The 57,671-nt window shown below is 37.5% G+C and carries 48 protein-coding genes, 2 rRNA genes and 3 riboswitches (2 of these 53 only partly in view); of the genes, 38 read left to right on the plus strand and 12 right to left on the minus strand.

What is annotated here, in order from left to right:
• The 14 genes from EGX95_RS28020 to purD form a co-directional block, all read left to right on the plus strand.
• Positions 1-2,352, plus strand: a 23S ribosomal RNA gene (locus EGX95_RS28020) (it extends 571 nt beyond the left edge of the window).
• A gap of 49 nt (positions 2,353-2,401) precedes the next feature.
• Positions 2,402-2,517 (plus strand): 5S ribosomal RNA (rrf, locus tag EGX95_RS28025).
• 580 nt (positions 2,518-3,097) lie between these two features.
• Positions 3,098-3,199, plus strand: a riboswitch (purine riboswitch).
• 110 nt (positions 3,200-3,309) lie between these two features.
• The gene (purE, locus tag EGX95_RS28030; RefSeq protein ID WP_000839371.1) at positions 3,310-3,795 is read left to right on the plus strand and encodes a 5-(carboxyamino)imidazole ribonucleotide mutase; all 486 of its coding nucleotides are present in this window, start codon (positions 3,310-3,312) and stop codon (positions 3,793-3,795) included.
• Complete coding sequence (purK, locus tag EGX95_RS28035; RefSeq protein WP_000196805.1) at positions 3,792-4,943, plus strand: 5-(carboxyamino)imidazole ribonucleotide synthase; 1,152 nt, start codon at positions 3,792-3,794, stop codon at positions 4,941-4,943. The genes purE and purK overlap by 4 nt, the downstream gene beginning before the upstream one ends.
• Positions 4,940-6,247: an adenylosuccinate lyase gene (gene purB / locus EGX95_RS28040; protein WP_000625677.1), complete on the plus strand. Its 1,308-nt coding sequence runs from the start codon at positions 4,940-4,942 to the stop codon at positions 6,245-6,247. The genes purK and purB overlap by 4 nt, the downstream gene beginning before the upstream one ends.
• An 88-nt stretch (positions 6,248-6,335) precedes the next feature.
• Positions 6,336-7,055, plus strand: a complete 720-nt coding sequence (gene purC / locus EGX95_RS28045; protein ID WP_001170542.1) for a phosphoribosylaminoimidazolesuccinocarboxamide synthase — start codon at positions 6,336-6,338, stop codon at positions 7,053-7,055.
• On the plus strand, positions 7,048-7,302 hold the full coding sequence (gene purS / locus EGX95_RS28050; RefSeq protein WP_123805790.1) for a phosphoribosylformylglycinamidine synthase subunit PurS: 255 nt from the start codon (positions 7,048-7,050) through the stop codon (positions 7,300-7,302). Before purC ends, purS begins: the two co-directional genes overlap by 8 nt.
• Positions 7,299-7,982, plus strand: coding sequence for a phosphoribosylformylglycinamidine synthase subunit PurQ (gene purQ / locus EGX95_RS28055; protein WP_000666779.1), 684 nt, complete (start codon positions 7,299-7,301; stop codon positions 7,980-7,982). Before purS ends, purQ begins: the two co-directional genes overlap by 4 nt.
• Positions 7,966-10,185 (plus strand): phosphoribosylformylglycinamidine synthase II, encoded by a 2,220-nt coding sequence (purL, locus tag EGX95_RS28060; RefSeq protein WP_000055586.1) that lies wholly within the window; start codon positions 7,966-7,968, stop codon positions 10,183-10,185. Before purQ ends, purL begins: the two co-directional genes overlap by 17 nt.
• Positions 10,170-11,585 carry an amidophosphoribosyltransferase gene (purF, locus tag EGX95_RS28065; protein ID WP_000879038.1) on the plus strand — a complete coding sequence of 472 codons (1,416 nt, stop codon included), beginning with the start codon at positions 10,170-10,172 and terminating at the stop codon, positions 11,583-11,585. Before purL ends, purF begins: the two co-directional genes overlap by 16 nt.
• Before the next feature lie 102 nt (positions 11,586-11,687).
• Positions 11,688-12,728: a phosphoribosylformylglycinamidine cyclo-ligase gene (purM, locus tag EGX95_RS28070; RefSeq protein WP_001262449.1), complete on the plus strand. Its 1,041-nt coding sequence runs from the start codon at positions 11,688-11,690 to the stop codon at positions 12,726-12,728.
• Positions 12,725-13,312 carry a phosphoribosylglycinamide formyltransferase gene (purN, locus tag EGX95_RS28075; RefSeq protein ID WP_000088580.1) on the plus strand — a complete coding sequence of 196 codons (588 nt, stop codon included), beginning with the start codon at positions 12,725-12,727 and terminating at the stop codon, positions 13,310-13,312. The genes purM and purN overlap by 4 nt, the downstream gene beginning before the upstream one ends.
• A 24-nt stretch (positions 13,313-13,336) precedes the next feature.
• On the plus strand, positions 13,337-14,872 hold the full coding sequence (gene purH, locus EGX95_RS28080) for a bifunctional phosphoribosylaminoimidazolecarboxamide formyltransferase/IMP cyclohydrolase (RefSeq protein WP_000813481.1): 1,536 nt from the start codon (positions 13,337-13,339) through the stop codon (positions 14,870-14,872).
• 377 nt (positions 14,873-15,249) lie between these two features.
• Entirely contained in the window at positions 15,250-16,521 is a 1,272-nt protein-coding gene (gene purD, locus EGX95_RS28090) for a phosphoribosylamine--glycine ligase (protein WP_001101990.1), read from the plus strand.
• Positions 16,522-16,558: 37 nt separating this feature from the next.
• On the opposite strand, the gene EGX95_RS28095 is transcribed toward purD, so the two are convergent.
• From EGX95_RS28095 to EGX95_RS28105, 3 genes are all read right to left on the minus strand, one after another.
• On the minus strand, positions 16,559-16,723 hold the full coding sequence (locus EGX95_RS28095) for a type II toxin-antitoxin system antitoxin (protein ID WP_001085173.1): 165 nt from the start codon (positions 16,721-16,723) through the stop codon (positions 16,559-16,561).
• Between the two features lie 16 nt (positions 16,724-16,739).
• The gene (locus EGX95_RS28100) at positions 16,740-17,585 is read right to left on the minus strand and encodes an SPFH domain-containing protein (protein ID WP_000660683.1); all 846 of its coding nucleotides are present in this window, start codon (positions 17,583-17,585) and stop codon (positions 16,740-16,742) included.
• Between the two features lie 209 nt (positions 17,586-17,794).
• Complete coding sequence (locus EGX95_RS28105) at positions 17,795-18,172, minus strand: YgaP family membrane protein (RefSeq protein ID WP_002026867.1); 378 nt, start codon at positions 18,170-18,172, stop codon at positions 17,795-17,797.
• 335 nt (positions 18,173-18,507) lie between these two features.
• On the opposite strand from EGX95_RS28105, the gene EGX95_RS28115 reads away from it, so the two are divergent.
• From EGX95_RS28115 to EGX95_RS30575, 7 genes are all read left to right on the plus strand, one after another.
• Positions 18,508-19,197 carry a heptaprenylglyceryl phosphate synthase gene (locus tag EGX95_RS28115; RefSeq protein WP_000272108.1) on the plus strand — a complete coding sequence of 230 codons (690 nt, stop codon included), beginning with the start codon at positions 18,508-18,510 and terminating at the stop codon, positions 19,195-19,197.
• A 12-nt stretch (positions 19,198-19,209) separates the two neighbouring features.
• Positions 19,210-21,453 (plus strand): DNA helicase PcrA, encoded by a 2,244-nt coding sequence (pcrA, locus tag EGX95_RS28120; protein ID WP_002026868.1) that lies wholly within the window; start codon positions 19,210-19,212, stop codon positions 21,451-21,453.
• Between the two features lie 15 nt (positions 21,454-21,468).
• A complete protein-coding gene (gene ligA / locus EGX95_RS28125; RefSeq protein WP_000031441.1) occupies positions 21,469-23,478 on the plus strand; it encodes an NAD-dependent DNA ligase LigA in 2,010 nt (669 codons plus the stop codon).
• 16 nt (positions 23,479-23,494) lie between these two features.
• Positions 23,495-24,688, plus strand: coding sequence for a CamS family sex pheromone protein (locus EGX95_RS28130; protein ID WP_000717041.1), 1,194 nt, complete (start codon positions 23,495-23,497; stop codon positions 24,686-24,688).
• A gap of 95 nt (positions 24,689-24,783) precedes the next feature.
• On the plus strand, positions 24,784-25,554 hold the full coding sequence (locus tag EGX95_RS28135) for a TSUP family transporter (RefSeq protein ID WP_000343965.1): 771 nt from the start codon (positions 24,784-24,786) through the stop codon (positions 25,552-25,554).
• 153 nt (positions 25,555-25,707) lie between these two features.
• Positions 25,708-27,255 carry an L-glutamate gamma-semialdehyde dehydrogenase gene (gene pruA / locus EGX95_RS28140; protein WP_000259550.1) on the plus strand — a complete coding sequence of 516 codons (1,548 nt, stop codon included), beginning with the start codon at positions 25,708-25,710 and terminating at the stop codon, positions 27,253-27,255.
• A gap of 186 nt (positions 27,256-27,441) precedes the next feature.
• On the plus strand, positions 27,442-27,591 hold the full coding sequence (locus EGX95_RS30575) for a hypothetical protein (RefSeq protein ID WP_000521648.1): 150 nt from the start codon (positions 27,442-27,444) through the stop codon (positions 27,589-27,591).
• A gap of 230 nt (positions 27,592-27,821) precedes the next feature.
• Here EGX95_RS30575 and EGX95_RS28145 read toward each other — a convergent pair whose 3' ends face one another.
• Positions 27,822-28,385, minus strand: a complete 564-nt coding sequence (locus tag EGX95_RS28145) for a cysteine hydrolase family protein (RefSeq protein WP_000844890.1) — start codon at positions 28,383-28,385, stop codon at positions 27,822-27,824.
• Positions 28,386-28,627: 242 nt separating this feature from the next.
• Positions 28,628-28,734: riboswitch (SAM riboswitch) on the plus strand.
• Between the two features lie 123 nt (positions 28,735-28,857).
• On the opposite strand from EGX95_RS28145, the gene EGX95_RS28150 reads away from it, so the two are divergent.
• The 3 genes from EGX95_RS28150 to EGX95_RS28160 are packed head-to-tail and all read left to right on the plus strand — an operon-like array spanning position 28,858 to position 31,395.
• On the plus strand, positions 28,858-29,877 hold the full coding sequence (locus EGX95_RS28150; RefSeq protein WP_000622992.1) for a methionine ABC transporter ATP-binding protein: 1,020 nt from the start codon (positions 28,858-28,860) through the stop codon (positions 29,875-29,877).
• Entirely contained in the window at positions 29,867-30,532 is a 666-nt protein-coding gene (locus tag EGX95_RS28155) for a methionine ABC transporter permease (RefSeq protein WP_001261859.1), read from the plus strand. The genes EGX95_RS28150 and EGX95_RS28155 overlap by 11 nt, the downstream gene beginning before the upstream one ends.
• Before the next feature lie 20 nt (positions 30,533-30,552).
• On the plus strand, positions 30,553-31,395 hold the full coding sequence (locus EGX95_RS28160) for a MetQ/NlpA family ABC transporter substrate-binding protein (protein ID WP_000721591.1): 843 nt from the start codon (positions 30,553-30,555) through the stop codon (positions 31,393-31,395).
• 175 nt (positions 31,396-31,570) lie between these two features.
• Here EGX95_RS28160 and EGX95_RS28165 read toward each other — a convergent pair whose 3' ends face one another.
• From EGX95_RS28165 to EGX95_RS28180, 4 genes are all read right to left on the minus strand, one after another.
• Positions 31,571-32,038, minus strand: coding sequence for an HXXEE domain-containing protein (locus tag EGX95_RS28165; RefSeq protein ID WP_000473147.1), 468 nt, complete (start codon positions 32,036-32,038; stop codon positions 31,571-31,573).
• Positions 32,039-32,096: 58 nt separating this feature from the next.
• Positions 32,097-32,288, minus strand: a complete 192-nt coding sequence (locus EGX95_RS28170; RefSeq protein ID WP_000544085.1) for a DUF3926 domain-containing protein — start codon at positions 32,286-32,288, stop codon at positions 32,097-32,099.
• A complete protein-coding gene (locus tag EGX95_RS28175; protein WP_002026876.1) occupies positions 32,281-33,462 on the minus strand; it encodes an ArsA family ATPase in 1,182 nt (393 codons plus the stop codon). Before EGX95_RS28175 ends, EGX95_RS28170 begins: the two co-directional genes overlap by 8 nt.
• Before the next feature lie 76 nt (positions 33,463-33,538).
• Positions 33,539-34,021 carry a MarR family winged helix-turn-helix transcriptional regulator gene (locus tag EGX95_RS28180; protein WP_000942477.1) on the minus strand — a complete coding sequence of 161 codons (483 nt, stop codon included), beginning with the start codon at positions 34,019-34,021 and terminating at the stop codon, positions 33,539-33,541.
• Between the two features lie 231 nt (positions 34,022-34,252).
• Here EGX95_RS28180 and EGX95_RS28185 point away from each other — a divergent pair, with 231 nt between their 5' ends.
• From EGX95_RS28185 to EGX95_RS28205, 5 genes are all read left to right on the plus strand, one after another.
• Positions 34,253-34,489 (plus strand): YiaA/YiaB family inner membrane protein, encoded by a 237-nt coding sequence (locus EGX95_RS28185; protein WP_001254393.1) that lies wholly within the window; start codon positions 34,253-34,255, stop codon positions 34,487-34,489.
• A 141-nt stretch (positions 34,490-34,630) separates the two neighbouring features.
• Positions 34,631-34,921 carry an Asp-tRNA(Asn)/Glu-tRNA(Gln) amidotransferase subunit GatC gene (gene gatC, locus EGX95_RS28190; RefSeq protein WP_000086999.1) on the plus strand — a complete coding sequence of 97 codons (291 nt, stop codon included), beginning with the start codon at positions 34,631-34,633 and terminating at the stop codon, positions 34,919-34,921.
• 15 nt (positions 34,922-34,936) lie between these two features.
• The gene (gene gatA / locus EGX95_RS28195; protein WP_000051445.1) at positions 34,937-36,394 is read left to right on the plus strand and encodes an Asp-tRNA(Asn)/Glu-tRNA(Gln) amidotransferase subunit GatA; all 1,458 of its coding nucleotides are present in this window, start codon (positions 34,937-34,939) and stop codon (positions 36,392-36,394) included.
• A gap of 14 nt (positions 36,395-36,408) precedes the next feature.
• Positions 36,409-37,836, plus strand: coding sequence for an Asp-tRNA(Asn)/Glu-tRNA(Gln) amidotransferase subunit GatB (gene gatB, locus EGX95_RS28200; protein WP_001047674.1), 1,428 nt, complete (start codon positions 36,409-36,411; stop codon positions 37,834-37,836).
• Between the two features lie 469 nt (positions 37,837-38,305).
• A complete protein-coding gene (locus tag EGX95_RS28205; protein WP_000977677.1) occupies positions 38,306-39,211 on the plus strand; it encodes a diacylglycerol kinase in 906 nt (301 codons plus the stop codon).
• 12 nt (positions 39,212-39,223) lie between these two features.
• Here the strand turns inward: EGX95_RS28205 and EGX95_RS28210 are convergent, their stop codons facing one another.
• A complete protein-coding gene (locus EGX95_RS28210) occupies positions 39,224-40,393 on the minus strand; it encodes an SAM-dependent methyltransferase (protein WP_000229021.1) in 1,170 nt (389 codons plus the stop codon).
• Between the two features lie 248 nt (positions 40,394-40,641).
• Between EGX95_RS28210 and EGX95_RS28215 the strand changes: the two genes are divergently transcribed.
• The 5 genes from EGX95_RS28215 (at position 40,642) to EGX95_RS28235 (ending at position 46,194) form a co-directional block, all read left to right on the plus strand.
• Positions 40,642-41,388 (plus strand): HAD family hydrolase, encoded by a 747-nt coding sequence (locus EGX95_RS28215; RefSeq protein ID WP_000416634.1) that lies wholly within the window; start codon positions 40,642-40,644, stop codon positions 41,386-41,388.
• A gap of 142 nt (positions 41,389-41,530) precedes the next feature.
• Positions 41,531-42,895 carry a 4-aminobutyrate--2-oxoglutarate transaminase gene (gabT, locus tag EGX95_RS28220; RefSeq protein ID WP_001022108.1) on the plus strand — a complete coding sequence of 455 codons (1,365 nt, stop codon included), beginning with the start codon at positions 41,531-41,533 and terminating at the stop codon, positions 42,893-42,895.
• Positions 42,896-43,011: 116 nt separating this feature from the next.
• A complete protein-coding gene (locus tag EGX95_RS28225; protein ID WP_000225162.1) occupies positions 43,012-44,379 on the plus strand; it encodes a sigma-54 interaction domain-containing protein in 1,368 nt (455 codons plus the stop codon).
• Positions 44,372-45,823, plus strand: coding sequence for an NADP-dependent succinate-semialdehyde dehydrogenase (gene gabD / locus EGX95_RS28230; protein ID WP_000358101.1), 1,452 nt, complete (start codon positions 44,372-44,374; stop codon positions 45,821-45,823). The genes EGX95_RS28225 and gabD overlap by 8 nt, the downstream gene beginning before the upstream one ends.
• A gap of 47 nt (positions 45,824-45,870) precedes the next feature.
• A complete protein-coding gene (locus EGX95_RS28235) occupies positions 45,871-46,194 on the plus strand; it encodes a DMT family transporter (protein WP_000263254.1) in 324 nt (107 codons plus the stop codon).
• 40 nt (positions 46,195-46,234) lie between these two features.
• On the opposite strand, the gene EGX95_RS28240 is transcribed toward EGX95_RS28235, so the two are convergent.
• The 3 genes from EGX95_RS28240 to EGX95_RS28250 all read right to left on the minus strand — a co-directional run bounded on the left by EGX95_RS28240 (position 46,235) and on the right by EGX95_RS28250 (position 50,037).
• A complete protein-coding gene (locus EGX95_RS28240; protein WP_123805794.1) occupies positions 46,235-47,464 on the minus strand; it encodes an aminopeptidase in 1,230 nt (409 codons plus the stop codon).
• Between the two features lie 116 nt (positions 47,465-47,580).
• A complete protein-coding gene (locus EGX95_RS28245) occupies positions 47,581-48,663 on the minus strand; it encodes a polysaccharide deacetylase family protein (RefSeq protein ID WP_123805795.1) in 1,083 nt (360 codons plus the stop codon).
• A 177-nt stretch (positions 48,664-48,840) separates the two neighbouring features.
• Positions 48,841-50,037: a NupC/NupG family nucleoside CNT transporter gene (locus EGX95_RS28250; RefSeq protein ID WP_001200499.1), complete on the minus strand. Its 1,197-nt coding sequence runs from the start codon at positions 50,035-50,037 to the stop codon at positions 48,841-48,843.
• A 201-nt stretch (positions 50,038-50,238) separates the two neighbouring features.
• Positions 50,239-50,340: riboswitch (purine riboswitch) on the minus strand.
• Positions 50,341-50,461: 121 nt separating this feature from the next.
• Between EGX95_RS28250 and rlmD the strand changes: the two genes are divergently transcribed.
• From rlmD to EGX95_RS28270, 4 genes are all read left to right on the plus strand, one after another.
• Positions 50,462-51,838 (plus strand): 23S rRNA (uracil(1939)-C(5))-methyltransferase RlmD, encoded by a 1,377-nt coding sequence (gene rlmD / locus EGX95_RS28255; RefSeq protein WP_000105049.1) that lies wholly within the window; start codon positions 50,462-50,464, stop codon positions 51,836-51,838.
• Between the two features lie 96 nt (positions 51,839-51,934).
• Complete coding sequence (locus tag EGX95_RS28260) at positions 51,935-52,924, plus strand: tRNA dihydrouridine synthase (RefSeq protein WP_000566678.1); 990 nt, start codon at positions 51,935-51,937, stop codon at positions 52,922-52,924.
• Between the two features lie 512 nt (positions 52,925-53,436).
• Positions 53,437-56,214, plus strand: coding sequence for a bifunctional diguanylate cyclase/phosphodiesterase (locus EGX95_RS28265; RefSeq protein ID WP_000910760.1), 2,778 nt, complete (start codon positions 53,437-53,439; stop codon positions 56,212-56,214).
• A gap of 36 nt (positions 56,215-56,250) precedes the next feature.
• Positions 56,251-57,671 carry the 5' portion of a thiamine pyrophosphate-binding protein gene (locus EGX95_RS28270; protein WP_000642323.1) on the plus strand. The gene runs 232 nt beyond the window's last position, so 1,421 of the gene's 1,653 nt are visible here — the first part of the coding sequence; it begins with the start codon at positions 56,251-56,253; its stop codon lies beyond the right edge, outside the window.

Below are 57,671 nucleotides of genomic sequence, written 5' to 3' on the forward strand. Positions count from 1 at the left end.
ACAAATAGTCAGAGCCCGTTAACGGGTGATGGCGTGCCTTTTGTAGAATGAACCGGCGAGTTACGATCCCGTGCGAGGTTAAGCTGAAGAGGCGGAGCCGCAGCGAAAGCGAGTCTGAATAGGGCGTTTAGTACGTGGTCGTAGACCCGAAACCAGGTGATCTACCCATGTCCAGGGTGAAGTTCAGGTAACACTGAATGGAGGCCCGAACCCACGCACGTTGAAAAGTGCGGGGATGAGGTGTGGGTAGCGGAGAAATTCCAATCGAACCTGGAGATAGCTGGTTCTCCCCGAAATAGCTTTAGGGCTAGCCTTAAGTGTAAGAGTCTTGGAGGTAGAGCACTGATTGGACTAGGGGTCCTCATCGGATTACCGAATTCAGTCAAACTCCGAATGCCAATGACTTATCCTTAGGAGTCAGACTGCGAGTGATAAGATCCGTAGTCAAAAGGGAAACAGCCCAGACCGCCAGCTAAGGTCCCAAAGTGTGTATTAAGTGGAAAAGGATGTGGAGTTGCTTAGACAACTAGGATGTTGGCTTAGAAGCAGCCACCATTTAAAGAGTGCGTAATAGCTCACTAGTCGAGTGACTCTGCGCCGAAAATGTACCGGGGCTAAATACACCACCGAAGCTGCGGATTGATACCGAATGGTATCAGTGGTAGGGGAGCGTTCTAAGGACAGTGAAGTCAGACCGGAAGGACTGGTGGAGTGCTTAGAAGTGAGAATGCCGGTATGAGTAGCGAAAGACGGGTGAGAATCCCGTCCACCGAATGCCTAAGGTTTCCTGAGGAAGGCTCGTCCGCTCAGGGTTAGTCAGGACCTAAGCCGAGGCCGACAGGCGTAGGCGATGGACAACAGGTTGATATTCCTGTACCACCTCTTTATCGTTTGAGCAATGGAGGGACGCAGAAGGATAGAAGAAGCGTGCGATTGGTTGTGCACGTCCAAGCAGTTAGGCTGATAAGTAGGCAAATCCGCTTATTGTAAAGGCTGAGCTGTGATGGGGAAGCTCCTTATGGAGCGAAGTCTTTGATTCCCCGCTGCCAAGAAAAGCTTCTAGCGAGATAAAAGGTGCCTGTACCGCAAACCGACACAGGTAGGCGAGGAGAGAATCCTAAGGTGTGCGAGAGAACTCTGGTTAAGGAACTCGGCAAAATGACCCCGTAACTTCGGGAGAAGGGGTGCTTTCTTAACGGAAAGCCGCAGTGAATAGGCCCAAGCGACTGTTTAGCAAAAACACAGCTCTCTGCGAAGCCGTAAGGCGAAGTATAGGGGGTGACACCTGCCCGGTGCTGGAAGGTTAAGGAGAGGGGTTAGCGTAAGCGAAGCTCTGAACTGAAGCCCCAGTAAACGGCGGCCGTAACTATAACGGTCCTAAGGTAGCGAAATTCCTTGTCGGGTAAGTTCCGACCCGCACGAAAGGTGTAACGATTTGGGCACTGTCTCAACCAGAGACTCGGTGAAATTATAGTACCTGTGAAGATGCAGGTTACCCGCGACAGGACGGAAAGACCCCGTGGAGCTTTACTGTAGCCTGATATTGAATTTTGGTACAGTTTGTACAGGATAGGCGGGAGCCTTTGAAACCGGAGCGCTAGCTTCGGTGGAGGCGCTGGTGGGATACCGCCCTGACTGTATTGAAATTCTAACCTACGGGTCTTATCGACCCGGGAGACAGTGTCAGGTGGGCAGTTTGACTGGGGCGGTCGCCTCCTAAAGTGTAACGGAGGCGCCCAAAGGTTCCCTCAGAATGGTTGGAAATCATTCGTAGAGTGCAAAGGCATAAGGGAGCTTGACTGCGAGACCTACAAGTCGAGCAGGGACGAAAGTCGGGCTTAGTGATCCGGTGGTTCCGCATGGAAGGGCCATCGCTCAACGGATAAAAGCTACCCCGGGGATAACAGGCTTATCTCCCCCAAGAGTCCACATCGACGGGGAGGTTTGGCACCTCGATGTCGGCTCATCGCATCCTGGGGCTGTAGTCGGTCCCAAGGGTTGGGCTGTTCGCCCATTAAAGCGGTACGCGAGCTGGGTTCAGAACGTCGTGAGACAGTTCGGTCCCTATCCGTCGTGGGCGTAGGAAATTTGAGAGGAGCTGTCCTTAGTACGAGAGGACCGGGATGGACGCACCGCTGGTGTACCAGTTGTTCTGCCAAGGGCATAGCTGGGTAGCTATGTGCGGAAGGGATAAGTGCTGAAAGCATCTAAGCATGAAGCCCCCCTCAAGATGAGATTTCCCATAGCGTAAGCTAGTAAGATCCCTGAAAGATGATCAGGTTGATAGGTTCGAGGTGGAAGCATGGTGACATGTGGAGCTGACGAATACTAATAGATCGAGGACTTAACCATATAATATGTAGCAAATGTTATCTAGTTTTGAAGGAATATGCCTTCATAGTTTGGTGATGATGGCAGAGAGGTCACACCCGTTCCCATACCGAACACGGAAGTTAAGCTCTCTAGCGCCGATGGTAGTTGGGACCTTGTCCCTGTGAGAGTAGGACGTCGCCAAGCAAAAACCTAAGTCGTTTCGACTTAGGTTTTTTTGTGTTTATTTATATATATCAAATGACATAATCCGTAAATTCAGTAATCTTAATGAGAGAAAAGAATGAAAATGAGGCTATTGAGGGTAACTGTTATTTCTTACTACAAGTATATATTTTACATAATGAGAGTAAGAAAAGCGGGATGATATAAGAATGAAAATAAGTATTCAATCATTACAGTAATGAATGCGATACAAAGGAATAGAAACGATATGCTTTATTCCGCATTAACGGGCAGTAAGACCCCCACCTCAAATTTCAGCGGAAGCAAAGAAGCTAGGTGGGGGATCAACTGCCCGTAAAAGCCCGATTGGTGAAGGTTGATTAAAGTTTCACTTTATATAAAAGCATACGGAATTAATATACAAACCGTTATGTATATGATAGATCTCCAGAAATATATATTCTAATTGCTTATCCTTCTTGCATATAGTTACAATTATTCTTTTGAATATAACTAAAACACGAACGTTATTGGTGAGTAATAAAAAAACATTCGATTATTTGTTGACATTGTTTATGAAATATTGTTAATATAGCCATAGAAAGAATAATATATAAGACCTCATATAATCGCGGGGATATGGCCTGCAAGTCTCTACCTAACGACCGTTATTCGTTAGACTATGAGGGAAAGTCACTCGGTATTTTTCTATTCACAAGGGATACGTATGCCTGAGTAGAGCGCTTTCTCTCATAGTAAAAGAGAAACTGTTCTATTTCAGGCTTTTTTTATTTGAATCGGGGGGATTCTAATATGAAATCACTAGTTGGAGTCATAATGGGAAGCACGTCAGACTGGGAAACAATGAAATATGCTTGTGACATTTTAGATGAATTAAATATACCGTATGAGAAAAAAGTTGTATCCGCTCATCGGACTCCGGATTATATGTTTGAATATGCAGAGACGGCTCGTGAACGTGGATTGAAAGTTATTATTGCTGGAGCTGGTGGAGCAGCACATTTACCAGGAATGGTTGCAGCGAAGACGAATCTTCCTGTAATCGGAGTTCCAGTTCAATCAAAAGCGTTAAACGGCTTAGATTCATTATTATCCATCGTCCAAATGCCAGGAGGGGTTCCAGTTGCAACTGTTGCAATTGGTAAGGCTGGTTCAACAAATGCTGGTTTACTTGCTGCACAAATACTTGGATCATTCCATGATGACATATATGATGCATTAGAATTGAGAAGAGAAGCAATTGAAAAAGATGTGCGCGAAGGTAGTGAGCTAGTATGACGAGAATCATTTTACCTGGAAAAACAATCGGTATTATTGGAGGCGGCCAGCTAGGAAGAATGATGGCATTGGCGGCTAAGGAGATGGGATATAAAATTGCTGTTTTAGATCCTACAAAAAACTCACCATGTGCACAAGTTGCTGATATTGAAATTGTTGCATCATATGACGATTTAAAAGCAATTCAGCATTTAGCAGAGATCAGTGATGTTGTCACATATGAATTTGAGAATATTGATTATAGATGTTTACAATGGCTTGAAAAACATGCTTACTTACCGCAAGGCAGTCAGTTGTTAAGTAAAACGCAAAATCGTTTTACAGAAAAGAATGCGATTGAGAAAGCAGGGTTACCAGTAGCAACGTATAGAGTAGTTCAAAATCAAGGTCAGCTTACTGAAGCAATCGCTGAGTTATCATATCCTTCCGTCTTAAAAACGACGACAGGCGGATATGATGGGAAAGGGCAAGTTGTTTTAAGAAGTGAGGCTGACGTTGATACAGCGCGAGAGCTTGCGAATGCGGCAGAGTGTATTTTAGAGAAATGGGTGCCTTTTGAAAAAGAAGTATCAGTTATTGTCATTCGTAGTGTAAGTGGTGAAACGAAAGTATTTCCGGTAGCGGAAAATATTCATGTAAATAACATTTTGCATGAATCCATCGTTCCAGCTCGCATTACAGAAGAACTTTCTCAAAAAGCTATTGCTTATGCAAAAGTGCTTGCGGATGAACTAGAACTTGTGGGAACACTAGCGGTAGAGATGTTTGCTACAGCTGATGGTGAGATTTACATTAATGAATTAGCACCAAGACCTCACAATTCAGGACACTATACACAGGATGCATGTGAAACGAGTCAATTCGGCCAACATATTCGAGCAATCTGTAATTTACCTCTTGGAGAAACAAATTTGTTAAAACCAGTTGTCATGGTAAACATTTTAGGCGAACATATAGAAGGGGTCCTAAGACAAGTGAATAGATTAACCGGGTGCTATTTACACTTGTATGGAAAAGAAGAAGCAAAAGCGCAGCGAAAAATGGGGCATGTTAATATTTTAAATGATAATATTGAAGTCGCTCTAGAAAAAGCGAAGAGTTTGCATATTTGGGACCATCAAGAACAACTGTTGGAGGGAAAAAGATGATTAGTCGTTATACACGCCCAGAAATGGGTGCAATTTGGACGGAAGAGAACAAATTTAAAGCGTGGTTAGAAGTTGAGATTTTAGCTTGTGAAGCATGGGCTGAGCTTGGCGATATTCCGAAAGAAGATGTTAAAAAAATTCGTGAGCATGCATCATTTGATATTGATCGTATTTATGAGATTGAAAAAGAGACACGTCATGACGTAGTTGCATTCACTCGTGCTGTATCAGAAACACCAGCATTAGGCGAGGAACGTAAATGGATTCATTACGGTTTAACATCTACAGACGTAGTAGATACAGCGTTATCTTACATTTTAAAACAAGCGAATGAAATCATATTAAAAGACTTAGAAAACTTTGTAAGTATTTTAGCTAACAAAGCGAAAGAGCATAAATACACGATCATGATGGGAAGAACACACGGTGTTCATGCAGAACCAACAACATTCGGTTTAAAACTTGGTCTTTGGTATGAAGAAATGAAACGTAACGTAGAGCGTTTCAAACAAGCTGCTAATACAGTTCGTGTTGGTAAATTATCTGGTGCGGTTGGTACATATGCAAATATCGATCCATTCGTAGAAAAGTATGTTTGTGAAAACTTAGGATTAGAAGCAGCACCAATTTCAACACAAACATTGCAACGTGATCGCCATGCACATTACATGTCAACACTTGCATTAATCGCAACGTCTATCGAAAAGATGGCAGTTGAGATTCGTGGTTTACAAAAGAGTGAAACACGTGAAGTTGAAGAAGCTTTCGCAAAAGGTCAAAAAGGTTCTTCTGCAATGCCGCATAAGCGTAATCCAATTGGATCTGAAAATATGACTGGTTTAGCTCGTGTTATCCGCGGTTATATGATGACAGCTTATGAGAATGTTCCATTATGGCATGAGCGTGATATTTCTCACTCTTCAGCAGAACGCGTAATTTTACCAGATGCTACAATCGCGTTAAATTACATGCTAAACCGCTTTGGTAATATTGTTAAAAACTTAACTGTATACCCAGAGAATATGAAACGTAATATGACAAGAACATACGGCTTAATTTATTCTCAGCGCGTAATGCTTACGTTAATTGACAAAGGTATGGTGCGTGAAGAAGCTTACGATATCGTACAACCTAAAGCAATGGAAGCTTGGGAAACACAAGTACAATTTAAAGAGCTTGTAGAAGCTGATGAGCGTATTACGAGCAAGTTAACACAAGAAGAAATTAATGAATGCTTCAACTATGAGCATCATATGCAACACGTTGATACAATCTTTGAACGCCTTGGATTAAACGAAGCGTAAAATTTCATATGGCACAGAATAGAGTCATTCTGTGCCATTCTTTATAAAAACATTATTCACATTTTTCAAACTACAGGGGGCTTGCGAAATGCAAAAGCTAGAATTGCTGTATGAAGGTAAGGCAAAAAGAATTTATCGTACAGAATCAGCAGATATGGTTTGGGTAGAGTACAAAGATAGTGCGACTGCTTTCAATGGGGAGAAAAAAGAGACGATTACAGGAAAAGGTCGTTTGAACAATGAGATTACAACTTTATTGTTCAGAAAGTTACAAGAAGTAGGAATTAAAACACACTTTGTTGAGAAGCTATCTGAAACAGAACAACTTGTTAAAAAAGTGAGTATTATTCCTTTAGAAGTTGTCACAAGAAATGTAATTGCAGGAAGTCTTTCAAAACGATTAGGAATGGAAGAGGGAACTGTACTTGCAGAACCAATCGTAGAATTTTACTTCAAAGATGATGATTTAGGAGATCCGCTTGTAACGGAAGATCATATTCGTGTATTAAACGTTGCATCGCCAGAGCAAGTAAGCGTATTACGAGATATGGCTCTACAAATCAATCAAGTGTTGATTGATCATTTCGCAAGCTGTCGTGTAAGATTAGTAGATTTCAAATTAGAGTTTGGTGTAACGGATGAAGGAGAAATCATTTTAGCAGATGAAATTTCACCAGATACTTGCCGTTTATGGGATGAAACGAGCAATGAGAAGTTTGATAAAGACGTATTCCGTCGTGATCTTGGAAATTTAACAGATGCTTATGAAGAGATTTTAAAACGTTTAGGGGGAATTTCACATGTATAAAGTTAAGGTATATGTAACATTAAGAGCAAGCGTATTAGATCCACAAGGAACAGCAGTAAAAGGAGCACTTCATAGCCTTTCATTCACAGAAGTACAAGATGTTCGAATTGGAAAGTACATGGAACTAACAATTGATAAATCGGTAACTGACTTAGATAGCAAGGTAAAGGAAATGTGTGAAAAACTATTAGCAAACGTTGTAATGGAAGACTTCCGTTATGAAGTTGAGGAGGTTGTCGCACAGTGAAATTTGCCGTAATAGTATTTCCAGGTTCGAACTGTGATGTCGATATGTTCCATGCAATTAAAGATGAGCTTGGCGAAGAAGTAGATTATGTTTGGCACGATACAGAGAATTTAGATGAATATGATGCAATTCTACTACCAGGTGGTTTCTCTTATGGTGACTACTTACGCTGCGGTGCTATTTCTCGCTTTGCGAATGCAATGAAAGCAGTACAGAAAGCTGCTGAGCAAGGAAAGCCAATTTTAGGTGTATGTAATGGATTCCAGATTCTTGTTGAATCAGGATTATTACCAGGAGCATTAATGAGAAATGAAAACTTAAAATTTATGTGTCGAACAGTTCAGTTACGTGTTGAAAATAATGAAACAATGTTTACATCACAATATGAAAAAGATGAAGTAATCAATATTCCAATTGCACATGGTGAGGGGAATTACTATTGTGATGAAGAGACTCTTAAACAATTAGAAGAGAATAATCAAATCGCATTCCGTTACGTAGAAAACCCGAACGGAAGCGTTTCAGATATTGCTGGTATTGTAAACGAAAAAGGAAATGTACTGGGTATGATGCCACACCCAGAGCGTGCTGTAGATGAATTACTTGGCGGTGCTGAAGGGTTAAAAGTCTTTCAATCTATCTTAAAACAGTGGAGGGAAACATATGTCGTTAATGCTTGAACCAAATCCAACACAAATTAAAGAAGAGCGCATATATGCGGAAATGGGGCTAACAGACGAAGAGTTCGCCATGGTTGAAAAGATTTTAGGCCGTCTGCCAAATTATACAGAAACAGGATTATTCTCTGTTATGTGGTCTGAACATTGTAGTTATAAAAATTCAAAACCAGTACTTCGAAAATTCCCAACAACAGGTGAGCGAGTCTTGCAAGGGCCTGGGGAAGGTGCTGGAATTGTAGACATCGGTGATAATCAAGCGGTTGTATTTAAAATGGAAAGTCATAACCACCCTTCTGCTATTGAGCCATATCAAGGAGCAGCAACAGGTGTTGGCGGTATTATTCGTGACGTATTCTCTATGGGAGCACGTCCAGTAGCTCTATTAAACTCACTTCGATTTGGAGAATTACAATCACCACGTGTGAAATACTTATTCGAAGAAGTAGTAGCAGGAATTGCGGGATACGGTAACTGTATCGGTATTCCGACTGTTGGCGGCGAAGTACAGTTTGATCCATGTTATGAAGGAAATCCACTTGTAAATGCAATGTGCGTAGGCTTAATTAACCACGAAGACATTAAAAAAGGGCAAGCGCACGGTGCTGGAAACACAGTAATGTACGTAGGAGCATCAACTGGTCGTGATGGTATCCACGGTGCTACATTCGCATCTGAAGAGTTATCTGAAAGCTCAGAAGCGAAGCGTCCAGCAGTTCAAGTAGGAGATCCATTTATGGAGAAACTTCTTATTGAAGCTTGTTTAGAACTTATTCAATCGGATGCACTTGTTGGAATTCAAGATATGGGTGCAGCTGGTTTAACATCATCTTCTGCAGAAATGGCAAGTAAAGCAGGAATGGGTATTGAAATGTACTTAGATGATGTACCACAACGAGAAACAGGAATGACACCATATGAAATGATGCTATCTGAATCACAAGAGCGTATGTTAATTGTTGTGAAAAAAGGTAGAGAGCAAGAGATAGTAGATTTATTTGAGAAGTATGGTCTTGCAGCCGTTACGATGGGGAAAGTAACGGAAGACAAAATGCTTCGTTTATTCCATAAAGGTGAAATGGTAGCTGAAGTACCAGCGGATGCTCTTGCAGAAGAAGCGCCAATTTATCATAAACCATCACAAGAAGCAGCATACTTTGCTGAATTCCAGCAGATGAAAATGGAAACACCAAAAGTAGAAAATTATAAAGAAACGTTATTCGCTCTATTACAACAACCGACGATTGCAAGTAAAGAGTGGGTTTATGATCAATATGATTATCAAGTGCGCACAAGCACAGTTGTTACACCGGGTTCAGATGCAGCAGTTGTACGTGTACGCGGTACAGAAAAAGGATTAGCAATGACGACAGATTGTAACTCTCGCTACATTTATTTAGATCCAGAAATGGGCGGTAAAATTGCAGTAGCAGAGGCAGCACGTAATATCGTATGTTCTGGAGGAGAGCCACTTGCAATTACAGATTGCTTAAACTTCGGTAATCCAGAGAAACCAGAAATCTTCTGGCAAATTGAGAAATCAGTAGATGGTATGAGTGAAGCTTGTCGCACATTACAAACACCAGTTATAGGCGGAAACGTATCAATGTATAACGAACGTAGTGGTGAAGCGGTATATCCAACACCGACAGTTGGGATGGTCGGACTAGTACATGACTTAAAACATGTAACAACACAAGAATTTAAGCAAGCTGGCGATTTAGTTTATATTATCGGAGAGACGAAAGCTGAGTTTGGTGGAAGTGAATTACAGAAAATGCTTCACGGCAAAATTTTCGGCCAATCACCAAGTATCGATCTAGACGTAGAATTAAAACGTCAAAAACAAGTATTAGCAGCAATTCAAGCTGGCCTTGTTCAATCTGCACATGACGTTGCTGAAGGTGGTTTAGCAGTTGCAATTTCAGAAAGTGCAATTGGTGCTAACGGCTTAGGTGCTACTGTGAAATTAGACGGGGAAGCAACAGCGGCATTATTTGCGGAATCGCAATCTCGCTTTGTGATAACTGTAAAACGTGAAAATAAAGAAGCGTTTGAGAAAGCGGTAGAAGCAATTCAAGTTGGAGAAGTAACAAATACAAATGAAGTGACAATTCATAATGAAGAAAATGAAGTATTACTTACAGCAAATGTAGATGAAATGAGAAAGGCTTGGAAAGGGGCAATCCCATGCTTGCTGAAATAAAGGGGTTAAACGAAGAATGTGGCGTTTTCGGAATTTGGGGGCATGAAAATGCGGCACAAGTTTCATACTACGGATTGCACAGTTTACAGCATCGTGGGCAAGAAGGCGCAGGCATTGTCGTAAATAATGGAGAAAAAATCGTCGGTCACAAGGGGTTAGGTTTAATATCGGAAGTGTTTTCAAGAGGAGAGCTAGAAGGATTGAACGGGAAATCAGCAATCGGACACGTACGATACGCGACGGCTGGTGGAAGTGAAGTGGCTAACGTTCAACCATTACTATTCCGTTTTTCTGATCATAGTATGGCATTAGCTCATAACGGGAATTTAATTAATGCAAAAATGCTTCGCCGCGAATTAGAGGCAGAGGGAAGTATTTTTCAAACAAGTTCAGATACAGAAGTACTTTTACACCTTATTAAACGTAGTACGAAAGGTTCGTTAATTGAAAGTGTAAAAGAAGCTCTAAATAAAGTGAAAGGTGCGTTTGCATATCTTTTACTAACTGGAAATGAAATGATTGTTGCGCTAGATCCAAATGGATTCCGTCCCCTTTCAATTGGAAAGATGGGAGATGCTTACGTTGTAGCATCAGAAACATGTGCTTTTGATGTAGTAGGTGCAACATACATTCGTGATGTAGAACCGGGTGAATTACTTATCATTAATGATGAGGGAATTCACGTAGATCGTTTTACAAATGATGTAGAACATGCAATTTGCAGTATGGAATACATTTACTTCGCACGCCCAGATTCAAATATCGCTGGTGTTAATGTCCATGCAGCACGTAAAAACATGGGGAAACGTTTGGCGGCAGAAGCTCCTATTGAAGCTGATGTTGTTACTGGTGTACCAGACTCTAGCATTTCAGCAGCAATTGGTTATGCGGAGGCGACAGGTATTCCATATGAGTTAGGATTAATTAAAAATCGTTACGTTGGACGTACGTTTATTCAACCTTCTCAGGAACTGCGAGAGCAAGGGGTTAAGATGAAGCTTTCAGCAGTAAGAGGTGTAGTTGAAGGAAAACGAGTTGTTATGATTGATGATTCTATCGTACGAGGAACAACGAGTAAACGAATTGTTCGTATGCTTCGCGAGGCTGGAGCGACAGAAGTTCACGTAAGAATAGCTTCACCACCTTTGAAATATCCATGTTTCTATGGCATTGATATTCAAACGAGAAAAGAATTAATTGCAGCAAATCATACGGTAGAAGAAATTCGTGAAATGATCGGTGCAGACTCATTAACATTTTTAAGTGAAGATGGATTAGTAGATGCAATTGGACGTCCATATGAAGGGAAATACGGTGGCCTATGTATGGCGTACTTCAATGGAGATTATCCAACAGCTCTTTATGATTATGAGCAAGAGCTTTTAGAAAGTATGAAATAAGAAGAAAAAAGCTTCTACTTCTTTTTGATGTAGAAGCTAGCTTCTTTCTTAAAACGGCCCGCACAGGATAGGGAGAAATTAAAAGACGAGGTGTAGATAACGATGGCGAATGCATATAAGCAAGCAGGAGTAGATATTGAAGCTGGATATGAAGCGGTATCTCGCATGAAAAAACACGTACAAACAACAATGAGAAAAGAAGTACTAGGCGGTTTAGGCGGTTTTGGAGGTATGTTTGACCTATCAAAATTTGCATTAGAAGAACCTGTATTAGTATCTGGAACAGATGGCGTGGGAACGAAATTGATGCTCGCTTTTATGGCAGATAAACATGACACAATTGGTATTGATGCGGTAGCAATGTGTGTAAATGATATTGTTGTCCAAGGAGCAGAGCCGCTTTTCTTCCTTGATTATATTGCTTGTGGTAAAGCTGAACCTAGTAAAATTGAAAACATCGTCAAAGGTATATCAGAGGGCTGTCGCCAAGCAGGTTGTGCTTTAATTGGTGGAGAAACAGCTGAAATGCCAGGAATGTATTCTACAGAAGAATACGATTTAGCTGGTTTTACAGTTGGGATCGTTGATAAAAAGAAAATTGTAACGGGTGAAAATATTGAAGCTGGTCACGTATTAATTGGCTTAGCATCTAGCGGTATTCATAGTAACGGTTATTCTTTAGTACGAAAAGTATTACTAGAAGATGGAGAACTATCTTTAGATCGCATTTACGGACGCTTAGAGCTACCTCTTGGTGAAGAATTATTAAAACCAACGAAAATTTATGTCAAACCTATTTTAGAACTATTGAAGAAATATGAAGTATACGGTATGGCACATATTACAGGTGGCGGATTCATTGAAAATATTCCACGTATGTTACCAGAAGAAATCGGTGCAGAAATTGAATTAGGATCTTGGGAAATTCAGCCGATTTTTAGTTTACTTCAAGAAGTTGGCAAGCTGGAAGAGAAAGAAATGTTCAATATTTTTAACATGGGTATTGGTATGGTAGTAGCGGTGAAGGAAGAAGATGCAAAAGATGTTGTTCGTCTTCTTGAAGAGCAAGGAGAAACTGCTCGTATTATTGGACGCACTGTACAAGGAGCTGGCGTTACTTTTAATGGAGGCACAGCGCTATGAGTAGATTAGCAGTTTTTGCTTCTGGAAGCGGATCTAACTTTCAATCTCTCGTTAATGCAGTAGAAGAAAAAAGATTGGATGCAGAAATTAGTTTATTAGTATGTGATAAACCAGAAGCACGCGCTGTTGGGCGAGCACATTATCATCATATCCCGTGTTTCGCTTTTTCAGCGAAAGCATATGAGTCAAAAGAAGCGTTTGAAAAAGAGATATTAAAGAAGCTAGAAGAGTATGAAATTGATTATGTTATTTTAGCTGGATATATGCGTTTAATTGGACCAACTTTACTAGAAGCTTACGGCGGAAGGATTATTAATATTCATCCATCACTATTACCGAGTTTTCCAGGGAAAGATGCTGTTGGTCAAGCGTTAGAAGCAGGTGTGAAAGTAACTGGAGTAACGATTCATTATGTAGACGCAGGTATGGATACAGGGCCAATTATTGCACAAGAAGCAGTAGTTGTTTCTGAAGGGGATACGAGAGAAAGCTTACAAAAGAAAATTCAACAAGTTGAACATAAATTATACGTAAATACAGTGAATCAAATTGTTCAATCTACGAAAGAACCAACTGTTAACTAACATACAACCAGGGGTGAAGGGTAAATGAAACAGCGTGCATTAGTAAGTGTTTCAGATAAAACAGGAGTAGTAGAATTTGTTAAAGGTTTACTAGAACAAGGAATCGAAGTTATATCAACAGGCGGTACAAAAAAATTACTAGAAGAAAACGGCTTACAAGTAATCGGTATTTCTGAAGTAACTGGTTTCCCAGAAATTATGGATGGTCGTGTGAAAACATTACATCCAAATATTCATGGTGGTCTATTAGCAGTTCGCGATAATGAAACGCATGTAGCACAAATGAATGAGTTAGGTATAGAGCCAATTGATTTTGTTGTCGTTAACTTATACCCATTCAAAGAAACAATCGCTAAGCCTGATGTAACATTTGCTGATGCAATTGAAAATATTGATATTGGTGGCCCAACAATGATTCGCTCTGCTGCGAAAAATCACAAATTTGTATCGGTAATTGTAGATCCAGTAGATTACGATGTTGTATTAGCAGAACTGGAAGAGAACGGTGAAGTAAAAGAAGAAACGAAACGTAAATTAGCAGCGAAAGTATTCCGCCATACAGCAGCATATGATGCGTTAATCTCTAACTACTTAACAGAGCAAATGGGTGAAGAAAGCCCAGAAACATTAACTGTGACATTTGAGAAAAAGCAAGACTTACGTTATGGCGAGAACCCACATCAAAAGGCAACTTTCTATAAAGCGCCATTTGCAGCAACTTCTTCTGTTGCATACGCAGAACAATTACATGGTAAAGAATTATCATATAACAATATTAATGATGCAGATGCAGCACTTAGCATTGTAAAAGAATTTACAGAACCAGCAGTAGTAGCAGTAAAACATATGAATCCATGTGGTGTTGGAGTAGGAACTGATATTCATGAAGCATACACACGTGCTTATGAAGCGGATCCAGTATCAATCTTTGGAGGGATTATTGCAGCGAATCGTGAGATTGACAAATCTACAGCTGAAAAGTTACATGAAATTTTCTTAGAAATTATTATTGCACCTTCTTTCTCAAAAGAAGCTTTGGAAGTGTTGCAAAGTAAGAAAAACTTACGTTTACTAACTGTAAATATTGAAAAATCGACAAGTGCGAGCAAAAAACTAACTTCTGTACAAGGCGGACTTCTTGTTCAAGAGGAAGATACGTTATCATTAGATGAAAGTACAATTTCAATTCCAACAAAACGTGAACCTTCAGAGCAAGAATGGAAAGATTTAAAACTAGCTTGGAAAGTTGTAAAACATGTGAAGTCAAATGCAATTGTTTTAGCGAAAGATGATATGACAATTGGTGTCGGTGCGGGACAGATGAACCGTGTAGGTTCTGCAAAAATTGCAATTACACAAGCTGGTGAAAAAGCACAAGGTAGCGCGCTTGCATCTGATGCTTTCTTCCCAATGCCAGATACATTAGAAGAAGCAGCAAAAGCAGGAATTACAGCAATCATTCAACCAGGCGGATCGATCCGTGATGAAGATTCTATTAAAGTGGCGGATACGTATGGGATTGCGATGGTGTTCACTGGCGTACGTCATTTCAAACACTAATAGAGGATGTTTAAAAAGTCCGGTTAAGATAACCTTCGCATGTCGTCGTTGCATTGCCAGTGCGGTACTCATGTAGGAAAACTACACTCCGTGTCCTCCTGGCAAATGCGCCTCGACCTGCTCGGTTCTCTTAATCCTCCTTTTTAAACTTTGATTGATATGGATGTTTAAAAGTCCGGTTAAGATAACCTTCGCATGTCGTCGTTGCATTGCCAGTGCGGTACTCATGTAGGGAAACTACACTCCGTGTCCTCCTGGCAAATGCGCCTCGACCTGCTCGGTTCTCTTGATCCTCCTTTTTAAACTTACAGTGATATGAAAACAAACTAGGAGCATAGCTTCTAGTTTGTACTTATTTAAGTATTGGGGGATGAAATATGAATGTTTTAGTAATTGGACGCGGTGGGCGTGAGCATGCTTTAGCTTGGAAGTTTGCACAATCTACAAAAGTGAAAAAGGTGTATGTAGCACCGGGCAATGAAGGTATGCGCGATGTTGCAACACCAGTTGATATTGATGAAAATGATTTTGATGCATTAGTTTTATTTGCTAAAGAGAATAAGGTTGAATTAACTTTCGTTGGACCAGAAATTCCGCTTATGAATGGAATTGTTGATCGTTTTACAGAAGAGGGACTTCGCGTATTTGGTCCGAATAAAGCGGCTGCTGTTATTGAAGGTAGTAAAGCTTTTACGAAAGAATTGATGAAAAAATATAATATTCCAACTGCGGCATATGAAACTTTTACAGATTATGAAGAAGCGGTACAGTACATTCAAAAAGTTGGTGCACCAATTGTTATTAAGGCAGATGGATTAGCTGCTGGTAAAGGTGTAACAGTAGCGATGACGCTTGAAGAAGCATTACAGGCTGTGAAAGAAATGCTACAAGATGTAAAGTTCGGTGAAGCAAGTAAGAAGGTTGTTATTGAAGAGTTTTTAGATGGACAAGAATTTTCATTAATGGCATTTGTGAATGGAACAAATGTGCATCCGATGGTAATCGCGCAAGATCATAAACGAGCTTTTGATGGAGATAAAGGTCCAAATACAGGTGGAATGGGTGCATATTCTCCAGTACCACAAATTCCGGAATCAGCAGTTCAAGAGGCGATAAAAAACGTATTGCATCCAACTGCTAAAGCGATGATCCAAGAAAATCGATCGTTTACAGGGATTTTATATGCGGGACTTATTTTAACAAACGATGGTCCAAAGGTAATAGAGTTTAACGCTCGCTTTGGTGATCCTGAAACGGAAGTTGTATTACCACGCCTAGAAAATGATTTAGTTGATGTATGTAACGCTGTATTAGATGAGAGTGAACTAACGTTACAATGGTCAGAAGAAGCAGTTATTGGCGTTGTACTTGCTTCGAAAGGATATCCAGAATTATATAAAAAAGGTGACATTATTAACGGGCTAGATGCATTGCAAGATGTAATTGTGTTTCATTCAGGTACAGCGATGAAACATGGTGATTTTGTAACAAACGGTGGTCGTGTACTATTTGTTGCTTGTAAGGCGAATAGTTTACAAGAAGCGAAAGATAAGGTGTATAAAGAAATCGGTAAAATTGAGAGTGATGGTCTATTTTACCGAAGTGATATAGGATATCGTGCAATTGGGCATGAGATGATGAGAAGCTAATATGTAAAAAATCTCGCTGAGAAATCAGCGAGATTTTTTATACATCTTTATCTTTTTTCAATTTCCCTTTTTGCTTTGCCATTTCTCGAAGTAAATACTCGATGTGTGCATTGACGCTACGAAACTCATCATTCGCCCATTTTTCGATGACTGCGTGTAATTCAGGATCAATACGTAATGGAAAGCTTTTCTTTTTAGCCATAGTGATTTACAACCTTTTAGTATAGGCTTCCTGTATTAATAACTGGTTGCGCACCTTTATCTGAAACGATGGCAACTAATAGGTTGTTCACCATATTCGCTTTACGCTCGTCATCTAATTCAAGTACGCCTTCTTCATCTAACATATGGATTGAATCTTTTGCCATCTTCACAGCACCTTCAACAATCTCTTTTCTAGCAGCTAATACTGCTTTTGCTTGTTGGCGTTGTAGCATTGCATGGGCAATTTCTGTTGCATAAGCTAAATGTGTTAAACGAGTTTCTAACACTTCTACGCCAGCAATTTCAAGGCGTGCTTCTAATTCACGTTTTAATTCTTCAGAGATTTCTTCAGTATTTCCACGTAACGTAATGCAAGTTTCATCTTGGAAATTATCATAAGGATATTTCGTTGCAACGTGGCGGATTGCCGTTTCGCTTTGAATTTCTACAAATCGATCATAATGTTCAACGCCGAACATCGCTTTTGCAGAATCAACAACTTTATAGACGATAACAGCTGCAATTTCAATTGGATTTCCGTCAACATCATTTACTTTTAATTTCTTACTATTAAAGTTCTCAACACGTAATGATACAGTTTGACGGAACGCGAACGGAATCGTTAAAAATAAACCGTTTTGACGAATTGTTCCTAAATAATTACCGAAAAACGTAATGACTTTTGCTTGATTTGGTTGAACAATACCAATACCTGTAGCAAGAACTGCAGCTAAAATAATAGTTAATGCTGCTCCTATGAAAATTTCTTGCACGAGGAAAAATACACCGATAGCGGCTAAAATCAAAATTCCAATAATCCCAAGAAAACCATTAACATAAAACACTTGTTTTTCTTTCATATGATCGCCTCCTGATATAAAAATGATATCACTTTTATATCATTTTAAGCAAGAGGTGTACACCTAATTTTCTGAATTTTATTGATTATGTATATTTTAATGTTCGAAATAAGAATGTATGTTCTGTTTTGTGGTAAAATAAAGAAGACTTAACCGCCCACTGCAGCAGCTAAGTCCCTTTGAGAGCATCTTGCATCTTGACAAATGATTCAAAGCGGTTTTGCCAGGATTATATCTTCAATCGCTGACTCAATCTCTTTGTCAGAAGCGTCATAACTTCCATTTGACTGTGGTTTGTCGTGCTTGGAAGTTTGATTCGCTTCTTCTTTAGTATGTCCCTTCTCAGCAAAATTCATGCTAGGCATTTTAAATGCCCCCATGTTCATGTATTTTCCGAATTTCCACATTTCAACAATAGGGCAGAAACGAACAATTCCCTCTGCAACTTTCATTGCACCAATCCATAGCAAAATGTTAGACCAAGTGCACCAAGGTTTGCGCACGAGTTTCGTTGCACTACAACCGAAGAGGACAAGTCCGAGTGTAATTCGAATTAGGGCATTTATTGTACCGATATTTTGCTTCATTAGAAAAACACTCCTTTTATGAAAGTTGAAATAGATAATACTATTTCTTTTATTAGTATCCCTTTTGATTTTTCGGATATGTAATCCAACATTTGACGTGGAAAAAGATGTTGGATTGTGCGTGTGTGTAAGTAGCTTTTTTTGTTATAATGAAAGAATGCATAAAAGGAAGTTCAAAATTAAATCCTCTCGTTTAAAAAATGTCGAAGAGGGGATTCCAAACTTAATTCTCCGCTTTAAACAAATATTTAAGGTGAACTAAAAAAATCCTAATGAAAATAAACTGTTATTTTAAACAGAAATATATACAACTTGAGAAAAGAAAGGGTGTTTTCATGTACGATATTTCCGGATGGAAACATGTATTTAAGCTTGATCCGAATAAGGAATTAAGTGACGAACATTTAGAAATGATTTGTGAGTCTGGAACAGATGCTGTTATTGTAGGCGGAAGTGATGGGGTGACAATTGATAATGTACTACACATGCTAGTTAGCATTCGTAGATATGCAGTTCCTTGTGTGTTAGAGGTTTCTAATGTGGAAGCAATTACACCAGGATTCGATTTTTATTATATCCCAAGCGTTTTAAATAGCCGAAAGGTGGAATGGGTAACAGGCGTTCATCATGAGGCTTTGAAAGAATTTGGGGATATTATGGATTGGGACGAAATTTTTATGGAAGGATATTGTGTTTTAAATCCTGAAGCGAAAGTAGCCCAGCTTACAGATGCAAAGTGTGATGTAACAGAAGATGATGTAATTGCATACGCGCGTTTAGCAGACAAGCTATTACGTTTACCGATATTTTATTTAGAATATAGCGGTACGTATGGAGATGTTGAACTTGTTAAAAATGTGAAAGCACAATTGAAACAAGCTAAGTTATATTATGGCGGCGGTATTTCTAATGCTGAACAGGCGAAGGAAATGGCGCAGCATGCTGATACAGTAGTTGTCGGAAATATTATTTATGATGATATAAAAGCAGCGTTAAAAACGGTTAAAGCAGTAAAAGGAGAGTAGGTGCAGGCGTATATGAGTATGACAGATAGATTATTAAATGGTTTAAATCCGCAGCAACAAAAAGCAGTACAAACAACGAACGGACCACTTCTATTAATGGCAGGCGCAGGTAGTGGTAAAACGCGTGTGTTAACACATCGTATTGCGTATTTACTCGGTGAAAAAGGAGTAGCGCCATGGAATGTACTAGCTATTACCTTTACAAATAAAGCCGCTCGTGAAATGCGCGAGCGTATTGATACACTTGTCGGACCAGAAGCTGAAGATATTTGGATTTCTACGTTCCACTCTATGTGTGTACGTATTTTACGACGTGATATCGATCGCATTGGTATTAATCGTAATTTTACAATTTTAGATTCAGGTGATCAGTTAACTGTAGTCAAAAAAATTATGAAAGAGCGCAATATTGATCCGAAGAAATTTGAACCGCGCTCTATTTTAGCTGGTATTAGTAATGCGAAAAATGAATTGTTATCTGCGGATAAATATGCAAAGAAAATTACAATTGCTGATCCATATGAAAAATTAACGAGCGATGTATATACAGAATATCAAAAACGTCTTTTGAAAAATAACTCACTAGACTTTGATGATTTAATTATGACGACGATTCAACTATTTGAACGTGTTCCAGAAGTACTAGAGTTTTATCAGCGCAAATTCCAGTATATTCACGTGGATGAGTATCAAGATACGAACAAAGCGCAGTACCTTCTTGTTAAACATTTAGCAGCACGTTTTAAAAATTTATGTGTTGTAGGTGACTCAGATCAGTCAATTTATCGCTGGCGTGGTGCGGACATTTCCAACATTTTGTCATTCGAAAAAGACTATGAGAATGCGCAAGTTATCCTGTTAGAACAAAATTATCGTTCGTCACAAAATATTTTAAATGCAGCGAATGCGGTTATTGAAAGAAATACGAATCGTAAACCGAAGAAATTATGGACAGATAATGAAGTTGGAAACAAAATTTCGTATTATCGTGCTGCAACCGAAAAGGACGAAGCATACTTTGTTGCGAAAAAAATTCGCGACGATATTCAAATGGGAAAACGAAAATATACTGATTTTGCAGTGTTATATCGTACAAATGCGCAGTCTCGTATGGTCGAGGAGATTTTCCTGAAATCTAATATTCCTTACAAAATTGTCGGCGGTACGAAGTTCTACGACCGTAAAGAGATTAAAGACATTTTGGCGTATTTACGTTTAATTGGGAATCCAGATGATGAGATTAGTTTTGCGCGTATTATTAACGTACCAAAACGCGGAATTGGTGCGACTTCTATCGACAAAATTATTAATTATGGTGTACAAAATGGAATTTCTTTAACTGCTGTATTCGATGAGATTGAGCATGTTGGAGTAAGTGCAAAGGTTACAAAGGCAGTAAAGGAATTCGCAGGTTTATTACACAACTGGGTAAATATGCAAGAGTATTTATCTGTTACAGAATTGGTAGAAGAAGTTATTGAGAAAACAGGCTATCGCGATATGTTGAAAAATGAGCGTACGTTAGAAGCAGAAGGTCGTCTAGAGAACTTAGATGAGTTTTTATCTGTTACGCAAACATTTGAATCTCAAAGTGAAGATAAGAGTCTTGTTGCATTCTTAACAGACTTAGCACTTGTTGCAGATATTGATCGTGTAGATGAAGACCCAACTGCTGGTGAGGAAGTTATTTTAATGACGATGCACTCAGCGAAAGGATTAGAATTCCCAGTTGTCTTTATTGTTGGTCTAGAGGAAGGAATATTCCCGCATACTCGTTCTCTAATGGAAGAAGATGAAATGCAAGAAGAGCGTCGTCTTGCTTATGTAGGTATTACTCGTGCAGAAGAAGAGTTGTATTTATCTAATGCACAAATGCGTACTTTATTTGGTAGAACAAGTATGAATGCCGCATCTCGATTTATTACAGAAATCCCGACAGAACTAGTGGAATCATTAAATGAAACAGCGCCGAAGCGTGAAACTTCATTTGGTGCAAAAGGAAGAACGGCAAGTAGCAGTAAAACGACAACTACAACACGTTCTCGCTCAGCTTTCGCGCGTCCTGCAGCTAAGACGACAGGCGGCGAACAAATTGGCTGGGCAGTAGGCGATAAAGCTTCCCACCAAAAATGGGGAGTCGGTACAGTTGTAAGTGTAAAAGGTGAAGGAGATGCAAAAGAATTAGATATTGCGTTCCCAAGCCCAATTGGTGTTAAACGTTTGTTAGCAAAATTTGCACCTGTGACGAAACAATAGGAAAGGAATGAGGATATGTCAAAAGAGATAGCAAAAAAACGTATAGAAGAATTACGTGATTTGTTAAATACATTTAACTATCAATATCACGTATTAGACAATCCTTCTGTTTCTGATGCGGAGTATGACCGTAATATGCAGGAGCTTATAAAATTAGAAGCAGAGAATCCAGAGTTTATGAGTGAAGATTCTCCCTCCGTTCGCGTTGGGGGAACGGTTCTTGATATATTTGAAAAAGTAACACATAAGTCACCGATGTTAAGTTTAGGAAATGCATTTAACGAAGGGGATTTACGTGATTTTGACCGACGAGTACGTCAAGGAATTGATGATGCGAATGTAAGATATATATGCGAATTAAAAATTGACGGACTTGCTGTTTCACTTCATTATGAAAAAGGACGCTTCATTCAAGGGGCAACACGTGGTGATGGTGTAACAGGTGAAGATATTACCCAAAATTTAAAAACGATTAAAGCAATCCCGCTTCGTTTAAATGAAGAAGTAACGTTAGAGGCACGAGGCGAAGCTTATATGCCGAAGCGTTCATTCGTTAAGTTAAATGAAGAAAAAGAGCAAAATGGTGAAGATGTATTTGCGAATCCGCGTAATGCGGCAGCAGGTTCAATCCGCCAACTTGATCCGAAAATTGCAGCGAAGCGTAACTTATCTATGTTTGTATACGGTCTTGCGAATGTAGAAGAAAAAACAATCCTATCACATAGTGAATCGCTTGATTTCTTAGGTGAACTTGGATTCAAAACAAATCCAAATCGACGCACATGTGAAACAATTGAAGAAGTTATAGCTTATGTAGAAGAATGGCAAGAAAAACGTCCGCATCTTGATTATGAGATTGATGGGATCGTTATAAAAGTAGATGATGTCGCTCTTCAAGAAAGTCTAGGCACTACAGCAAAGAGTCCAAGATGGGCAATTGCTTATAAATTCCCAGCTGAAGAAGTTGTAACAAGATTAACAGGCATTGAATTAAGTGTTGGTCGTACAGGGGTTGTAACACCGACTGCAGAGCTAGAGCCAGTGCGAGTGGCTGGTACGATCGTTCGTCGTGCTTCTTTACATAACGAAGATTTAATTCGTGAAAAAGATATTCGAATTGGTGACTACGTTGTTGTGAAGAAGGCTGGAGATATTATTCCTGAAGTTGTGAATGTTCTTTTCGATAAGCGTACTGGTGAGGAAGAAGAATATCATATGCCAACGCATTGTCCAGCATGTGAGAGTGAACTAGTTCGTTTAGAAGAAGAGGTAGCACTTCGTTGTATAAATCCAACTTGTCCTGCTCAAATTCGAGAAGGGTTAATCCATTTCGTTTCAAGAAATGCAATGAATATTGATGGACTTGGAGAACGTGTCATTACACAACTCTTTGAGGCAGATTATATTCGTACATTTGCTGATTTATATTCGTTGACGAAAGAGCAATTATTACAGCTAGAACGATTCGGAGAAAAATCAGCAACGAATTTAGTACAAGCAATTGAGAATTCTAAAGAAAACTCATTAGAGCGATTATTATTCGGTCTTGGTATTCGCCATGTCGGAGCGAAAGCAGCACGTACATTTGCTGAGCATTTTGAAACGATGGATGCACTTGTGAAAGCGACAGAAGAAGAACTAAAAGCAATTAACGAGATTGGTGAAAAAATGGCTCAATCCGTCGTGGCGTATTTTGATAATGAAGACGTATTAGAGTTATTACAACAATTTAAAGAATACGGCGTGAACATGACATATAAAGGCATGAAAATTGCTGATTTACAAAACGTTGAGTCGTACTTCGCAGGAAAAACTGTCGTTTTAACAGGGAAATTAGAAGTTATGGGACGTAGTGAAGCGAAGAAGAAGATTGAGGCATTAGGTGGAAAAGTAACAGGAAGTGTTAGTAAAAGTACGGATTTAGTTGTTGCAGGTGAAGCGGCAGGTTCGAAATTAGCACAAGCGGAGAAACATAATGTCGAGGTTTGGAATGAAGAGAGGTTCTTACAAGAGCTAAATAAGTAAGAGGTGCAAACTTACCATGAAAAAAATAGCATTAGCGGTATTAAGCCTTGGCCTACTTGTAAGTGGGTGTAGTGCAGGTGCCGACAAAGATGAAAAAGTGGTTGAGAAATCGGGGAAAGCAAAAGAGCAAGCAATCGTCCCGAATTACTCTATTTCGGATGAATATTATAAGACGACTATTCCATTTGAGGGAGGAAACGCACGTGGCTTAGTTGTGCAAGGAGTAAGTAATCGCCTTGATATAGATGAATTTGAAACAGGATTAATGCGTATTGCGAAAGAATCATTTAGTACGAAAGATAATGTTTTAAAAGGCGGAAAGTCCCTAACTACTCAGTATATACAGATGCTTGTTAAAAGAAAACGTACAGATGCAGAACAAAAGGAACTAGAAGATACATTAAAAAAAGATGCGGTTAAATTCCCGAACATAGGGTTAAATCCCGCATTAGGTGCAGGATCCGAATCATTAGAGGCGAAAAATAAAAAAAATCCAATATATATTTCCAATATTTTAGAACATGATTATTATGTGAACAAAGACAAAAAAGATGAGCGTAGTGGCATTGTAGTTGGATTAGCGATGAATTCGGTTCATTATTATGAGGAAGAGCATGGGTATCCGCGTGAGGCTGCAATTTCGAATGAAAAGATGTTAGCTGAAGGGAAAAAAATGGTGCCAGAAATCTTGAAAGTTATGCATCAACAAGATCCTGAGACAAAAAACCTTCCGATAACATTTGCGATTTATCGTCAGGCTCCAAAGTCTTCGCTCGTACCAGGTAACTTTGTTTCTTATGCGAATGTCGAAAAAGGTAGTGAAACGGTTGAGGATTGGAAACAAATTAATGAGAAATATTATTTGTTCCCATCTGAACAAGCGAAAACAGATAATAAACGTGAAGACTTGGCTAGAGTATCAAACTTCAAGGCAAAATTAAGCGATTATTTCCAAGGTGACTATACAGCTGTTATCGGTACTGGTATGTATAGAGACGATGAATTAAGAGAAATAAAGCTTGATATTCCTGTCCAGTTTAATGGGAAAGCAGAAATAATTGGCTTTACACAATATGTAGCCGGGCTTGTTATGGAATACTTCCCGAATTATATGAAAGTACAAGTAACGATTAAATCTGTAGAGCGTCCAGAAGCGATTATTATACGTGAAGCGAAGCAAGATGAACCGTATGTGAAAATTTTAGATTAAGTAGAAGGGCCGTTCCTTTATGGAACGGCTTTTTTTCTTGGGTAATTTTGTTATAATTTAAAATGTTATAAATAATGGGGTAAGGGGTAAAGGGCATGGATGAATTAAGTTTTCAAGTCATTATTTTATTAATTGCATTCGGTTTTTTAGCAGCTTTTATTGATTCAGTTGTTGGCGGTGGAGGGTTAATTTCGCTTCCGGCACTTATGTTTGTTGGTTTACCGCCAGCTTCGGCAATTGCAACCAATAAATTAGCTGCAACGATGGGGACGTTTACGAGTGCGATTTACTTTATTCGATCGGGAAAGGTCGATTTTAAAATTGTAGGAAAGTTAATCCCGTTAACTGTTATAGGAGCAGTAGCAGGTGCTTTAGTAGTAAAGTTTATTCCTCCAGATATTTTACGTCCGTTAGTGCTTGTAATGTTGGTATTTATTGCTATTTATATTATTGCGAAAAAGGATTGGGGAAGTGTGTCTACCTATAAGAAGATGACGAAAAGAAAAACATTAATATTTTTCTTTGTTATTTTAATGATAGGGTTTTACGATGGTTTTTTTGGACCAGGGACGGGATCCTTTTTAATTTTTGCATTTTTATTAATTGGTTTGGATTTTATTCAAGCGGCAGCATCTGGAAAACTTTTGAACTTTGTTAGTAATATCGTATCGTTAATCACTTTTTTATTTTTAGACGTAATTCATTTTGAATACGGTATTATTATGGGGTTATCGATGATTTTTGGCGCTTATTTTGGATCGAAGTTTGCAGTTCAAAAAGGTGTTGGATATGTAAGGACTTTATTTTTGTTAGTAACCATTTTATTGATTAGCAAAAACATTTTGGAATATACTCATATTTTGTAGAGTTATACATTTGTATAACTCTGTTTTTTTATTATATTTTAAAAATTAATTAATTTTTAAAATATAAGTCTAGGAATATTTGAATAAATCTAAATTATCGTGTAGAATAATGTTGTAAAATGTAAACGTTTTTCTAAGGGGAGGCTAAAAATAATGGTAGTAGCATACAAACATGAGCCATTTACAGATTTTTCAGTGGAGGCTAACAAATTAGCGTTTGAAGAAGGTTTAAAGAAAGTAGAATCTTATCTTGGGCAAGACTATCCATTAATTATTGGGGGAGAAAAAATCACTACAGAAGACAAAATTGTTTCTGTAAACCCTGCAAATAAAGAGGAACTTGTTGGTCGTGTTTCAAAAGCAAGCCGTGAGTTAGCTGAAAAAGCAATGCAAGTAGCGGATGAAACATTCCAAACTTGGAGAAAATCAAAGCCAGAAATGCGTGCAGACATTTTATTCCGTGCTGCAGCGATCGTTCGTCGTAGAAAACATGAATTCTCTGCTATTCTTGTAAAAGAAGCAGGTAAACCATGGAATGAGGCAGATGCTGATACAGCAGAAGCAATCGACTTTATGGAATATTATGGTCGTCAAATGTTGAAATTAAAAGACGGAATTCCAGTAGAAAGCCGTCCAATTGAATATAATCGTTTCTCTTACATTCCATTAGGAGTAGGTGTTATCATTTCTCCTTGGAATTTCCCATTCGCAATTATGGCAGGTATGACAACAGCTGCTTTAGTTTCTGGTAACACAGTATTACTAAAACCAGCTAGTACAACTCCTGTAGTAGCAGCGAAATTCATGGAAGTATTAGAAGAAGCTGGCTTACCAGCTGGTGTAGTAAACTTCGTACCAGGTAATGGTTCTGAAGTTGGTGACTACTTAGTAGATCACCCTCGTACACGTTTCATTAGCTTCACTGGATCTCGTGATGTAGGTATCCGTATTTATGAGCGCGCAGCGAAAGTAAACCCAGGCCAAATTTGGTTAAAACGCGTTATCGCTGAAATGGGCGGTAAAGATACAATCGTTGTTGATAAAGAAGCAGATCTTGAATTAGCAGCTAAATCTATCGTTGCATCAGCATTCGGATTCTCAGGACAAAAATGTTCTGCATGTTCTCGTGCAGTAATCCACGAAGATGTATACGATCACGTATTAAATCGTGCTGTTGAATTAACGAAAGAATTAACAGTTGCTAACCCAGCTGTATTAGGTACAAACATGGGTCCTGTTAATGACCAAGCTGCATTTGATAAAGTAATGAGCTATGTTGCAATTGGTAAAGAAGAAGGTAGAATTTTAGCAGGTGGCGAAGGAGACGATTCTAAAGGCTGGTTCATCCAACCAACAATCGTTGCTGACGTTGCAGAAGATGCTCGCTTAATGAAAGAAGAAATCTTCGGACCAGTAGTAGCATTCTGTAAAGCAAAAGACTTTGACCATGCACTTGCAATTGCAAACAATACAGAATACGGTTTAACAGGAGCAGTTATCTCTAACAACCGTGATCATATTGAAAAAGCACGTGAAGACTTCCACGTAGGTAACTTATACTTCAACCGTGGATGTACTGGTGCAATCGTAGGATACCAACCATTCGGTGGCTTTAACATGTCTGGTACAGACTCTAAAGCTGGTGGTCCTGACTACTTAGCGCTTCACATGCAAGCAAAAACTACTTCTGAAACTTTATAAGAAATAGTAGAAGAGATCTTCGCAGTCTGCGAAGATCTCTTTTTTTTGAAAAAATTTTTATATGTGGATTAACATAGTAATCAGTAGAAAAACTAATAAAGTAATAAGGTTTACTTCAGCAAAATGAGGTATATTTATATTTGCTGAATAGATTCTCTTTAAAGATAAGAAAAGTAGGTGAACAAAGTGGGAAAATATCAATTGGATTACAAAGGCCAGGTAGCTGTCGCAAAGTTTCATGAAAAACAGACGCCTGTCAAATTTGATAAAAAGCAGCAAATTGAAAAATTGCGTGCGGAGTATTTGAAAAAGAAACAAAAACAAACAGATAAATAGTAGGAGAAACTAGTTAATTTGAATAAAAAACACTTACCATATATTACTATTTGGTAAGTGGAACTAGCTAAACCCTATTCATATCAAGATAAACATGTAAATAGAAACAAAACAATGAGAAAAGTTGACTTATTAGTCACATTTTTTTGTATTCATTTTAAGGATTTCCTGTATAATACAATTTGAAAGAAAATCTATGGTTTGACAAGAAACACTCTTTTCGGTTTTGCTCACTGAAGAGAGTGTTTTTTTGTAGCTAAAAACTCCTCTGTACTCATTACATTTGCATAGACACCATTTAAACTAGCTAAAATTGTGTTATGAATATAAACGGCTGGTATAGTAGCATTCTTAAAAGAAAGGTCTTTTGTAGCACAAGCATCATGTATAACAGTACATTGCAAGCCGAAATCAAAGGCAGCCCTTACGGTAGCATCAATACACATATGAGTCATCATCCCGCATATGACAACGTGTTCAATAGCTAAACGTTGTAATTGCTTTAGAAGATCAGTTTCGCGAAAACTATTTGGATAATGCTTGAGTATAACCGTTTCTTCTCTAAGTGGGCGTACACTTTCATGAATATGTACACCTTCTGTATTGGGGAGGAAAAAAGTAGCGTCCTCTTTTATTGCTACATGTTGGATATGAAAAATAGGTTCGTTTTTCTTTCTAAAGAGCTGTAGTAGCCGACGGGCATATGCGCTTGCTTCGACTGGATTACGTAATTCCATTTTGCCGTGTGGAAAATAATCATTTTGAATATCAATGAGTAAAAGAGCTGTTTTCATATATTTATCTTCCTCCGATTTCATATTCAAATAATGGTATTCAATTAGTAGAGAAGATTATCCTTTTAAAAAATATGCAAGAGGAGAATTTTACATAACTTTAAAGATTACTATTTTTTCTTGAATTTTTCATCTGAAAATTTTAATAAAGAAATAATTAATATTTTTCTAAAAAATGTATTGACTCTTATTATTCTGAGTTCTATAATGAGAATTAATTAAACGACAATTAAATCGATACATTCTTATCCAGAGAGGTGGAGGGACTGGCCCTACGATACCTCAGCAACGGGTTTTTTTAATACCGTGCTAACTCCAGCAAGCCTATGAAAGGCTTGGAAGATGAGAAGATGTGAACGAGTACATATAAGTGCTCTCCTTCTTATCTTTATGGTTGATAAGAAGGAGAGCACTTTTTATTTTACCTCGAGAGCTCTGCTTCAAGTTTTCACAGCATATAGGAGGGGAAAAAATGATTTCTTTTAACAATGTAAGTAAAGTATATGAAACAGGTGGGCAATCTGTTCATGCGGTGGAGGATGTAACATTATCAGTTGAGAAAGGCGAAATTTTTGGCATTATCGGTTTTAGTGGCGCTGGAAAGAGTACGTTATTACGCCTAGTAAACATGTTAGAGAGACCAACGGCAGGAACGATTTCAATAGATGATAAAGAGATTACATCATTATCGACGAAAGAATTACGGAAGCTAAGACAAAGAATCGGGATGATTTTTCAAAGTTTTAATTTATTTAATTCAAGAACAGTATTTGGGAATATTGCTTATCCATTAAAGTTAGCGAAAGTACCAAAGAATGAGATAAAAGAAAGAGTAAATGAATTGCTGAAGTTTGTAGGGTTAGAAGATAAAGCAAACAATTACCCAGAGCAGCTATCAGGTGGACAAAAGCAGCGTGTTGGTATTGCTAGAGCGCTCGCAACATCACCAGATATTCTTATATGTGACGAAGCAACATCAGCTTTAGATCCAGAAACAACGACAGAAATTTTGAACTTATTAAAGAAAGTAAATCGAGAATACAACTTAACAATTCTTCTTATTACACATGAAATGCATGTTGTGAAAGAAATTTGTCACCGTGTAGCTGTAATGGAGAAAGGAAAAGTTATTGAAGAAGGAAAACTGTTTGATGTTTTCACACAACCAAAAACAAAGACGACTCAAAACTTTGTACGTTCTGTTATTAATGATCATTTACCGGAAAGTGTTTTAGCAAAAATTCAAAATGGTGGTCAGATTTATCGTCTAACATTTACTGGCGAGGAGACAGGACAGCCAGTACTATCATATATCGCAAAAAACTATAATGTCGATGTAAATGTACTGTACGGAAATATTATTGAACTTCAAAATGTGCTATTTGGAAATCTTCTTGTAGAATTGCAAGGTGAACAGAGGGAAATTCAAAAAGCATTACAACATCTAAGACTGCAAGTGCAGCTGAAGGAGGTAGAAGCTCATGCGAGTTGATTGGAGTATATTTTGGCCGCGCATACTAGATGCAACGGGGGATACTCTCTTAATGGTAATTGTAACCCTTATATTTGCTACAATTCTTGGTATACCTCTAGGTTTACTTCTATATGTAACGAGAAAAGGAAACTTTTTAGAAAATAAATGGGTCTTTTCTATTCTTAATATTATCATTAATACAATTCGTCCAATTCCATTCATCATCTTCTTAGTAGCTTTAAGCCCGCTAACAAGAAGTGTTATCGGAACGACAATTGGAACGGCGGCAGCAATTTTCCCAATGACGTTAGTTGCATCAATCGGTATTGCTAGAATGGTTGAAACAAATCTTGTTTCTGTTCCGAAAGGGGTAATCGAAGCAGCTCAAGCGATGGGTGCTTCACCAATTAGAATTGTTTTTGAAATCCTTGTACCAGAAGCGTTAGCACCATTAATTTTAGGTGTTACATTTATGACAGTTGGTTTAATTGAATTTTCTGCAGTTGCTGGGCTTGTCGGTGGTGGCGGTCTTGGTGACTTAGCAATGACATATGGTTATCAACGTTTTGATACATCAGTTATGTTCGTAACGGTCGTTTTACTTATTATTCTCGTACAGTTAGCTCAAAATTTAGGAAACTACTTTGCGAAAGTCTTTTTACGCAGATCATAAAAAGAAAGAGGGGAAAGAAAATGAAGAAAATTTTAGCATTTGCATTATCAGCGATTGTAGGGGTTTCAGCGTTAAGCGGTTGCTCAGATGCAGGAACAAAAGAGAAAACAGTTCGCATTGGTGTAACTGGAACGGATGGAAACGCTTGGGAAATTGTAAAGGAAAAAGCTGAAAAAGAAGGGATTAAAGTTAAACTGGTTGAGTTCTCTGATTACACAACACCAAATAAAGCGTTAGCTGATGGAGATATTGAATTAAACTCATTCCAGCATATTGCTTTCTTAGAGCAATTTAAAAAGGAGCATAAATTAGATATTACAGCTGTTGGTACAACGCAAATTGCACCAATGGGTTTATACTCTGAAAAACATAAGAAAGCAAATGAAATTCCAGATGGTTCTGAAATTGCGATTCCCAATGATCCAACGAACCAAGCACGTGCATTAAAACTTCTTGATGCAGCTGGGTTATTAAAGCTTAAGAAAGACTTTGGCTTATTTGGAGATCCAAGCGGCATTGCTGAAAATCCGAAGAAATTAAAAATTACACCGGTTATCGCACAGCAAACACCTCGTGTATTAAAAGATGTTGCAGCTTCAGTTATTAATAACGGTGTTGCTGGTCAAGCTGGATTAGATCCAGCGAAGGATCCAATTTTCTTAGAAGATCCAAAGAATGAAAATGCGAAGCCATATATTAATATTTTCGCAGCTCGTACGAAAGATAAAGATGATCCAACACTGAAAAAAGTAATTGAACTATATCATTCAAAAGAAGTAACAGAGGCAATTAAGAAAGAAACAAATGATGGTTCCATTTCAGTAGATCTTTCACTTGATGAGCTTGAAAAGATCGTAAAATAATGATTGGGTTTAATGGACTAACAGAAGGAACCCCTCCGCTGTTAGTTCGTTCAACATATAATCTACTTAACAAACAAAACAAACCCTAATTCTGTACCTTCCAATTCTGTATAACATAGAATCCAATGTTTGTTAAGTAGAGTAATGGACCAGGAGTTTTCCTGGTCTTTTTTTATTACTGAAAGCAGTTAGCAAGTAGTAAGGTAATCCAAATTATAATGGGGTAAGAAAATAAGCTGAACACGAGTGTAATTACGAATTGCTTTTTTTGAATTAAGTGTTTTTGGGATGCAAAAAAGAAAATAGAAAAGATAACAATGAAAACAGCTGATATTACGCCTGGATTATAGGAGCGGTAAATAAAAAACAAAATAATATGTTGAACAGAGTTGAAGAAAATTGCCCCTTGTATAAAAATAATCCAGTATATAGAAGGCAAAAAGTTTAGTTGATATAGAAAGACGATAAGTAAGACAAAGAGAGTTAATACAGAAATCGCAATGAAAAATTGTTGACTTGTTATAAAAGTAATTGAAAATTGATTAGCAAGATATTGTGGCATGTGGAAAGATTCTTCAAGGTTATGAATGAGAAATAACAAGGGAATCATCCAAAGCATAATAGTGGAATGTTTTTTAAACAACTTACATCGCTCCAATATAGAGATAGAAAGCCTAAAAAGGCCCTCTATCCAGAGATATTCATTCGATTATAATATTTTTTAAATTATTTTTATGATGCCCTTGTTCTTTCGGATAAGCAGCTAGCTCCTCTTGTAAAATATTTAGTATTTGCTTAGCTGATTGCTGGATGGGTGCAGGTAACTCTTCTAATATATGCATACCCATTTTTATTTTTGTACGAATTACCTTCCTTATTAATTCCTCATGCATGCACGACACCTCCAAAACGAATGTTTAGTACATCATCTTCAAATTTTGCTCCTTGAATAGAAAGGTGTGTTAACGTTTTGGGTAATGTGATGTTTCGTTTAACAGAACCAGCACGAATGATAAGCTCGTCACCTTTTTGATTTAATGCAAGTTCACTTTTGTTAGAGAAGGGAATGGACAGAACGAAAATATACTCATCGCCATCTTTTTTTACATATTGAGTGCGACCGTTAAATTTTACTTCAGTAGGACAATAATCTTCTTTAAATAAAGCATCTCCAACGCGTTCTAACATAGGTAAGCCAACAACTTCTTGTTCAAACATTGGAGCTTCGTAAATAGGAAGTGGATCAAAACTATTTTGAATTAATGTTTTATATTTCTTTTGAGTATCTTTCCAAGCTTGAAAATAAGGATCGATGACAGTGTTAGGGATGACGCGGTTAATCATAATCGCATCTACGTTATAATCGTATAAATTTAAATACGTAAAGCTACGCTGAGCCTCTTTAATGACCATTTTTTCGGGATTTACAACGATGCGGATACTTGTTACGTCTCGGTTTGATAAAATATCTCTCATTTCTCCAAGTTGTTCAAGTGTATTTGTTAATTCGTCCATAATATCATCGGTTGGAAGGGGGACACCAAGAAGTGGTTGAGCTACAGGGCGAACAACTTTTAAAACTTTTCTTTTAATAGGGAAGAGTTTTTCCATCCACCAGCCGAGCATGTCTGGAAAACTGAGCATTGCTAATGTTTCTCCTGTTGGAGCACAATCAATGATAATAACGTCATATGTGTTTTGTTTATAATAATCGAGTACGCGAAGTAAACTAATTAAATCTTCCATACCGGGAAACATCGTTAACTCTTCGGTTGTAATATCATCAGCTGCTTTGGAAGTGAAAAGTAGTGTAATATATTTCTGTAACTTTCCCCAGCCCTTTTCCATTTCATAAATTGTATTAATTTCTTGTGCCCATAGGTTTTCACGAATTTCTAATGGTTCAGAAGATAGTTTTATACCAAATGAATCTCCTAAACTATGAGCTGGGTCTGTGCTCATTACTAAAGTTTTTAATCCTTGTTTTGCGCTTTGAAGTGCAGTTGCCGCTGAAATGCTAGTTTTTCCTACGCCGCCTTTACCTGTATACAAAATAATTCTCATCATTCATATCCCCTTTGTTTCGAATATCGAATATTACGAGTGACGAAATAAATAATTGAATAAAAACCCAACTAGGGTTTTATTCAATCGGAATGTTTTTCATTTTAGGTGTAGAAACCTTTTCTTCTGTTTTTTGTTGTGACGTAGCAATGTGATTCATAATCTTTTGGAAGATTTGTAGTAAAAATGCTTTTTCTTCTTCCGATAATGCTTCGGTCACTAGGTTAAAATAATGGGCTGCATTTTGTTTTACTTCTTGAACGAGCATTACACCGTTTTCTGTTAAACGAATTAATACAATGCGTCGGTCGTTTTCATCACGGTATCTTTCAATATATCCTTTTTTCACAAGGCGATTTACAACACCTGTCGTTGTACTCATCGGTATATCAAGAAGATCAGCAATTTTCGTCATTGTAATATCTGTATTTCGTTCCATCCAAAGTAAACAAAATACTTCTGTTTTAGAAAGTGTTAAATCTAGGCTTACCCATTCTTCAGGATAGAAAAGTTTCTTGGCGTTATCTAGCAGTAAGTCTAAAAAATGTTCATATTGCAACAATTAATTCCACTCCCGTATATTTCGAGGTTCGTAATATTTGTTTTTATTTTATGTAGAATAGAAATAATTGTCAATGATTTTAATTGTTTTTTCAGATTAGGCAGAAAACTTTCTTTAAAATAGTATTCTTTTATGATAGATTTATAAATATAAAACTAGAATTTACATAAAAATCCATCATGGTAAATATACTTATCTATAATGGATGTACTGCTAACGAGGGGGAGAACGATGAGAAGACGTAATACGCAAGCGTTCACGTTTTTAGCATGGACTTCATTTGTTTGTGCGCTTTCAGGTATGCTAATTGGTATTTATACGCTAGATGAAACGCTTAGTGTAAAAGGATACTATTTAATTGGAACATTATTTTTAACGATGTCTTGTTTTGTATTACAAAAAACAATTCGTGATAATGAAGAAGATAACGAGAGATTTCCGAAAAATAAACCGTTAGATAAAGAGTAAATCGTAAAGAAAGGCGTTTGCCTTTCTTTTTTTATGTAAAAATGCTGTAAGTGCCGTGTGTTGACTTGCTTGAAGTACTGAAAATTTGGTATCATCAATAGTATTGTAGATTGAACGATATATTATGGAGGTGGCCTAGCCGTGTCAAGAATTTCCGTTGAGAATGTAAAGCACGTAGCACATTTAGCACGTCTTGCAATTACTGATCAAGAAGCAGAAAAATTTCAAAAACAACTAGATGCAATTGTTACATTTGCAGAACAGTTAAATGAATTAGATACAACAGATGTAAAACCAACAACTCATGTATTAACTATGAAAAATGTTATGCGTGAAGATGTACCAGAAAAAGGTTTACCAGTTGAAGAAGTATTAAAAAATGCACCGGATCACAAAGATAATCAAATCCGTGTTCCAGCAGTATTAGAATAGAGGAGGGGAATTTCGATGTCATTATTTGATCATTCAGTATCAGAGTTACATAAGAAATTAAACAACAAAGAAATTTCCGTTACGGATTTAGTAGAAGAATCTTACAAACGTATTGCGGATGTTGAAGATAACGTAAAAGCTTTTCTTACATTAGATGAAGAAAACGCACGCGCGAAAGCGAAAGAATTAGATGCGAAAATTGGTGCTGAAGATAATGGCTTATTATTCGGTATGCCAATCGGTGTTAAAGATAACATTGTAACTAACGGTCTTCGTACGACTTGTGCAAGCAAAATGTTAGCAAACTTCGATCCAATTTATGATGCGACAGTTGTGCAAAAGCTAAAAGCTGCTGACACAATTACAATCGGTAAATTAAATATGGACGAGTTCGCAATGGGCTCTTCAAACGAAAACTCAGGTTTCTACGCTACGAAAAATCCGTGGAACTTAGATTACGTTCCAGGCGGATCTAGTGGTGGTTCTGCAGCAGCTGTAGCAGCAGGAGAAGTATTATTCTCTCTAGGTTCTGATACGGGTGGTTCTATCCGTCAACCAGCTGCATATTGCGGCGTTGTAGGTTTAAAACCAACTTACGGACGTGTATCTCGTTACGGATTAGTAGCATTTGCATCTTCACTTGACCAAATCGGACCGATTACACGTACAGTAGAAGACAATGCATACTTATTACAAGCTATTTCAGGTCTTGACCGTATGGATGCAACTTCTGCTAACGTTGAAGTAGGAAACTACTTAGCTGGTTTAACAGGCGACGTTAAAGGTTTACGCATTGCTGTACCGAAAGAATACTTAGGAGAAGGTGTTGGCGAAGAAGCTCGTGAGTCAGTACTAGCTGCTTTAAAAGTATTAGAAGGTATGGGCGCAACTTGGGAGGAAGTATCTCTTCCGCACTCTAAATACGCTCTAGCAACGTATTACTTATTATCTTCTTCTGAAGCATCAGCTAACCTTTCACGCTTTGATGGCGTACGTTATGGTGTTCGTTCTGATAATGTGAATAACTTAATGGATCTTTACAAAAACACACGTAGCGAAGGCTTCGGTGATGAAGTAAAACGTCGTATTATGCTTGGTACATTTGCTCTTAGCTCTGGTTACTATGATGCATATTACAAAAAAGCACAACAAGTACGTACATTAATTAAAAACGACTTTGAAAATGTATTTGCTAACTACGATGTTATTATTGGACCAACAACGCCAACTCCGGCATTTAAAGTGGGCGAAAAAGTTGATGATCCAATGACAATGTATGCAAATGACATTTTAACAATCCCAGTAAACTTAGCAGGTGTTCCAGCGATTTCTGTTCCATGTGGATTCGGTGCTAACAACATGCCACTTGGTTTACAAATCATTGGTAAACACTTCGATGAAGCGACAATTTACCGCGTTGCACATGCGTTTGAGCAAGCAACAGACCATCATACAAAAAAAGCAAGTCTGTAAGGAGGCGAGCATAGATGAATTTAGAAACAATTATTGGTTTAGAGGTTCACGTTGAGTTAAAAACAAATTCGAAAATTTTCTCTGCGAGTCCAACAGAATTCGGAGCGGAACCAAATACACAAACAAGTGTAATTGACTTAGGATACCCAGGAGTACTTCCTACTTTAAATAAAGAAGCAGTTAACTTTGCAATGAAAGCTGCAATGGCATTAAACTGTGAAATCGCAACAGAAACGAAGTTTGACCGTAAAAACTATTTCTATCCAGATAATCCGAAAGCTTACCAAATCTCTCAGTTTGATAAGCCAATTGGTGAAAATGGTTGGATTGAAATTGAAGTAGACGGTAAAAAGAAACGTATCGGTATTACACGTCTTCATTTAGAAGAAGATGCTGGTAAATCAACGCATACAGCTGACGGCTCATTAGTAGACTACAACCGTCAAGGTATGCCTTTGATTGAGATCGTATCTGAGCCAGATATGCGTACGCCAGAAGAAGCATATGCATACTTAGAGAAGTTAAAATCAATCATTCAATACACTGGCGTATCTGATTGTAAGATGGAAGAAGGTTCCTTGCGTTGTGATGCGAACATTTCCCTTCGTCCAGTTGGACAAGAGAAGTTCGGTACAAAAGCGGAACTGAAAAACTTAAACTCTTTCACTTACGTACAAAAAGGTCTTGAGTTTGAGCAAGCTCGCCAAGAAAAAGAATTATTATCTGGTGGTATCATCCAACAAGAAACACGTCGTTATGATGAAGCAACGAAGAAAACAATCTTAATGCGTGTGAAAGAAGGATCTGATGATTACCGTTACTTCCCAGAGCCGGACTTAGTTGAACTTTACATCGACGATGAGTGGAAAGAGGCAGTTCGTGCTTCTATTCCAGAACTTCCAGATGCACGTAAAGCTCGCTACGTTGCAGAATTAGGCTTACCGGCTTATGATGCACACGTATTAACATTAACGAAAGAAATGTCTGATTTCTTTGAAGCAACTGTTGCAGATGGTGCTGATGCGAAATTAACATCGAACTGGTTAATGGGTGAAGTGCTTGCGTACTTAAACAAACAACAAAAAGAATTAAAAGACGTTGCATTAACGCCTGCTGGTTTATCTAAAATGGTTCAATTAATTGAAAAAGGTACAATTTCTTCTAAAATTGCGAAGAAAGTATTTAACGAATTAATTGAAAAAGGTGGAGACCCAGAAGAAATCGTTAAAGCGAAAGGCCTTGTTCAAATTTCTGACGAGGGTACACTTCGTAAAGTTGTAACAGAAATTCTTGATAATAATGAGCAATCTATCGAAGACTTTAAAAACGGTAAAGACCGTGCAATTGGCTTCTTAGTTGGTCAAATTATGAAAGCTACAAAAGGACAAGCAAATCCACCGCTTGTTAACAAAATCTTACTTGAAGAGATTAATAAGCGATAATAGTAGTAACTTTTAAAGATTAAGCAGAAAAACACCCGTACATGGGTGTTTTTCTAGGTTAATCAAACGTTTGTTTAAATGAGAGAAAATTATTTAAACAAACGTTTGATTAACTGTCAAAAGTGGAAAAATGTTTGTATAGCAACTATGGTATGATAGTTGCAAAAAGGTGGGAATAATGATAAATCTAGAAATAGAGGTTTTTTCATCTCATGAAATAATAGATAATTATTATTCGTTATATGTAAATTGTTGTGAAGAAATAGATGGACATAAATTTTTTGTCAAATAAAACAAAACCATTGAAATGAATATTTACTTTTGATGGGCTACACGAATCGGGTTCTTACTGCCTGTTTGAGCGAGATAAAAGAAGGATAGGAAGATGAGAGGAGGTAGGCATGGGAATACTGAATAGAAGTTCGGTATGTTCTTTGTCGATACATAAAGAAATTTCCTGTGCTAATAAATGATGAAGCGAGCAAGAATTATTTATAATCCTACTTCTGGGCGTGAGCTATTTAAGAAGAGCTTACCGGAAGTATTACAAAAATTAGAACAAGCTGGATATGAAGCATCTTGTCATGCGACAACGGGTCCTGGAGACGCAACTGTGGCGGCGAGGCAAGCTGTAGAGCGTAAATTTGATGTTGTTATTGCGGCTGGTGGTGACGGTACGTTAAATGAAGTCGTAAACGGTCTAGTTGGTCATGAATTCCGTCCGAAATTTGGAATTATTCCAGTTGGAACGACAAATGACTTTGCACGTGCAATCGGTGTACCTCGTTCTATTGAAGAGGCAGCGGATATTATTTGTGAAGGAAAAACTGTGCCATTAGACCTTGGTAGAGCAAACGATACATATTTTATTAACATCGCTGGTGGCGGTCGTATTACAGAATTAACATATGAAGTACCAAGTAAGCTAAAGACTGTATTAGGACAACTTGCTTATTATTTAAAAGGTATCGAAATGCTACCATCACTCCATCCAACATATGTTGAAATTGAGTATGATGGAAAATTACTACAAGAAGAAATTACGATGTTTTTAATTACGAATACTCGTTCAGTGGGCGGCTTTGAAAAGGTAGCACCATATGCATCGATTAACGATGGCTTATTTGATTTATTAGTGCTGAAAAAAGGTTCGATTGCCGACTTAATTAAAGCTGCAACACAAGCGCAGCGTGGTGAACATATTAACAATCCAAAAGTACTATACACACAAGCGAACCGAATTAAAGTGCATTCACCAGATAAACTAATGATTAATTTAGATGGTGAATATGGTGGAGATGCACCGATGGAATTCGAAAATATGTATCATTGTCTGGAATTATTTGTTCCTGAACATCAAGAGGATGCCCTGTAAAGGCATCCTTTTTTATTTATACATATATGAACGTGTCCAAGGAATGGAATCACTAATCCCTTTTGTAAATACAAATTGATGTAAATCAATGTTACCAGTATAAAACGAAGCTGCACAAGCATTTAAATACAAGCGCCACATACGAATAAATCGCTCATCTTTTGTTTTACGTATTTCATCTAGTGTATTTTCAAAGTTTTCTGCCCAGTGTTGAAGTGTTTTACCGTAATGTCTGCGCAAGCTTTCAACATCAACTATAAAGAAATGCTGATTAGTTATGTTAGTAATTAATTCATTAACGGCGGGGACGTATCCACCAGGAAATATATATTTCTCAATCCAACTATTAGTAGCGCCATCTGTAGGAGAAGTAATGCAGTGAAGAACGGAAATACCACCATCATTGAGTAATGCATTGACCGTTTCAAAGTACTCTGTAATGTGATCTTTCCCGACATGTTCAATCATACCTACACTAACAATTTTATCAAACTTTCGCTCGTGAATATCACGATAATCGAGTAAATTTACTTCAACTAAATCTGTGAGATTTTCTTTTTCGATTCTTTCTAGAGTTTTTGCATATTGTTCTTCACTTAATGTGACTCCCGTTGCTTTCACACCATATTGTTTTGCGGCAGCTGTAATGAGTTCACCCCATCCGCAACCAATGTCTAGCAAAGTATCTCCTTTTTGAAGGTTTAACTTTTTTAAAATATGATTTACTTTATTATGTTGAGCAGCTGTTAAAGAATCGGTTTCATTTTGGAAATATGCACAAGAGTATGTCATTGTTTCATCTAGCCATAATTTATAAAAATCGTTCCCAATATCATAATGATGGGCGATATCTTCTTTATTTTTTCGTTTTGAAAAATTCCATCTGCTTGTAAAGTATTGTAATTTGCTATTACCTAAAAAACTGTCTTTGTTTTTATAAATAGACTCAATCGCTTTTTCAAGGTTACCCTCTATTTCAATATCTCCATTCATATAAGCTTCACCAAATGCGATGGAGGGATCTTTTATTATCTCTTTTTTGGCAAGAGGTTTGTGGAATGTAATATGAAATTGAGGATTCCCTTCACCGTACTGTACAGTGTTTCCATCCCAAAGTGTAATTTGAACAGGATCTAAAAACAGATTTTCTAATGTTTTCTTATAAAATATTTCTTCAACCATATATAAACATCTCCTACTTAAAAAAAGAATTAGGAAACTATCATGATAGTTAATGAGGTTAAGTAATTAGCTAATTTTCAATAAGATGAGAGTAATTTTACGCTTCTGTTACGTAATAGTCAAACAATCCGATTTGTATTGTAAATTGGAAGTTAGTTTGATTTTCATGGTATTTTTACAATTCGTTTATTTTATATCCATACTTTATTGATACACTGGAGGAGATAAGAGACGAGAGGTGGGGTGTTATGGAGAAAGTAAAAGCAATACTATTTGATAAAGATGGGACATTAATGGATTTTCATTCAATTTGGATAAAAGTTGCTGAAGAACTTGTGGCTGAATGTATAAAATTATACCAACTGCCACAATCAATGCAGCCGACTTTATTAAAAGAGATCGGTGTGGATGGGGTATTTGTTCACCCACGTAGCGCAATAGCGGCAGGAACGAGCCTTGATGTGGCAAAGGGGCTTTGTAAGTATATTACGTCATCTAAAGAAGAGGAAATGCATGAATGGGTAAGTGAAAAACTGTTTGCCCTTATGTACGAGCATCGTTCTTACATGAAAATGACGGCGGATTTACCGAGAATTTTACAAGGTTTAAAGGATAGAGGATTTATTTTAGGTGTTGTCACGGCGGATGATTTTGCACCGACAGAATTATTTTTAAAACAGTATCAATTAGAGTCTTTTTTTGATTATGTTGTAGCTTCAGATACATTTCCAGCACAAAAACCAGATAAAAGAATTGTAGAATCCTTTTGTGAGAGGTTTCATTTAGAGGCATGTGAAGTAGCGGTCGTTGGGGATACACCGACTGATTTATATTTAGCGAAAAATGGCGGTGATTGCTATGCAATTGGAGTACTATCTGGTACAGGAGATCGTCAAACATTAGAACCACTTGCTGATTTAGTAGTACAGTCTGTTGGGGACCTTATTTCTAATTCAGGTGAGTTTGTTTGGGAAAAAGGAAAGTCTAATGTGTAAGAAAAATAAGTCTATAAAGACTCTTAATGAGTCTTTATAGACTTATTTTTTATGGCGAAATAGATGAATACTAGAAAAGAATATTGGCATACATTTTGCAATGAAAAGAGAAAACAATGTAAAGAAAAGGATGGGGTACGTAATGAATATAAAAAAATTTGCTAAAGTAAATGAACAAATTCCTGGACCGAAAGCAGCGTCTTTACTAGAACGCCGCCAAAATATAGTACCAAAAGGAGTAAGTAACGGCATCCCAACGTTTGTACAATCTGCAAATGGTGCTCTTGTTACTGATGTTGATGGGAATCAGTACATTGATTTCGCTGGAGCGATAGGAACAATTAACGTAGGACATTGTCACCCAGCTGTTAAAGAAGCGCTCCATAAACAAGTAGATCAATACATTCATACTGGCTTTAATGTCATGATGTATGAGCCATATATTGAATTAGCAGAAAAACTTGCGGCATTAGCGCCGGGAAGTTTTGATAAGCAAGTACTATTTTTAAATAGTGGTGCAGAAGCAGTTGAGAATGCGGTGAAAATCGCTCGTAAATATACAAAAAGACCTGGTATTATTGCATTTTCTAAAGGTTTCCATGGACGCACATTAATGACAATGACGATGACAAGTAAAGTAAAACCATATAAGTTTGGATTTGGTCCATTTGCGCCTGAAGTCTATAAAGCACCATTCCCGTACGAATATCGCCGCCCAGAAGGATTAACGGAAGAGCAGTACGATAACTTTATGATTGAAGAGTTTAAGAATTTCTTCGTATCAGAAGTAGCACCAGAAACGATTGCAGCCGTTGTAATGGAACCTGTTCAAGGGGAAGGTGGATTTATCGTCCCAAGTAAGAAGTTTGTGCAAGAAGTACGCAATATTTGTTCAGAACACGGCATCTTATTTGTAGCGGATGAAATTCAAACTGGATTTAGCCGTACAGGAAAATATTTCGCTATTGATCATTATGATGTCGTTCCGGATTTAATTACGGTATCTAAATCATTAGGTGCTGGTGTACCGATTAGTGGTGTTATTGGGCGCAAAGAAATTATGAATGAGTCTGCACCAGGAGAACTTGGTGGAACGTATGCAGGAAGCCCGCTAGGATGTGCGGCAGCATTAGCAGTACTTGATGTAATAGAAAAAGAGAATTTAAATGATAGAGCGATAGAATTAGGAAAAGTCGTAATGAACCGATTCGAAGAGATGAAAAATAAATATAATTGCATCGGTGATGTGCGCGGTTTAGGAGCAATGTGTGCATTTGAGCTCGTTCAAGATCGTAAGACGAAAGCACCTGATAAAACGTTAACAGCTAATTTATGCGCAGAAGCAAATAAACGCGGCTTACTTCTACTATCAGCAGGAACATACGGTAATGTTATTCGTGTGCTAATGCCATTAGTGATTACAGATGAGCAACTGGAAGAAGGATTAACAATCATTGAAGAATCGTTGCAAGTCTGTTATGAGAAAGCAAATATTGCTCGTGTTTAAAAGTTAAATAATAAAACAGCAAACATTCTAGCTGACTCTATATAAAATGCAGAAAATTCACTTTATAATAAAGGTAGTGAAGTGAATCGACGGATTGGAAGTTAGGGGTGGCTAGGATGGTTGCAGAAAAGGAACGAGTGTTAATGGATTTACAAGATGTATTTGAATATGCGTTTGACGAAATTTTTGTGACTGACGAAAAGGGAATCGTTGTACGTGTAAATAGTACATGTGAAAGGCACTATCAATTGGCTGCAAAAGAGTTAGTAGGTAAACATGTAAAAGAATTGCAGAAAGATGGTATCTTTTATCCATCAGCAACGTTAGAAGTAATTGAAAAAAAGAGGCCAATCGAACTCGTTCAGACGACAAAATCAGGAGAGTATTTACACGTTCGTACAAGGCCTGTTTTTGATGAAGAGGGCAATTTAAGAAGAGTAATTAGTTACTCTCGTGATCTTACAGAACTCTATCAATTACGTCAAAAGGTAGAAGAAATGGATAATCAGTTAAAAACATATAAAAAAGAATTAAGAGAAACATATGAACATGAAGGACTTATTTTTAAAAGTATCGCTATGCAAAAAATAGTCGAGACAATCAAGAAAGTATCCGCGGTAGATAGTACGGTTCTCGTTTTAGGTGAGACAGGAGTAGGAAAGAGTCGATTGGTGCGTCATTTACATGAAGTGAGTAACCGGAAGAATGAAAGTTTCTATGAAATTAACTGTGCGGCATTGCCGACAAATTTAATTGAATCAGAGCTTTTTGGATACTCAGGCGGATCCTTTACAGGTGCGAATCGTGAAGGGAAAAAGGGACTATTAGAATCAGCGCATAAAGGAACGCTATTCTTAGATGAAATTGGCGAAATGCCGCTTGAAACTCAAGCAAAGCTTTTGCAAGTGTTGCAAGAAAAAACGTTTCGCCCTATAGGCGGAAGAGAATTAAAAAAGGTGGATGTTAGAATTGTAGCGGCAACAAATAGAGATTTAAGTATGATGGTGAAACAAGGAACATTTCGGAAAGATTTATATTATCGTCTGAATGTCATTCCCATTGTAATCCCGCCACTACGGGAAAGAACAGAAGACATTTTGCCACTTATTTATCATTATTTACAACACTTTAACGAGAAATATGGTAGAAATGTAAAATTAGCGCCTAGCACATTACAAATGTTTGTTGGTTACCCGTGGGAAGGAAATAATAGAGAGATTGAAAATGTGATTGAGCGAATTGTTATAACTGCCGATGATATCGTTACGATAGAAGATTTACCAATAGCGATGCAAGAATCAACGGTTGAACAGTCCGGTCAAAGTCTCTATAAAATGTTAGAAGAAGTAGAACGGAATATTATTTTGAAAGCATATAAAACATATGGATCGAGTTATAAAGTAGCGGAGTTTTTAAAAATAAGTCAATCTGCTGCGACTAGGAAAATAAAGAAACTTATAGAGGAGGAAGAGAATATTGGATAAAAAAGCGACGTTTGTAAATGTAGAGAAAAAGGCGATGTATATAAATGGTGAGTGGATTACATTGCAAGAGCAAATCGAAGTAAATAATCCAGCAACGAAGGAAATATTTGCGACTGTACCAAAGGGCGGGGTAACAGAGGCAAAGCAAGCTGTTGATGCTGCGCATGAAGCTTTTAAATTATGGTCTAAGTTAACAGCGGCAGATCGTGCAGCGAAATTAAAAAAATGGTTCACACTTATTGAGGAAAATAAAGAAGAGATTGCAGCGATCATGACGAAAGAACAAGGAAAGCCCTTTGCAGAAGCGCTTGGTGAAGTGAATTATGCAAATAGTTTTGTTGAATGGTATGCAGAAGAAGGAAAACGCGTATATGGTGAAATGATTCCTGCTTCTCATCCGAATAAACGTATTTTAGTCATGAAGCAACCAGTTGGTGTTATGGCAGCTATTACGCCTTGGAACTTCCCGGCTGCTATGATTACGAGAAAGGTAGCTCCGGCGCTTGCAGCAGGATGTACAGCGGTTGTAAAACCTGCAAGTCAAACGCCGTTAACTGCGTTAAAATTAGCTGAATTAGCTCATGAAGCAGACATTCCAAAAGGCGTAATAAATATTGTAACAGGTAGTGCGAAAGCAATTGCTGATACGTGGATGGAAGATGGGCGTGTTCGAAAAGTGTCCTTTACAGGATCAACGGAAATTGGGAAAGAGTTAATGGCTAGTGCGGCACAAACGATGAAAAAGGTTTCACTTGAGTTAGGTGGTCACGCACCGTTTATTGTTATGAATGATGCAGACTTAGATAAAGCAGTAGAGGCAGTAATCGGTTCGAAATTCCGTAACGCAGGACAAACGTGTATATGTACAAACCGAGTATTTGTTCAGGAAGAAGTGTATGAAGCGTTTGTAGAGAAGTTTCAAAAGGCAGTAGGGCAGTTAAAAGTAGGGGACGGTTTCAGTGACGGAACGACTGTAGGACCACTTATTGACGAGAATGCAGTTTCAAAAGTACAAGAACATATTGAAGATGCTATTCAAAAAGGTGGAACAGTTTTATATGGTGGCCAAAAGGTTACAGAGCTAGATGGACACTTTATTCAACCAACTGTAATTGGATTAGCGAATGATACGATGCTTTGTATGAATGAAGAAACATTTGGACCAGTTGCACCTGTTGCGAAATTTAAAACGGTTGAAGAAGTAATTGAACGTGCAAACAATACGCCATACGGTTTAGCAGCGTACATTTTCACGAAAGACATTAGCCAAGCATTCCAAATTAGTGAAGCACTAGAGTATGGTATTATCGGTTTAAATGATGGCCTCCCATCAGTTGCACAAGCGCCGTTCGGTGGCTTTAAAGAGAGTGGCATTGGTCGTGAAGGAGGTCATTTCGGTATCGAGGAATATTTAGAAATTAAATATATTTCATTAGGACTATAAGTAGTATACTAGAATCTCTATAAGGTAACAGAGAAGGAGATTCTAGTATGGTATATTGGCTATTATTACTTGTAACAATTATTTTTGAAGTAGCTGGAACAATTGCGATGAAGTTATCAAACGGTTTAACAAAGCTCATTCCAAGTGTACTTATTTTTGTATTTTACGGAATTTGTTTCAGCGTGTTCGCCATCGTTGTAAAAAAGATTCATTTAAGTATTGCTTATGCAATTTGGTCTGGTGTTGGGACGTTACTTATTACGATTATTAGTGTGTACTTTTTTAAAGAGCACATTAGCCTATTCCAAGCATTTTGTATTCTTTTCATCGTGTTAGGAGTAATTGGGCTTAAGGTTTCATCTGCATCATAAAAGGCTATCTTCCAGTGTGGAAGATAGCCTTTTGCTTTTATTAAAACGCCCAATTACCTTTACGGAAGATTGGTTCATGTCTGCCATCAGCTGTAATGCCGTCGATATCAAGCTCAGCTGATCCAATCATGAAATCTTCGTGTGTAATACTAGCGTTTGCGCCATTTTCAGCAAGTTCTTCTTTAGACATCGTTTTTCCGCCAACTAAGTTAAATGCATAAGCATTTCCGATTGCAAGGTGGCAAGATGCGTTTTCATCAAATAGCGTGTTGTAGAATAAAATATTTGTGTTTGAAATTGGTGAATCATGAGGTACTAAAGCTACTTCTCCTAAGAAGTGAGAACCTTCATCTGTTTCTACTAAATGTTTTAAAGCTTCTTCTCCAACTTCAGCTTTATAATCTACGATACGTCCGTTTTCAAATGTTAACGTGAAGTTATCGATAATGTTACCTGCAAATGCTAACGGTTTTGTACTAGATACTTGGCCATTTACACCTGTTTTAAGTGGCATTGTAAACACTTCTTCAGTTGGAATGTTCGCCATAAATGGTACGTTCTTTTCATTTAAGCTACCAGCACCAGCCCATACATGTTTTTCTGGAAGTTCGATCGTTAAATCTGTTCCAGGACCTGTATAGTGAAGAGCTTTATAATGCTTTTCGTTTAAGTAATCAACTTTTGTATGTAATGTTTTATCGTGTTCTTTCCATGCTTCCACAGGATTTTCTAAATCAGCACGAGTAGCTTTGAAAATAGCATCCCATAGTTTTGCTTCTTGTTCTTCTGGTGCAACGTCAGGGAATACTTTCGCAGCCCATTCTTTCGTAGGAACAGAAATGACACACCAGCTTACTTTATCAGCTTGTACGTAATCACGGTATACTTTCATTGCTTCACCAGCTACTTTATGAGCTGTTGCGATACGCGTTGGTTCTACACCTTTTAATAAATCAGGGTTTTCTGCATAAATAGACATAAATGCAGCGCCTTCTTTTGCTAATTTTTCACGAGCGTGTGCTTTCCAAGATGGGAACTCAGCGAATGCTTCTTCAGGAGCTAGATCGAACTTTAAGCGTGTTAACGTCTCATCATTCCAATCCACATATACGTGTTTTGCACCAGATTTATATGCTTTTTCTGTAACGAGGCGTACAAATTGTACAGCTTCAAGAGGTGCGCTAATTGATAATGTTTGTCCTGGTTGAATATTAACACCAACATTGACTGCAAGGGCAGCATATTTCTCTAACGTTTGTTCAAATGACATATGTATAATCTCCTTTAATTTGAAAGATTTCTTACTATATATAATACAAGAAAATTCAAAAAATATATATAAATATAGCGTAAAAAGAGAGCTCAAAATATATTGAGCCCTCATCGTTATTTAATCGAAGAAGCAAACTGTTCTACGGTCGTCGTATGGTGTATGCGAACACGCTTCATTTTTAACAATTCATCGGGTTCACCTTTTGTAATGAATTTTCCGGGTTTTGTTGTCGTCGCAAATTGATAATATTTCTTCGTTTCTGCAACGACTTTATCATCTACATGACCGAATGGATAAGCAACTGCGATAACGGGCTTACCTGTTGTTTTTTCTAACTTTTCTTTTGATCCTTTTAATTCCTCTTCATAGTTTGTAATTTTCGGTAAGTCTGCATGCGTCGTTGTATGAGATTGCACTGAGAAAATGCCGGAATCGACCATTTCTTTTATTTCAGAAGTAGACAGTGATCCTTCTACATCAACGTTATCAACAATCATATATTCTGTTGCCGCCGGTTTAAATGTATCGTCTTTTAGCTTTTGTAAAACATGGAATGCATTCATATTATTTTTCATACCGTCATCAAATGTAACAAAGATAGGTTTATTTACTTTATTAATATCACCCCAACGTTCAAAAGTTAGTAATGTATAGCCGTTGTCTTTTAAATATTTCATTTGGGCTTCAAAGTTAGCAGGTGAGACGAATAAATCTTTAATGCCTTGTCCGTGATAATCATCAATTGCATGATACATAAGAACGGGAACCTTTTGTTCGAAAGTAATAGCAGCTTTTGTGAGTGGAATGGTTTTCCCATCTTCTTTTATTCCTATTGCTTCAATTTGAAATTCACCGCGTTTTCCTTCAAATTCTTTTATGTCAAAAGGAAGTGTAAACTGTTTCTCCTTTTCTTTAGAAGAAAAAGATTTAGTGTGTTCCTTTCCATCAGCAGTACGCCAAATTTTATATTGTACTTCAGTTAAAGCATCTTTTATATCTGTCATATGAATGGTAGTATTTGTAGTTTCGTGTGTAATGGGCTGATAAGAAATTTTACCTTGTTCTTGTACAGTATCTGCTTGTTTCTTAGTTTCTTGAACCTTTTTTTCTTTTTTAGGTTCCTGGTTTACATTGCTAGTATTACAACCTGCTAGAATGGCAGATGTGCATAAAGCGATTGCAACATATTTTCTCATAAAATCACCTTCTATTGTGTATTATGTTATATATTTATATTTAAAATCCCCACCGCTGTAAGAGAGGTGGGGACATACCCTTGTTCATCATAGCATTTGAAGAATATGTATGGAATGAGAAAAGTAACAATAGATAAAAAAACACCTTACTTCAACGACGAGTAAGGTGTTTTTTTATTAAATAAACAATCCAGCGATTGTCGCAGATAAAATAGAAGCAAGTGTTGATGCAAATAGCATTTTCCAACCAAATTTAGAAACAACGCTTCCTTGTTTTTCAGAAAGGGCACGGATTGTACCAACGATTGCACCAATTTGGCTAATACTTGCGAAGCTAATTAAGAATACTGTAACGATTCCAACTGTACGTGGAGATAATGTTGATGCAACACCTTTTAAATCAAGTATTGCTACAAACTCGTTTAATACAATCTTCGTACCCATAATACCACCAGCTGGGATAATATCTTGAGTTGGAATACCCATTAAGAACGCGAATGGAGCAAGTATATAACCGAAGATTTGTTGTAACGTAACAGCATATCCCATTGCACCTGAAGCGGCACTAATTACGTAGTTTACAACTTCCATCACACCGATGAAGGCGATCATTAATGCGGCAACGATACCAGCTACTTTTAAACCGTCAAGTGCACCGTTAATCATTGCACCGATAAAGCTGTCTCCGAATAAAGTACGATCAAATTTCTGAACTACTTCGTCTTCTTTTTTCGTATCAACAGGTGTTAATAACGAACAAACGATTAAGCTTGAGAATAAGTTTAACGGAAGAGCTGCTAGTACATATTTCGCATCTAACATCATTACGTATGATGCTGTAACAGAGGCAGAAACTGAACTCATTGCAGAACAACAAATGATAAACATACGGTTTTTATTGAAATGTTGTAAATCATTTTTAATAACGATTAACGCTTCACTTGAACCAAAGAATACAGAGTTTACTGCGTGGAATGATTCAACGCGTGGTAAACCAGTAATTTTTGAAATGGCACCGCCGACAACGCGAACGATGAATGGTAAAACCCCTAAGTAACTAAAGATAGAAAGTAGTGCTGAGAAAAATACGATAATTAATAGTACGTTTAAGAAAAAGACAAAATCTCTTTGAATCCCATTAAAGAGAAAATCGACACCTGTCGTACCAAGTTTAATTAGTTTGTTGAAAACTTTACCAATGAAAATAATGATTTGTTGACCAATCTTTGTGCCAAACATAAACCAACCGATTAAAATTTGAAAACCAATCATAATAGCAATTGCACGGAAGTTGATTTTACTTTTGTTGTTTGACAAAGCAAAACATAAACCTAAAACGACAAGAATACCGATAATGCTCATTACATATTGCATGTAGTTGCCCCTTTCAGAAGTTCGTATAAAGTTTGTACATAAAACGCTCGTTATATTACTAAAAATAAAACAAGGAGGTTTTATGTCATACGTAAGATGTCTGACCTTTTAGAAAAATAAAAATAAAAAAAGACCCATATGGATTCACTTTCATCTATGAGAGAAAGCTAATCAATATGAGTCCTTTTTGCACATGGGCTAATATTCATTAGTTTTCCCCATAGTCCAGCAATTTAAGGTTGCCGGGTAGAAACTCTCGATCCATATTATCGAGTATATATGAGGTAACATCGTCCGTATTAAATTAGTAGTAGCGTAACATTAACGGAGAACTATCGTCAATAGCTTTTTTTCTTCCAATAGAAATAGACCATATAAGTATGATAAAATGTAACGCAGTGTTATGAAAAAGAGAGGTCGGAAAATGAGTACAAAAATGACGCCACCAGTTGAAAAAAACGAGTTTATAGATGTAGTATTTGAAGATTTAACACATGATGGTGCCGGTGTTGCGAAAGTAAAAGGCTATCCTATTTTCGTTAAAAACGGATTACCAGGTGAAGAAGCACAAATTAAAATTATTAAAGTAAAGAAAAACTTCGCATTCGGTCGTTTAATGAAGCTTCATACAAAGAGCCCATATCGTAAAGATGCAGAATGCCCAGTGTACAATCAGTGCGGCGGTTGTCAGCTTCAGCATTTAACATATGAAGGGCAATTACAAGCGAAAGAAAAACAAGTACGCGACGTTATGCAGCGCATCGGCGGATTAAGTGATGTTCCTGTTCATCCTGTACTTGGCATGAAGAATCCGTGGGTATACCGTAACAAAGCACAAGTACCAATTGGAGAACGTGAAGGTGGACTTGTAGCTGGATTCTATCGTCAAGGAACGCATGACATCATTAATATGGAATCGTGTTTAATTCAAGCAGAAGAAAACGATACATTAATTCAAGAAGTAAAACGTATTTGTGAAAAACACGGGATTTCAGCGTACAATGAAGAGCGTAACAAAGGAACACTTCGCCACGTAATGGCTCGTTACGGACAAGTAACAGGGGAAATTATGCTTGTCTTCATTACTCGTACAGCAGAATTACCAAACAAGAAAGCAATCATTGAAGAAATTGCTGCGAAATTCCCTGAAGTAAAATCGATTGTTCAAAACGTAAACACGAAACGTACAAACGTAATCTTCGGAGACAAAACGACAGTACTGTACGGATCAGAATATATTTATGACTTTATTGGCGATATTAAATTTGCGATTTCAGCACGTTCATTCTATCAAGTAAACCCAGAACAAACGAAAGTGCTGTACGATAAAACGTTAGAATACGCAAAATTAGATGGTAACGAAACAGTAATTGATGCCTATTGCGGAATTGGATCAATCTCTTTATTCCTAGCGCAAAAAGCGAAAAAAGTGTATGGCGTTGAAATCGTCCCAGAAGCGATTGAAGACGCAAAGCGTAACGCAGCACTAAACAACATGACAAACGCTGAATTTGGTGTAGGAGAAGCAGAAGTAGTTATTCCAAAATGGTATAAAGAAGGCGTAATCGCTGACACAATGGTCGTAGATCCACCGCGTAAAGGTTGTGATGAGGCACTATTAAACACAATCATCGACATGAAACCAAAACGCGTTGTATACGTATCATGTAACCCAGCAACATTAGCACGTGACTTAAAAGTACTAGAAGAAGGCGGATATAAAACGCAGGAAGTACAACCTGTTGATATGTTCCCGCATACGACTCATGTAGAGTGTGTAGCTTGGCTTAAGTTGGTATAATAGGAAAGCAGTTGATATAGGAAAATCTATACCATCTGCTTTTTGGTTTATTGAGAGTTTGAAATTGTATTCATAGTGAGAGGATTTGAATTTGAAATGATAGATAATTTTTGGCGTGATTTACCACGACCATTTTTCGTACTTGCACCAATGGAAGATGTGACAGACGTTGTTTTCCGTCACGTAGTAAGTGAAGCTGGTCGTCCAGATGTATTCTTCACAGAGTTCACAAACTCAGATAGCTATTGTCATCCAGAAGGTATGAAAAGCGTACGTGGTCGTTTAATTTTTACAGAAGATGAACAGCCAATGGTGGCACATATTTGGGGAGATAATCCTGAATATTTCCGTGAAATGAGTATTGGTATGGCAGAGTTAGGATTTAAAGGCATCGATATTAATATGGGTTGCCCTGTGCCAAACGTAGCATCAAGAGGAAAAGGTAGTGGCCTTATCTTGCGTCCAGACGTTGCGGCAGAACTTATTCAAGCTGCAAAAGCAGGCGGACTACCTGTCAGCGTAAAAACAAGACTTGGCTTTAAAGAGTTAAGCGAGTGGGAAGATTGGTTAACGCACATTTTCAAACAAGATATTGCAAACCTTTCTATTCACTTACGTACAAGAGAAGAGATGAGCCAAGTAGATGCACACTGGGAGCTAATTCCGGAGATTAAAAAATTACGTGATCGTATTGCACCAAATACGCTCCTAACGATAAACGGAGACATTCCTGACCGTAAAACTGGGCTGGAACTTGCTGAAAAATACGGCATTGATGGCGTAATGATTGGACGAGGAATCTTTAAAAATCCATTTGCTTTCGAAAAAGAACCAAGAGAGCATAGCAGTAAAGAACATCTAGATCTTTTAAGACTACAACTTGATCTTCAAGATCAATATGCAGAAGTATTACCAAGATCCATAACAGGATTACATCGCTTCTTCAAAATTTATGTAAAAGGCTTCCCTGGGGCTGCTGAACTACGAAATCAATTGATGAGCACGAAGTCAACGGATGAAGTACGCGCATTGCTTAATAAGTTTGAGGCGAGTGTTAATGTGGTAGAAGGTAGTGAAACGGTATAACTCCCTGAAGTCGAGGGGGTGGATTATATTTATTTAGTTTTAAGTTCTTTTGTAGATTGCAACGGAAAAAACAGTTTTATAAATGTATTGAACTAACCAACATCTTTGTGTTCCCGCGTATACTCTGTATATATGGAGTTTGTGGCTGGCGTGTAGAGATAGTTTGAATATGCAGATGGAAATCTAGCCCCTGATGGGGGGAGATTTCCATCTGTTTTTTATTTTACATAAGCTGAGTTGTATTATAAGTAAATGAATTTTTTGAGAGTGGAAAATTTTGTGTAGCTTTTAGTAATAACAACGTATTTATCTTGCAATTTAGTAATAAAAATATTAGAGGATTATGCAAATAATTCCTATATTAAATGTATAAAAAACATTATAATAGTGAGAAATATGAAATATTTTGTCGAATTAGTAATAAATGCATAGTAAAATGATAGTATTGATAGGTTTTGGATAAAAGTTTTTGGATATAAATGGATATTTTCAATGAAATGGAGTTCGTTTTTATGTTGAAGGAACAAACGAGGTATTCTCGACTTGCGAATATAACTAAAATGATTAATACAAAGCTGGATTTACGTGAAGTTTTAGAGCAAGTCACAATAGCAATTTCTGAAGAAATCGTTCAATGCGATTCTGTTGGTATTTATTTGCCGCAGGAAGATGGGACTTTTAGAGGGTATGTAGGAAAACCGGAAGTTATTAACGGATGGACGTTGGATATGCATGTCATTGATACAGACATTGACCTGCTGGCGAAAGAAGTAATTGAAACAAAAAAAGCCATCTATATACCTGATACATCAAAGGATAGTCGGCCAGATCCGAGAGCAGTGGAAGGGTTTCGAATTAAATCTTTATTCGTTCTTCCTATCTCTTTTGAAGAAGAATTATTTGGTCTAGTTTTTTTATTTGATTACGGAATTCCTATGAACTTAACAGAGTCAGAAATTCAAACGGTTGAGGCATATGTGAATATGGCGGCTGTTGCGATTCAAAATGCGAACAATTTAACTCATAAGGTAAACCTTATTGCTGAAAAACAGCTCTTGCTGGATGTGACACGGGACTTATCTATGTGTTCCTCCATGCAGGAAAGTCTTGATACTTGTTTTTCCTATTTAGGAAAAGTTTTAGACAATTATAATATCGGGGTTCATTTACTAGAGCCTTTAGCTAAGAAAAAAATTAGACCGGTGAAGTTAAGTAAGGGTTCAGAATGGACAGAAGAAGATTGGATCAAGACACATGATAAGATAAAATTTGATAAAAGTAATGATAGAGTCACGCAAGAGGTCATTGAAACAAAAAAGCCAATCTGGATTCCAGATGTTTATGCAGATCCGCGCCCAAACCATGATGTTTGCCGTAATTTTGGTATGAAGGGACTCTTTATGTTGCCGTTGGTTTCAATGGGAGAGGTATTAGGACAAATATCTGTGGTCAATCTAGGAGATAGTAATTTTAGTTATTCTGAAGGACAAATACAGCTGTCGCAATCTATTGTCGATGCAACTGCTTCCACGCTATCAAACCTTTTATATATGGAAAAACAGGAAGTTATTATCGAAGAGAGGACCTCAGAAATTACGTTTAAAAATAAGGAACTGGAACGAGTAATAACGGAATTGCAGCAGCTTAGTCGTGAGAAAGAATTGATTCTAAATTCTGCCGGAGAAGGAATTTTCGGTTTAGACCTTGATGGAAATATTACCTTTTGTAACCCAGCTGGTGCCTCCATGTTAGGCTATGATATAAAAAATGAATTAATAGGAAAACCATCCAGTATGGTTTTCAACGGAATTGAAAAAGGAAAGAAAAAGCAGGTGGCATCAGGTTGCGATGAGGATTGGAATCTGTACGATAAAACCGAGCAATTTTTTAGAAAAGATCAATCCAGTTTTCCAGTGGAGTATGTAATTTCCTCTATAAAAGAAGGGACCGAGATTGTCGGAGAAGTTATTACTTTTAAAGATGTAACCCAAAGGAAACAAATGGAGGAAGAAATAAAATATCATGCTTATTTTGATAGTTTAACAGATTTACCTAATAGAGTTCTACTAAAGGACAGGCTAACTCAAGGGCTGACATATGCTCAATTACATGCTGAAAAATTAGCAGTTCTGTATTTAGATTTAGACAGGTTTAAGTTTGTGAATGATACGCTCGGGCATAGCTTCGGTGATTTGCTTTTGCGAGAAGTTGCAAATCGATTAAGTGCTTGTGTTCCTAAAAGTGCTACGGTCTCAAGACAGGGCGGGGATGAATTTACTATCTATTTACCGAATATCAAAAGTGAAAAAGAAGTGTTAAAGGTAGTAAATCGTGTCATTGATTCTTTTTCAAGGCCATTTCATTTAGTAGACAATGAAATCTATATGAAAACGAGTATTGGTATTAGTATATTTCCTGATAATGGTGATACGACTGAAATCTTAGTTAAAAATGCAGACACAGCTATGTACAAATCGAAAGAAATATCAGGAAGTAGCTATCATTTCTTCAGTGAAGGAATGGATACGAGAACTTTTGAAAGTATCAAGCTAGAAAATGATTTGTATAAGGCGTTGGAACAAGAAGAACTTGTGATTTATTATCAACCGCAAATAAATGGTAAAACGAATAAGATTGAGGGTGTAGAGGCTTTAATTAGATGGAACCATCAAGAACATGGGATGATACCGCCTGATAAATTTATCCCAATAGCTGAAGAAACTGGATTAATAGTCCCGATAGGTGAATGGGTTCTAAAAGAGGCCTGTAGGCAATTAAAGAAATGGCATGATCAAGGTTCCCCGTTAATTAGTATGTCTGTGAATTTATCTGCACGTCAATTGGAACAAAGTGATTTATTTGCTATGGTCAAAAATGTTTTAGAGGAAGTAGAGCTATCTCCGAAGTATATACAACTAGAACTCACTGAAAATTTAATTGTTAGAAATACGGAATCAACTTTAAAAACAATGAAGAAATTAAAAGGTTTAGGAATCAACCTCGCTATTGATGATTTCGGGACTGGTTATTCATCTTTAGGTTATTTAAAAAAATTGCCTATTTCAACGTTAAAAATTGATAAATCCTTTGTACAGGATATGACAAAAGATGATGCAGCTATTACGAATACTATTATTACGCTGGCTAAGAATTTGAACCTTGATGTTATTGCTGAAGGTGTTGAGACAAAGGAACAGGTCGAATTTTTATCTGCACGAAATTGTTATTTGATGCAAGGGTATTTTTTCAGCCGTCCTATGGCAGCTGAAGACATCGAAAAACTTTTTTAAATAGAGAAATAAATTAAAAATGAATGGAGCATACACATGAAAGCAGCCCGAAATGTATTAGAATATTTAATAGCTAATGAAGTTAAACATATATTTGGTATCCCAGCTGGTTCTGTAAATGCGTTTTTTGACGAACTTTATGATATGCCTGAATTAACACCAGTCGTAGCGAAGCATGAAGGGGCGGCATCCTACATGGCTGCCGCTTATGCTAAATACACAAATCAGCTAAGTGTGTGTATTGGTTGTAGCGGACCAGGTGCCACAAATCTTGTAACAGGTGCTGCTAATGCTATGCGAGAGCATTTACCTGTTTTATTCATTACAGGTGCCGTACCTCTTAGTACGGTAGGTTTGAATGCATCACAAGAATTAGATGTAGAACCAGTCTTCAGGCCTGTTACAAAATATAGCGTTACGGTTAATGATGTAAAGGATGTACTTAAAGAAGTCGCACTAGCAATTGAAATTGCTATATCGGGAGTACCAGGACCTGTACATATTGCGATACCGATTGATATTCAACATGAAAATATAGAAAATGTTGAAATGCCACCACTTCCCAAAAGACTTCCTATTGTTCCTGATCTAGACAAAATAAAAGAAACAGCTAGAGAATTGGTAAAAAGGGAGAAGGGTTATATTTTTACAGGACAGGGAATAAGAAACTCTGTTCAGTTATTAATAGAGGTGGCAGAATTGCTGAATTGGCCAATTATAACAACTCCACAAGCTAAGGGATATATCCCTGAGGAACATCCGCTTTTAGTCGGAGTGTTTGGATTTGCAGGTCATGAGGCTGCCTCTGCATTGATTAATGAAGGGGATGGGAAAGCATTATTAATTGTGGGCTCCAGTTTAGGGGAAACTGCGACAAATAATTATAATGGAAACTTAATAAAAGATCGTTTCTCTGTTCAAATGGATTTTGACCAATCTGTCTTCAATCGGAAGTACAAAGTGGATATTCCAGTACTAGGCGATATCAATTTAAGTTTATTAATGTTAATAGAAGAATTAAAGGCTTTAGGGTTGCAAATGGATCGCGCTGAATTTACCGTTGAAAAGAAGAAAGAGGAAGAGGAAGAGGAAGAGAATATAGAGGAATATAATACGAAAAATGTTCTCCTAAACCTTCAAAAATGTTTACCGTCAACTACTAGATATACCATTGATATTGGTGAATTTATGTCGTATGTTATTCATCACATGAAGGTCATAGATTTTGACTCCTATAATATTAATGTACATTTTGGTGCAATGGGAAGCGGAATTGGTTCTGCGATTGGTTCAAAACTGGCTGAACCGGAGCGTCCGGTTGTATGTATTACTGGTGATGGCTGCTTTTTCATGCACGGGTTGGAAATATTGACGGCGAAGGAATATAATTTACCTATTTTATTTGTTGTGATGAATAATGCTCGTTTAGGAATGGTATATCACGGTCATTCATTACA

This window comes from Bacillus sp. FDAARGOS_527 (assembly GCF_003812125.1).
Classification (GTDB): Bacteria; Bacillota; Bacilli; order Bacillales; family Bacillaceae_G; genus Bacillus_A; species Bacillus_A paranthracis.

Bases quoted from the DNA above. Each gene is read 5' to 3' on its own strand.
- purE (WP_000839371.1), top strand. From the start codon at position 3,310: ATGAAATCACTAGTTGGAGTCATAATGGGAAGCACGTCAGACTGGGAA.
- purK (WP_000196805.1), top strand. From the start codon at position 3,792: ATGACGAGAATCATTTTACCTGGAAAAACAATCGGTATTATTGGAGGC.
- purB (WP_000625677.1), top strand. From the start codon at position 4,940: ATGATTAGTCGTTATACACGCCCAGAAATGGGTGCAATTTGGACGGAA.
- purC (WP_001170542.1), top strand. From the start codon at position 6,336: ATGCAAAAGCTAGAATTGCTGTATGAAGGTAAGGCAAAAAGAATTTAT.
- purS (WP_123805790.1), top strand. From the start codon at position 7,048: ATGTATAAAGTTAAGGTATATGTAACATTAAGAGCAAGCGTATTAGAT.
- purL (WP_000055586.1), top strand. From the start codon at position 7,966: ATGTCGTTAATGCTTGAACCAAATCCAACACAAATTAAAGAAGAGCGC.
- purF (WP_000879038.1), top strand. From the start codon at position 10,170: ATGCTTGCTGAAATAAAGGGGTTAAACGAAGAATGTGGCGTTTTCGGA.
- purM (WP_001262449.1), top strand. From the start codon at position 11,688: ATGGCGAATGCATATAAGCAAGCAGGAGTAGATATTGAAGCTGGATAT.
- purN (WP_000088580.1), top strand. From the start codon at position 12,725: ATGAGTAGATTAGCAGTTTTTGCTTCTGGAAGCGGATCTAACTTTCAA.
- purH (WP_000813481.1), top strand. From the start codon at position 13,337: ATGAAACAGCGTGCATTAGTAAGTGTTTCAGATAAAACAGGAGTAGTA.
- purD (WP_001101990.1), top strand. From the start codon at position 15,250: ATGAATGTTTTAGTAATTGGACGCGGTGGGCGTGAGCATGCTTTAGCT.
- EGX95_RS28095 (WP_001085173.1), bottom strand. From the start codon at position 16,723: ATGGCTAAAAAGAAAAGCTTTCCATTACGTATTGATCCTGAATTACAC.
- EGX95_RS28100 (WP_000660683.1), bottom strand. From the start codon at position 17,585: ATGAAAGAAAAACAAGTGTTTTATGTTAATGGTTTTCTTGGGATTATT.
- EGX95_RS28105 (WP_002026867.1), bottom strand. From the start codon at position 18,172: ATGAAGCAAAATATCGGTACAATAAATGCCCTAATTCGAATTACACTC.
- EGX95_RS28115 (WP_000272108.1), top strand. From the start codon at position 18,508: ATGTACGATATTTCCGGATGGAAACATGTATTTAAGCTTGATCCGAAT.
- pcrA (WP_002026868.1), top strand. From the start codon at position 19,210: ATGAGTATGACAGATAGATTATTAAATGGTTTAAATCCGCAGCAACAA.
- ligA (WP_000031441.1), top strand. From the start codon at position 21,469: ATGTCAAAAGAGATAGCAAAAAAACGTATAGAAGAATTACGTGATTTG.
- EGX95_RS28130 (WP_000717041.1), top strand. From the start codon at position 23,495: ATGAAAAAAATAGCATTAGCGGTATTAAGCCTTGGCCTACTTGTAAGT.
- EGX95_RS28135 (WP_000343965.1), top strand. From the start codon at position 24,784: ATGGATGAATTAAGTTTTCAAGTCATTATTTTATTAATTGCATTCGGT.
- pruA (WP_000259550.1), top strand. From the start codon at position 25,708: ATGGTAGTAGCATACAAACATGAGCCATTTACAGATTTTTCAGTGGAG.
- EGX95_RS28145 (WP_000844890.1), bottom strand. From the start codon at position 28,385: ATGAAAACAGCTCTTTTACTCATTGATATTCAAAATGATTATTTTCCA.
- EGX95_RS28150 (WP_000622992.1), top strand. From the start codon at position 28,858: ATGATTTCTTTTAACAATGTAAGTAAAGTATATGAAACAGGTGGGCAA.
- EGX95_RS28155 (WP_001261859.1), top strand. From the start codon at position 29,867: ATGCGAGTTGATTGGAGTATATTTTGGCCGCGCATACTAGATGCAACG.
- EGX95_RS28160 (WP_000721591.1), top strand. From the start codon at position 30,553: ATGAAGAAAATTTTAGCATTTGCATTATCAGCGATTGTAGGGGTTTCA.
- EGX95_RS28170 (WP_000544085.1), bottom strand. From the start codon at position 32,288: ATGCATGAGGAATTAATAAGGAAGGTAATTCGTACAAAAATAAAAATG.
- EGX95_RS28175 (WP_002026876.1), bottom strand. From the start codon at position 33,462: ATGATGAGAATTATTTTGTATACAGGTAAAGGCGGCGTAGGAAAAACT.
- EGX95_RS28185 (WP_001254393.1), top strand. From the start codon at position 34,253: ATGAGAAGACGTAATACGCAAGCGTTCACGTTTTTAGCATGGACTTCA.
- gatA (WP_000051445.1), top strand. From the start codon at position 34,937: ATGTCATTATTTGATCATTCAGTATCAGAGTTACATAAGAAATTAAAC.
- gatB (WP_001047674.1), top strand. From the start codon at position 36,409: ATGAATTTAGAAACAATTATTGGTTTAGAGGTTCACGTTGAGTTAAAA.
- EGX95_RS28205 (WP_000977677.1), top strand. From the start codon at position 38,306: ATGATGAAGCGAGCAAGAATTATTTATAATCCTACTTCTGGGCGTGAG.
- EGX95_RS28210 (WP_000229021.1), bottom strand. From the start codon at position 40,393: ATGGTTGAAGAAATATTTTATAAGAAAACATTAGAAAATCTGTTTTTA.
- EGX95_RS28215 (WP_000416634.1), top strand. From the start codon at position 40,642: ATGGAGAAAGTAAAAGCAATACTATTTGATAAAGATGGGACATTAATG.
- gabT (WP_001022108.1), top strand. From the start codon at position 41,531: ATGAATATAAAAAAATTTGCTAAAGTAAATGAACAAATTCCTGGACCG.
- EGX95_RS28225 (WP_000225162.1), top strand. From the start codon at position 43,012: ATGGTTGCAGAAAAGGAACGAGTGTTAATGGATTTACAAGATGTATTT.
- EGX95_RS28235 (WP_000263254.1), top strand. From the start codon at position 45,871: ATGGTATATTGGCTATTATTACTTGTAACAATTATTTTTGAAGTAGCT.
- EGX95_RS28240 (WP_123805794.1), bottom strand. From the start codon at position 47,464: ATGTCATTTGAACAAACGTTAGAGAAATATGCTGCCCTTGCAGTCAAT.
- EGX95_RS28245 (WP_123805795.1), bottom strand. From the start codon at position 48,663: ATGAGAAAATATGTTGCAATCGCTTTATGCACATCTGCCATTCTAGCA.
- EGX95_RS28250 (WP_001200499.1), bottom strand. From the start codon at position 50,037: ATGCAATATGTAATGAGCATTATCGGTATTCTTGTCGTTTTAGGTTTA.
- rlmD (WP_000105049.1), top strand. From the start codon at position 50,462: ATGAGTACAAAAATGACGCCACCAGTTGAAAAAAACGAGTTTATAGAT.
- EGX95_RS28260 (WP_000566678.1), top strand. From the start codon at position 51,935: ATGATAGATAATTTTTGGCGTGATTTACCACGACCATTTTTCGTACTT.
- EGX95_RS28265 (WP_000910760.1), top strand. From the start codon at position 53,437: ATGTTGAAGGAACAAACGAGGTATTCTCGACTTGCGAATATAACTAAA.